Genomic DNA, 57,671 nt, shown 5'->3' on the forward strand with positions numbered 1-57,671 from the left:
GCTCGACTTGCATGTGTTAGGCCTGCCGCCAGCGTTCAATCTGAGCCATGATCAAACTCTTCAATTAAAGTTTTGTTGGTCCGAAGACCTGCTCAATGAATTCTGTTCATTCGCATGAACACTCACTCTTAAAATAAAGAGGTCATTAAGTAATTTTTTGACTGCTTCACTCTTTACTAGAAAGAAGTAAGGCAGTTTCGAATAACTTAATCTCTGTGAGTGTCCACACAGATTTGCTTGTCAACTTTTTAAAGAACGACGCCCTAGCTAAGTGCTACCTCTTATATAAAGAGTGGACGTGATACCGATTTTTCAGGTATCGCCGTAGACGTTAGGTCGCTGGCTTGAGGAGGCGTATTCTACGCGTTTCCTTGTGTGCGTCAAGTGTTTTTTTAAGAAGTTTTTCAAAGGTTAACTTTAAATCACTTTTACTCTTATTAACTTCTTGAAACACCTGTCACCGCTGCTGTTTACCAATTGCTTAGTAAGCTGCTTTGCCGTGTCAGTGGGTGCGCATTATAGGGAGATTTGAGATTAGCGCAAGGGCTTTTTTGCATTTAATTTCGATAAACCATTTAAGTGCACACAAAGCCAGCTAAACGTATAAAAAAAGGGCTAGCCAGCCCTTTTTTCATTCAACATTGTATTTTATTCACTAAAAAAACGAGAATCTTGCGTGGTCTGCACTTTATTATCAGAACTACTGACACTAAAAGTAATATCCGTGACGCTTTTATTTAGCTTTACAGGATCCACAGCTAAGCTGATTGGTACACTGAGTACTTCACCAGACATTAAAGTCACATGTTTTGGCCCTATCCACTGATAATCAGGTAAGCCTTCTACCTTCATATAGTATTCATGGGGTAATTCCGTTTTATTAAAAATCTTGAGGGTAAAGGTATTCTCAATCAAGCCGTCACTGTTTTCTCTGTAAAGTTGATTACGATCTCGTATGACATCCAATCGCATTGGAGAAATAGTCATGCATGCGTAGATAAACAGTAATGTCATGACCGTAAGCATAGCGCCATAACCAACCAATTTAGGACGTAATACTTTTTCTTTTACTCGGTTTAATTTATTTTCCGTGGTATAGCTAATTAAACCTTTGGCGTATCCCATGTGAGACATAGTATTGTCGCAAGCATCAATACAAGCACCGCAGTTAATACATTCATATTGAAGACCATTGCGAATATCAATTCCAGTTGGACACACTTGCACACATAAGTCACAATCAATGCAATCCCCTAACCCTTGCGCTTTAGGGTCGGATTTACGCGCTCTTGGTCCTCGATTTTCACCACGTTGACTATCGTATCCCACTATATAGGTATTTCTGTCGAACATTACCGCCTGAAACCGAGCATAGGGACAAATGTGAATACACATAATTTCTCGCATCCATCCCGCATTGCCGTAAGTCGCCAAAGCGAAAAAAACCACCCAAAAATACACTAAACCCGTTTCATTTAAACTGAATAGATCGATATAAAGCTTATCGGCAGGCACAAAATAAGAAATAAAAGTGGTTGCAGTAAATAGAGAGACCAATAGCCATGCTAAGTGTTTTGCGCTTTTACGCCAAACCTTATTAACACTCCAAGGAAGTTGATCTAATTTAATTCGCTTATGCCTCGTTCCTTCTAATTTTTCTTCAAACCAAATAAAGATAAAAGTCCACACAGTTTGCGGACAAGTATAGCCACACCACACACGCCCTAAATAAGTTGTGACAAAAAATAGCCCAAAAGCTGCTATCGTTAATAATGCCGCTAGCAAAGTCAGATCTTGAGGCCAAATAGTGAGTCCAAATATATGGAATTTTTGCTCTGCAAGATCGAATAAAACGGCCTGCCTGTCTCCCCATGGAAGCCAAGGAATGACTAAAAAAGTCAACATTGCAATCCACCCAAGACGACGTCGTAACGTACTCCATATCCCCGTTACAGCCCTGACATATATCCTATTTCTCGGGTTAAAACGGTCCGCTTTATCAGGATCGGGTTGATGGATCTTAATTCGCTTTTCTTTTGAGTAATCTTTTTGATTTTTTTCTGCGTTCATTTTACAGCCTTACAGCTTTAACATTTACCAGAAAACTGGTCTATTATAACTCTTATAACACAAGTTATTCACTTCGATAGGACTTAAATATGAGAAATTGGATCATCTTGGCAATATTAGTTGCCCTCGCATATTACTTGTACACAAAAAGTGACAGTGTCGAAAAGCCGGTGAACAGCACGCCGTCGGCTGTTGAGTCGACTACCGATACAGGCTCCGCCAATACTCAAATGGACTCATTAGAAGCAAAAGCACAATCACTCAAAGCCACTATTGACGCGAAATTATCCGCTACTGAACAACAGGCATTTAACTTGATCGCCCAATCTAAAGAAAAAGTAAAACAATTTGTTGACGAATATTGTGCTCCTAGCGCACCACAAAGCAGTAGCTTTAGTAAAGAGAGCCAAGAATATATTTGTAAAGAGTTACAAAACTAACTCTCATTACACAAGAAGTCCTATTTCCTTTGTTAACTTTAGCCGTTAACAAAGGATTTTGTGTTTACCTCATTTCCTATTAAGTAATAGTATAATCTAAATAAAAACAAAACCTTAAATGTAAATATAATTACAAGTACATCATCAATCTTCTTTTCTATATAACCAAAACACCAATATTACTTTAAATAATTAAGAAAAAAGTCTAAAAACACACTTCCAAACACAAATGATAACCATTATCATTTGATTTATTAAATATACGCGTACTTGAGGTTTGTATGACTAAAACAATGACATTTGCGGCACTTCATTTTAGCGTGGCTTTTACTGTTACCTATTTATTAACTGGTAGCCTATTAGTTGGCGGCGCCGTTGCTTTAGTTGAACCCGCTATTAACACTGTCGTATTTTATTTCCACGAAAAAGTATGGAAACGGTATGATGCTAAAAAGAAACACACTTTGAGCACATCCTCTTCAGTAATACACTCACATTGACAGCCCTTTAACCTGCAACATTCAATTCAAAATAGGGACAAAGACGCCAGTGAATAATTTGTCCTCAATAAATAAGAAAATCTCATAAGAATAGACGCCAATAAGGATAGGCATAATAGAATACAAGACTGACAACACATTCGCTCTTATTTAGGTTATGACATCACGCTCATGTAATGATTTTCAACAATCACATTAACAAGATAAAATCTCAAAGAGAGAGCTTATCATCCGTACACCTTTAGGAGACGATAATACAAACCAAGGTCATCACCACTTAGACCAGCATCTCCACATTCATTTCACATGTGGCACAAAATTACAGGGATTATGCCTCGCATCAAGTTGCGATTGGATTATTTTCTCCCAAGCTAATTGGCAAGCTCCAGTTGAACCAGGCATGCAAAAAATCACCGTATTATTAGCTAGCCCAGCCACCGCACGCGACTGTAATGCTGATGTACCAATATCATCAAAGGAAAGCTGCCTAAATAACTCGCCAAACCCATCAACCTTTTTATCAAATAGTGGGATAAGCGCTTCTATGGTTGAATTTGTACGATTAAAACCAGTGCCACCAGAAACTAATACCACTTGCACGTCGCTCGACGCAATCCAGACTGACACAATAGAGCGAATGTGATAAATATTGTCTTTGATGATCATTTTTTCACTTAATTGGTGACCACTTTCCTTTAATGCCTCTTCCAGTAAGTCGCCAGCAGAATTATTAGACTCATCACGGGTATTCGATACGGTTAATACAGCGATGTTTAATGGCTGAAAAGGCTTATCTTTTTTCATTCTCATTGTCCCTTATGTACTCAAACTTACCTTGATAAAAATATTAATGGATATCACTTATTGTATCTATAGCGTGCTGCCATTGAGTTTTATCATTGGTATTGATTAATTTTTCAGGGTGCCGTGAAATTATAGACTCGCTGTCAATTAACGCTAAAAAGGCTTTAATAGAACGGTTTTTTTTAGAGGTTGCAACCGCTTCACTTAAAGGAAGAAAAGAAGGGTCATTAGGTAAAAATAATGGTAGCGGCGTACTTTGGAAATACCGAGCACAATCCCTCTTACCCTCACTCGTCTTTTCTTGCAAAACATTATTCGTATCATAATCAATCAATTGATTGATTAATTTCTTATTAAGCAATGGCATATCGATAGGAATAATCATTAATCCTTCAATATCCTCCCTTTTTTGAGCGAAGAAGAGAGCAGTGTGTATTGCCCCCATGGGCCCACAATCTAAATGAATATCGGCCAAATACCCCGTTTGATTACGACAAACCACTATATTCTGAATGCCACATTCGCCTAATAAATGCCGATTCCTTTGCAACATGGAGACGCCATTAATTTGTAACTTGGCTTTATCTTTTCCCATACGCTGAGATTGACCACCAGCAAGGATCACACCTAATATGTTATCTTTGTTCATCAATCACCTTCTAGTCATTTCTGGTATCACTATGGATCACATTTCCAACTTGAACAATCCAATGTTACTAATGATGATTAACTTATGATGCGACTTTTATTTTAACGGGCGTTATCTGTGAACAATAAATGCCACACCCTATTAAAATAACGCCTAATAACTTAATACTGACTTCCTTGGAATCATGTAACTGACTATCTAATAACACTCCCATAAGCATCTGCCCACTGATCACGAGTAAAGCAGTATTTGCCACGCCTAATCTCGCTAATATAAAACTGTTTAACGCCACATAAAGTGCGCCAATAAAGCCTCCTAAATATAAATACCAAGGTACAGACAACATAAGCAAAATCGAGCTTAATTGAAAAACCCCATAAAAAATCAAAGTTAAAGTCAAGACCAAAAAGCCCACTAAGTGATTATAAACTGATGCTTTTAATGGCCCAACATGCAGGCTGAGCCGCCCATTGAGCACTCGACTCAAACTGATTACGACACCATTTAATAACGCGATAACAATATATAAGGACATCATTCATTCTCTTTTAAGTATTGTTCATTTCCAAGTCACTTTGAATCATCACGAAAAGATAATAATAAAGCTCCCTCCTAGTATAAGAATAACTTTCAATAAATCAGCGATAACAAAAGGTTTTTTCTGACTACCAAACAGCCCCAAATGATCCAATATGATGCCAAAAATAATCTGTCCAATAAGCGTACTGGTTAACGTACCACTGAGCCCAATGTCACTATTAACAGTTATCGCTGCTAACACCACAGTTAACGCACCAGGAAGACCTCCGAGATAAATCCAATAAGGCAAATCAGTCTTTTTTTTCCACTTTGATTTTCCCAAACAATATTGCTTATGCCCCTGAAAAAAAATAGCACCTATTATCACTAAACAAATCGCCACTAATGCACCTACACCATGGGCAATCCAAGACGCTTGTATCGGTGAACTAACTAATGCTAATCCACTATTAATATCTATCATTAGTGCCAATAATCCCCCCGCGAAAAGGGCCATTAACTTATCTGATACTTGTTTTAACACCGTTTTTATTCCCACACAAAAATGTAGGTACACTTTAAATTGTTTTCATTTAATTTATAATTAGTCAAAATAGAAAATTATTGATGAACAAAACTCAACAATAGAAATTTCAATCGCTATGAATACTTTCGCTGCCATACCTGTTTTTGTCACCGTTGTAGAAATGGGCAGCTTTTCAAAAGCCGCCGAAAGACTGGGAAGTTCAAAATCCGCGGTAAGTAAACGGATCACTCAGTTAGAAGCATCATTAGGTATTCGTTTATTACACCGAACCACTCGCCGTTTAAGCCTCACGCAAGCGGGACAAACTTATTATGACAGTGTCAGTGAAGCCCTCGCGCTAGCTAACGATGCAAGAGATGCCCTCACTCAACAACAAATCCAGCCTAAGGGTCACTTGCGAATTAATGCACCTATGGCCTTTGGACGACTTCATCTTGCCACGTTAATCCCGCAATTTTTAAAAGCGCACCCGCTAATTTCGATTGAAATGATCATGGATGATAAAGTACTCGATATGGTCGAATACCAATTCGATGTCGCGATACGAATAGGAAAGCTGCCCGATTCAAACCTTATTGCACGTAAAATTGCATCTTGTCACAGTGTATTGTGCGCCTCGCCAGATTACCTTAAACAGCATGGGGTACCAGATACCCCAAAGGCGCTTCTGCAGCATAACTGTTTATTTTATTCTTACTTTCAGGCTGGCAGTGAATGGAAATTTAAAGGTAAAACAGGAACGACCTCTATTCAGCCAAAAGGTAACTATCGCGTCAATAATAGTAAAGCATTATATTCAGCCTTACTTGCAGGATTAGGTATTTGCCAAATGCCATTATTTATTGTCAATGAAGCGCTTAAAACCGGGCAACTCATTCCACTGTTAACTGATTATTCATTACCTGAACATGCTATTTATGCCGTTTACTCAACCCGTCAGCACTTACCCCATAAAGTCAGCGTCTTTATTGACTTCATAGAAAAGCACCTACAAGATTTAACCTAGGCTCTATTGATCTTAAGTAATGATTTCTGCAACAGCTTGTAGTTACAATCACCACCCAAGCCAAGCTTTTGTATCAAAGCCTGATAGACACTGAGGTAGAGTGAGGTAAGTGACCACTAAATGAGAGGTGGGGCCTAATGTTGGAATATATAAAGTACCCACTTCTCTCACCTGTTCAACTCTCCCACTCAGTCAAAACAAATCTGCACCCTGTCACAGTTCACAAAAACAACGAGAAAGAACTGTTGGATTTATGGTTAACTTATGAGATTATTAATTATAACTAAATGGATTTAATGGATATTTATGTCATCCGCAAAATGTTTTCACTCGATAAAGAATTTTAAACCAACACCTCGTACTCGTAATGGAATAAAAGAGTTAGATAGATTAGCTAATATGGGATCTTACCTTCAAAAGCTCATTGTTTTAATTCCTTTTTTTGGTATTTTTGTCGGTAGAGATACTTACTCAATAGCTTCTTTTATAAATTACGGCTGGCAAGTCTCACAAACAGACTGGGTTACTTTTGATCAAGCTTTAGCTGCTGCACCTGAAATCACTAGAACTAAAATTAACGCCTTTGCTGAAAAAGAATGGTTTGTAGCAAGTGGAAATGATGCTCTATTTTGGAGGTGTGTCGCTAATGCAACTAAATAAAATAGCTTTATTTTTTATTGGTATAGTGTCTTCTTATAGCAGCTATGCAGAACAAAAAGACCCAGATAATTTAGCATTTGCCCTAGCAAAATACGAAAAAGAATCGAAAATTTGTTCTAAATACAATATCAGTGATTTTAAAACGAAAAATACATGGTTTGATAGCTTGTCAGATGATGACAAAAAAACAGCTATTTATTATATTGTTACGAGTTTAAAAGAGCAGTGCTTACAACCATTAGAAAATGAACTCATTGTCGCTTTTTTCTATGATGCAGCAATCACCAATTCAAATGAGAAACTATTAACCTACCTAGAAATGGTACGCATTGCATTACCTAGTCAAGAAGATAAACGTTTAATAGAAAAAAAAGTAAATAAACTCAACAGCAAACAACTAGACATATTAAAAGAAGAGATCAAGTCGAGTATATAAATCGATTCAAGGAACTTAATCCACCTATTCCGGGGCCAGCTTTTAAAATAAGCGCGCCCCACTCGACTTACAAACGGGGCAGTCTGCCCCACTTATTCCCCACCACCGCCACTGCTTGCATATGCATTACTGACAAAATACAACACAACAAAGGCAACTACGGGGATCAATATTCTATGAAGAGTCATTACAATTAGTTCCCTCTATTTAAGTAGCGATCCGATCTTTACATTTGATCTAGTTAGCTTATTCTTCCCTCTTTTAATTGCATATCATATAAACACAAGGCTCAAAGGTTAGCCATTACTAATCGAGCGATATACCCTCAAGATATCCACAACTTGTGCCCAAGATTCTCTCTTGCAAAATAGAGTAATCACCAGTATTTTAGAGATAAGGATAAAAAACGAACACTTGTTTTTCTATAAGCACACTTCGATTGCTATTAGATAAAAAATACATACCATTGTTATTAGATTAATAAATAACTTTATCTGTATGAGTCATTTAACAAGAGTAGCCACCTTATTTTTGTGAGCATATCTGAGCTAAAAACATGCCATAAAAAAATATGGTAGACTGCTTCACATTAAATAAAATGAACCTCTTTAATGACATATAAAGTCAAAAGGGTTGTAAACGAGTGTTCAACGCTATGATAGAATCATAAAAAGTAGGAGGAATGAAGCACTAAAAAGCATGATAAAAGAAGTTGATTAAGATAATTGCGCCAACAATTACCTTAATCTGATACCAACACGAGAGAGCGTTCGTATACTGTTTTCAGTTACAATGTATAATTTTAGCATAGAGAATACAAGGAAAATGTAATTACATTTTTTAACTGTATTCCATATGTCTTATATACCAATGATGTATGAACGCTCTCTATTAATTTACTCTAATTAAATGGAGGGCACAGAATTGCCTCTTAACAAAGAAAATATTAGCTTTTCAAAGCTAATTAAAGATTTCTCTAACCTGGCAAAAGGCTGTTTCTATTGTCTATCGATGTTTTACATCGACAGCACAGGAATAGAGTTAATCAATCTACTCTCTTTTAGCATCAGCTAATATAAAAGCCCATCTGGGGCCCGATTTTGAAATAAGCGGCCCCATTTTTCCGCATGACTTAATGGCTTCCTAATCATACTAAGACTCAAAGAAATTAAAGACTCGTGGTTAAAATTTCGACTATAACTTCAAAAATATGGCTTCAAAAATGAACCAAAAAACGTTATGCTCATTTCACTATTAACTTATTGTAATAAATGAATTATATTAGGATGTTTTAATGAAAGGGAATTTTTGCACAGTTAGGAGCTTCAAGCCATCTGCGCGTACACTTGAAACAATAAAAGAAATGAATCGGATCACTAATATGGCAACCTTATTAGGTACAATAATGACTTTCATACCGCTATTTCAAATTTTTGCGGGGCGGAAAACTTATCCTTTTGCGAGCAATTGTAATACTAAAAAATTACAAATCGCTAATAGTGATTGGAAAATGTTTGCAGATGCTTTGTCGTCAGTACCTAAAGTTGAAAGATTAAAGCTAGAACAATTAGCACTTGGTATGGAACTTCTTACAACGGGTGAAGAAAGAAGCTTTTGGGGGTGCGTGTCTAATGCATTATAGAATTAGTTTTTTATTATTTATTTTAATGCCTTTCTCTTTGTGTGCTGCAAATTGGCCTTATTCGGAAAAAGTTTTGTTGAAAGAGCTAGATGATGCTTATGCAAAGGTAGAGGAACGAGCTAATTTCTGTTCTGATTTAAGATCACGAAAAATTACTCAAATTAATAGCGACTGGCTATTAATCTTGTCTGAACATCAACAGAAAATTGCCTTATTTGCCGTTAGTAATATGGCGCTTGATCGTTGTATGAAGCAAGTAGAAAGAGATTACAACACTGCATTAATTAATTATACCTCTAAGACTGGTGATAAAACGAAATTTGATCGATGGATGGTATTGAACTCAAATTACCCAAAAGAAATGCAAGAAGAATTTAATAAATTAGATCAAAATGAGCTCATAAAGTTATCTAAACAAGCAGAGCTTTCTATTCCTTTCTATCCAAAAGTTGATAAAAGTTTCATTCTGCCAAATGGTGATGATAACGCTCCATTTATTTATAAAAATAATGATTAGAAAATGGCTGTAACACTCAATCCTAAATCATAAAACCCGGGCCCGCTTTTAAAATAAGAGCGCCCCACTCACTCCCCACCACAGTAATCTTGTTGCTGCTCAATACACTCCACTATTTTCATCAATTCTGGCGGCAAATAGCTTCGGTCTTTGGTTTCATACCAATAAACTCCCCACAAAATAAGGGCGGATCCAAATAGGATAACAACACGATACAACTCCATATACATCATTTCCTTTTATAACATTCAATGCAATTACTCATCACTCAAAACAAAACGCCTCTAATCGCGCCGCCTCTGCCCCACTGGGCTGGCAATCGTACAAATACAGCTCTTTTAAGGTCATGGCCCATTGCTGCAGGCTAATCAGTGGATCCGTTAACGCTTGTTGCCAGTACTCACGCTGCTTAGTGAGCTGCTCTTGCACGTAAGCCAGCGGCAATTTCACTTGGTTTACGACAACATCATGCCTTATATTCTAATAACTCGTTATCCCCAAAATGCCATTATTTATTGTCAATGAAGCACTTAAAACTGGGCAACTCATTCCAATACTGACTGAATATTCGCTCCCGAAACATGCTATTTATGCCGTTTGCCCTACTCGTCAGCATGTCCCTAGTAAAGTCAGTACGTTTATAACCTTTATTGAAGCCCATCTGCAACATTTAAAATAAAGCCCATTCGATGCAAAAAAAGAGCAATTTAAACCCGCTTTATTATACTCATATAAGATAAGCATCAAATAAGCTGTGCTGTTTGTACAACTCATCAAGGGAGAAGCAATTTGTCTTTTAAAAAAATCACATTAATGACATTGTTTTTAATAACAAGTTTATCCTCTTATACCATGGCGGTAGAAGCAACCTCTTCTCTTAATTCATCAGCGACAAAATCATTAACCTCCTCCAAACAATGGCTATTTGTTCTTAGTGCGCAAAAAGGACGAATTATAAAGAAAAGTGATGATACTTTTGAGCTTTCTCTGAGCCGACTTGATAGAGGTGTTATTGCCATCACCGACGAGCCATTTCGTAAAAGTAAAATACTCACCTCGACTCGCTTTTTAAACGACTTTAATCAAATTTTTTCTCAAGCAAAACCCAATGCTGTATTAACGTATTCAGGCTTATTAACAGGGAAAAAAAGTCCACCAATAACCATAGTAATACAAAACGTCACCGTCATTCCAAATTTTAAAGTGCTGTTATCTCTTCACCCTTTATCTCCCAATACGGTACTTCCAAAAGGAGATATTCACGAAGTGAAGCTATTTATTGATGCAGCAACAGAATGAAAAGAAAAAATATGGCACGCCATTAGTTTACCCCCCAAATGAATAAATAAGATAAAAATTCACATTAAGGATAAGAAATGACAAAAATAATATTCATTAAGATGATATTTTTTTCTTCCATTTTATTAAGTTACCACTGCTTATCTAATGATAAACCACCTGTATATATTGGCGCACTGTATAGTATCAATGGCCCTTTATCCACATTAGGGCTTCCAGCTTATAAAGGCGCACAACTTGCAATATCAGATATCAATGCACAAGGTGGAATATTAGGCCATCCAGTCAAACTGAAAATATTTAACACCCATTCAACCGCCAATGTAACAGGCCAACTCAGCCAAAAACTATCCAAGATGAATGATATTCAAGTTATCACTGGACTGGTTGATGATAATCTTCTAAAAGCTGCCATCCCCAGTATTGTCAAACATAATAAAATCTTTATTACTGCCGGTTCGACCTCAGGAAAGCTTGCAAAACAATACCCTCGAAATTTAATCCTCGCTTGCTATACCGATTCAATGCAAGGAAAAGCAGCCGCTAGATTTACAGTACAAACCTTACATGCAAAGAAAATACTGATAATAGAAAACACTGAAATGCAATACGCTATAAATGCTAGCGAAGCCTTTATTAAAGAGCTTCAATTATTAAAAGGTCAAGTCATCTCCAAAGTCAGCTTCTCTCCTGACACTCTCGACATAGATAAACTCATCGCTCAACTCCTTCCAGTAAGAAAGAATGTCGAGGCCATTTATTTTGCCTCTGGTGTCCCAAAATCACTGAACATTATTCATCATTTGAGACAAAAAGGGTTTGATGAACCTATCATTGGCGCAGATGGTTTTGATTCAGACACCTTGGTCAATAACGCTGAGTCATTAAGTGATGTATTTTTTACCACACACGCTTTTCTATCACCAGATAGCACATCTACTCCTACTCAAACCTTTATTAAACATTACCAAAATAAATATAATACCCGTCCTAAAAGTGCTTTTACCGCATTGGGATACGACGCAACCATGCTAGCAGCTGAATTTTTAGTACGGTCTAAAGGAGATAGGCTGCCACCACTCTTACAATTACTCCCTACTCTTCGCCCACACACAGGTGCAAGCGGCGACATAAGCTTTCACGGTAGTAATATCCCCAATAAAAATGTATATATTATTCAGATCAATAAACATCAAAGGGAGTTAGCGAGTGTGTTAACTATCTAACCTGATGTAATGGTCTCCCCCTCACATCAGGTTATCTCGGTTTATGTCGCTAAACACCACTAATGATGCATTTTTAAAATGTAAAATATAAAGTTTTCTGATAGTGACTACGTTATTTTTATTAATAATCACTTTACACCTTGCAAACAGACCGCTTAGTCTGTAACCTTATGTTCATCATCTAAACATGATAAATTTAATCTACTTTTTTCATAAGGCAACCAACATGGGTAATCCGCAGGTCACACGACAAAAAATTTTACAAGTCGCTGCTGCCGAGATCCATGGTAAAGGCTTTAAAGCCACGAGTTTGGCCAATATTTTAACTGCTGCGAATATCTCAAAAGGAGCGCTTTATCATCACTTTACTAACAAGCAAGAGTTAGGTATTGCGGTGATGGAAGAAATTTATATGCCAATGTTTAGTGAGCCCTGGGAAAAAGCAGTAAAACATGATGATCCCATTGGTGCCATGAGTCATTTTGTGCGAAATATGCCTAATTTAGTCTCACAAGAAGAAATGGAAAAAGGTTGTCCAATGACAAATATTTGCAGTGAACTTGCCACTGCTGAGCCTGAAATTAGAGATCTTGCTAATACAATGTTTCAAAGGCTAACATCATTGATTGCCAAAGCCATGCAAAAAAGTGAAGTGCATGACAAGGTGAATCCTGAATCGGCAGCATTATTCATTTTTACCTCTACCAATGGTATTTCAACGTTAATAAAAAGCAGCCAAAGCCGCGAAATGTTTATTGCTGTCACTCAAGAATTGTCAAACTATATTGAAAGTTTACGCTCCAAACAATCTGCTATTAAAGTAAAAAACAGTGATGCGCTTGTTTTTGAACCTGTAGACTGTAAAGAGCACTTACAAAAACTTAAAAACTGGCGTGAAACTTAATCTCTTTCAATTAAAAATATAGTTTAATTTACCCTAAAATATATTTTAACAACTTGCTTATTAAGTTGTTTTTTTAACGCGGAAAAACAAACCGCACAGTTGGTTTTATTGGTTATCCATAGAGTTAATCCCCCATTTTCGGCAATGTGCTGTTTAGTTGCCGAATATTTTTTACAACAATAAAGACCTAACGGTCGGTACAACATGTAAAGGATCAGATATGCAAGGAACCCCATCACACTGGAGCACTCGTTACGGTGACTTCATCATCCGCTGGCGCTGGCTCATCGTTTTTAGCAGTATTGCTCTGGCATTATTCGCTGCTTCAGGCGCTCGTTTTCTTACCGTAAATAATGATTATCGAGTGTTTTTCAGCGATGATAACCCTCAATTACAAGCATTTGAAAAAATGCAGAGAACCTACACTAAGGTCGACAACATTCTCTTTGCATTAGAACCCACAAATGGGGATATGTTTAGTCCAGATATGTTGGCATTAACTGAAGAACTGACCCAAAAAGCATGGCTCCTGCCTTTCGCTTTACGTGTCGACTCCATTAGCAACTTCCAATACACCCATTCAAATGAAGACGATTTGATTGTTCAAGATTTAATCGAGTCGGGCCTTTCAATGACTCCTGCTAAGCGGGAAGAGCGTAAAAATATCGCCCTCAACGAACTGACTTTATTAGGGCAAAACATTAATCCAGATGCAAGTGTCACTGGAGTGAATGTCACCTTTCAAATGCCACAAAAAAGCTTAGATGAGGTGCCACAAACAGTTGAAGCCGCTCGAGCATTAATGCATGAGCTAGAACAAAAATACGATGTTAAAGTCCATTTAACGGGTATGGTTATGCTCAACAACTCCTTTTTTGAAGCATCAATGAAGGACATGGGCTCACTCGTTCCCGCGATGTATTTAGCTATCATTTTGCTCACTTTCTTTTTATTGCGTTCTAAAAGTGCCACCTTTTCAACCTTATTGGTTATCGTACTATCAATGATCACGGCAATGGGAATGGCTGGGCATTTTGGTGTTGGATTAACCCCTCCCTCTTCGGCCGCCACCACGATTATTATGACTCTGGCTGTTGCAGACTCAATTCACGTATTAGTCACAATGTTTGCTGGTATGCGCTCAGGTCTATCTCGTCATGAAGCCATAAAAGAGAGTCTTCGACTCAATATAGGGCCTGTCTTTCTAACGTCTGTCACAACTGCTATTGGCTTCTTAGCCATGAACTTTGCTGATGCGCCTCCGTTCCATGATTTAGGTAATATTACTGCCGTTGGTGTTATGGCTGCGTTTATTTTCTCATTAACCTTACTTCCAGCCCTTATGGCCATTTTCCCAGCCAAAAGTAGACAAGCTGGTACTGGACTTGAAAAAAAGATGCAACATCTTGGCGACTTCGTGATTCAGAAACGTCATCCATTATTATTCATCTCTTTCATCATATCTGTAACCCTCATTAGCTTTATTCCAAATAATCAATTAGAAGATGGCTTTGTACAATATTTCGACGAAACGGTTTCTTTTAGGACCGATAGTGACTTCGTTAATCAAAACTTAACAGGCTTATACCAAATACAGTATTCTCTCGACTCAGGCAGTAACTATGGTATTGCTGATCCTAGGTTCTTAAATAAACTCGATAGTTTTGTCACTTGGCTGCGATCGCAACCTGAAGTTAAAAACGTCACCAGTATTTCAGACACGTTTAAACGTTTAAATAAAAACATGCATGGAGACGATCCCGCTTGGTATAAGCTGCCCGATAATAAAGAGCTCGCGGCACAGTATTTATTGTTGTATGAACTATCACTACCTTACGGTTTAGACCTTAATAACCAACTCAACATTAGTAAATCTTCGACTCAAATCATCGTCACCGCTCATGATATGTCATCTAAAGACATTGTTGAATTAAGCGAAAGAGGCACTAATTGGCTAAGAACTAACACAGGCATTTACGCAGAAGGTGCTGGCTCTTCGGTCATGTTTGCACATATCGCAGAACGTAATATTTACTCAATGATCTCAGGCACTATTGCAGCCTTATTGCTGATCAGTGCACTGATTATGTTTGCATTAAAAAGCGTCCGTCTTGGACTATTAAGCTTAATTCCAAATCTGTTACCAGCAGGACTCGCGTTTGGTTTTTGGGGATTAATGGTCGGTCAAGTCAATATGGCCGTCTCTATGGTCGTGGGAATGACCCTTGGTATTGTCGTTGATGATACAGTTCACTTCCTCTCAAAATATTTACGTGCGCGCCGTGAACAAGGGCTGTCAGCAGAGCAAGCCGTAAAGTATGCCTTTAAATCAGTAGGCGTCGCCCTAGTCACCACATCAATCATTCTGGTTGTCGGCTTCTCTATTTTAGCTCAATCCAGTTTCGGCCTAAATTCGGCCATGGCGTTACTCACCACTGTCGCCATTATTGCTGCTTTACTCGCAGACTTTTTCTTGCTTCCCGCATTATTAATCTTACTTGATAAAAAAGAACGTCAAACTCACATCATTAAGGAACAAGCTTATGTTTAAATTAAACCCATTGATCTCAATGTTGCTTATTTCAGTCACATATTCAGCTTCCAGTTTTGCACTCACACCTGAAGAAAAGGGACGACAAATAGCCGTTGAAGCGGATAAACGCGATCTTGGATTCGGTGATACCAAATCCAGTATGACGATGGTACTTAAAAATCAGTATGGCGAAGAAACTAAGCGAGATATGCACAGTAAAACGTTAGAACAAGCGGATGACGGCGATAAATCCCTCATTGTATTCGATAGCCCCCAAGATGTTAAAGGCACTGCATTCTTATCTTTTACCCATCAAGTAGGAACAGATGATCAATGGCTATTCTTACCAGCCTTAAAACGTGTCAAACGTATTTCTTCTAGCAATAAATCAGGCCCTTTTATGGGAAGTGAATTTGCTTATGAAGATATATCATCTCAAGAAGTTGAAAAATATACCTACAAATATCTTAAAGATGAAACTTTTGATGGAAGAGCACATTTTGTCATTGAACGCGATCCTGTTGATCCAAAATCAGGTTACTCAAAACAAGTAGTCTGGCTAGATAAAGATGAGTATAGAGCTTGGAAAATTGATTATTTCGATAGAAAGGGAGACAAACTAAAAACATTAAACATATCGGATTACAATAAATACTTAAACCAATATTGGCGTGCTAATTTATGGGTGATGCATAATCATCAAACCGGTAAAAGTACTGAACTTCAATACGCTGACTTTCAATTTAGTAATGGCCTCACCAATAGAGATTTTACTAAGAACAGCTTGAAGCGAGCCCGTTAAATGAAAGCCGTATGCTTTTTAGTTGCAAGCATTTTGCTTGCAACACCACTCAGTTGGGCCGAAGAAGGCGAGTGGTCTGGTAATATTGGTCTACAAACGCGTTTTTTTGCGAAAGCGCCACTACTCGAAGAACAAGACCGACACAATGCATCAGCATCAATGGATGTCGAATATTTCCGTTATCTTAATGATGGGCAACAAATGTTTGTTGCTAATGCTTTTGGTCGATGGGATCTCAATGATGATGATCGCTCTCATTGGGATATGCAAGAACTCTATTGGTGGGGCTCCTTTGACCAAATGGAGGTCTATGCAGGTATTCGTAAAGTTTTTTGGGGAGTTACTGAAACCGTTCATTTAGTGGATGTTATTAACCAAGATGACAGGCTCGAGAATATCGATGGCGAAGATAAACTTGGTCAACTTATGGTATCAACATTATTTGAACGGGATTGGGGAACCTTAGAAGGTTTTATTCTTCTTGGATTTAGAGAAGCAGAGTTTAATGGCAAAGAAAGTCGACTGAGACCTTCGTTGCCAATTAATGAAGATGCAGCAACTTATGATGCAACAGCAGAAGAAAAACATATCGACTTTGCTCTTAGGTATTCCCATGTCATTGGTGATATTGATTTAGGACTCTCATATTTTAGAGGAACAGATAGGGATCCAATATTCACCATTAATTCTGAAAATCCAAATGAAGAGATCACCTTAACACCTCATTATCAATTAATTGATCAACTTGGAATCGACATTCAAGCCACTAAAGAATCTTGGTTATGGAAATTTGAAGCCATTTCAGGACAAGTCCGTAATGGCTCAGGCTATAGTGCTGCTGTTGGCGGTCTCGAATATACCTGGTTTGCACTCGATGGTGCCTCTGATCTAGGATTCTTGATGGAGTACCAATTTGATGACAGAGATAATCGATATACCAATAATGATATAGCCTTGGGCTTAAGATGGGCGTTAAACAACACACAAAGTACAGAAATGTTACTTGCGATAAGCTCTGACTTAGATAATCAGACTCGGTTTTTATCTTTTGAAGCTAATCATCGATTGTCTGATTTTTGGTATATCGAAAGTGAAATTCGTGGCTTTAGTAATGTCGACGTACAAGAAGGCAGTTATGATCTACGTTTAGATGATTATCTACAAGTTGAAATAAAACGCTATTTTTAATGTAGGTTTTTCGCTTCGATTATCTTAATTTCCTAAACAGCGAATAGAAAGCCCTCTTAGTGGCTTTCTATTTCTTCCTCTCTTTCTTTACTACAAGTCGCATGCTCTGCCATATTATAAAAAGTCCACAAATAGCGACAAAAATCATCACTAAAGTTTTACCTATCGCTAAATCAATATATCCCCATGATACTTGAAGATGCATGTTTTCAAAGCCTGTAAAAGTTCCTAATTCAAGGCGTATTCTTGTAAAAGAAAGGTGCAGAAATGCTTATTGCCGTTTAAGGTGATGCAACTTCGATGCAGGTGATTTTACAGATTCCCAAAGGGCAACCTCTTATCAGTAAAGAGGAAAGCCTTTATACAGCGTTACTAGACATTAGCGAAGAATCACTAAGCACGCTATTTAGCTTACCATCAATGATGATGGGAATGTCATTTATGCGTAAGCAATTAATGACCTTGTCTAAAGGGCTTTTAAACTCATAGGGCCTAATTTGAAGCGCTTCTTGTAAACAAGCTATTGTTATTGGTTATTACGGACTAAAATAAAGCATACAGACGGCTTTATCTGCACTCTCTGATGTGTCAGATAATGTAGAGCAATAGACAAACCTAAAGGTATTTATATGTATTTTTCCAAAAAACTTATATCCTCTTTTATTCGTATCATATATATAAATATCATTAGCTTGGGAATGCTCAATATATATCCTGCATACGCCGTGGATACAGATGTCTCTAACCAACTCAAACACCAATCAAAACTAGCGACTCTTTCAGAAGAAAAACCACTGATTAAGGGAATATCCATTGAGGGACGATATCATTGTACCAATATGCAAGGAGGACATTTAAGAAAGCTAAAAATTATTGAAGACGAAAAAATATCTCCAACAGAAGAAGGTTTTTATAGTTTCACCTTATATCTCACAGCTGGAAACAAACATGTATACAGCAACTCCACTGGTTATATGATTTTTGATACTAAGCGCCAAACAGCTTCAGGTTACATGAGAAATCAAGTCGATAGCCAAATTGAAGGTGTCGGTATTTTGTACTTCAAATTATCGAATAAAAATCAAGTCACTTTTGAAGCCTATTTTATCGATAAATCAGAAAACCGAGTAGGATCAAATTTATGTACTAAACAAATAGACAAACATATTCATCAACCTATGAATAAATCCTAGTAATAAAAACCTCAATAATTGATAATATCTTTACTAACTGGCTAAAATTAAGGTATTTTTATTACAACCAATATCAACAAGGTGTCGTAATGGGTTTTCATCATAACAAGAACTTACTCATCGCTTTATCCTTTAGCTTGTTTTACTCAAGTACGCTTTTTGCTAATAGCGAAAATTCCGTTAAGGATATTGTTGCTGGACAATATGTTTGTCAAGGTGTTAAAAATAAAATAAAACGAAAATTAACACTCATTGAAAACTTAAAACATCAAGATATTGATAAGCGTTTTTATACTTACAATGTCTATTTCTCTGGAAATGTGGATCAAGAGCTCGATTACGGAAAAAAAGTCTTTAGTAATGCTATCGGCTATATGATTGTTGATACACAAAAACTCTCTGCAGTCGGTTACCTGGAAAATCAAGTTGATAATCGCATTAGGGGGGCAGGTCTTATTGAGTTTGAAATACCGCAAAATAAGCCAGTTAACTTCAATGCTTACTTTATCGATAGATTCCAAGAAAAAATGGGCGCCGCTTATTGTGAAAAAATGGTCACACAACCCTCTAAAAAAGCACCATAAACTTATTTTACACAACTAAAATTGCACACTACACTCACTATAAAACGCCCCATTATCGTTATCATATAGTGAGTCAGCTTATGAACAATTGTAAATATAAAACTAAAAAACCATTTGCATTAACGTTATTGTTTAGTCTATTAGTTCTTTTCCTCGATGTTGCCAGTGCTACCACACAAAAAGTGCCACTGACCATTATCGAAGGTGATTACCTATGCCAGAATCTACTGAGAGGTTATAGCCCTCAATTGAGTATTAATCTCACACCTACTGTCACTCCTTATGAAAACCGCTTTTATATTTTTCAACTACTCTTTTCAGGAACCCCTCAATCCATGGGAAATTTAACAAAAGGATACATGCTATACGATGTTCAAACACATACCGCCATTAGTCATCTAGACAACAGAAAAAATCCTGGATTAACATATTTCACTTTTTCAAATGAAGGAGAAATTCACTTTATCACTTACTTTCTTGAGTCTGGTCTCAACAAAGTGGGAGAATATCAATGCACAAAAGCTAAATAACTTTCACGATTTATAAACTGAATCAAAGTAATAAATAACGAAATCAATATAAAAGAATACAAATTAACGATAACATCATAATAAATTCACATAACTCACCTACATTCCTCCACACTATTACTGGAGGGACGCCATGAAAATCAACATCAAAGGTCAATTATTACTTCTAACACTAACAGGGTGTATTGTTAGCTGTGACTCGAATACCAACAACTCTGCTGCTAATCATCCTCAAAATCAGCCTGCATTAGTCGAAATAGAGCAAAATACAGGGCGCTGGATCTATGGGGATATGCATATCCACTCAACAGCATCTGATGGCCATAACTTAATTACCACAGTATTAGACAGAGGCTTTAATGATTTTGGTTCAAGCTTTTTAATCAATACCGATCACAGTGGTTTTAATGCATATAAGCTTAATGACTCTTTATTTCGCATCACACGGACAGATGAGGAGATTATTAATCTAAAAGATGACATTGAACCTCATAGCCATGACTATGCTAAACAAGTTTACCCTAATGACAAAGCCTTAACGGAACGTAGTAAAATTATCAATACTCAGTACACGCACATTGAAAAATACCGCGACACTTTACTTAAAGGCCAATACTTATTTCAAGGAATGGAATGGACGATACCTTATACCAACGAACACGCTACCTTGTTAATTTTGGATAATGGCGAACAAGAAGCCTTAATTGATTTCCATAATCGATATGCTAAAGGTAACGCATTCGACAACGAAAAGACATTAGAATACAGCTTACAGGCTGTCATAGAACTAGATAATAACTTTAATGATCAAGCATTTTATATCTTTAATCACCCATCACGTAAACATAAAGTCACCATTGAAGATATTCGTCATTTTCACAATGCAGCCCCCCATACCTTTATTGGTATGGAAGGCGCACCGGGTCATCAACGCGATGTCCAAGCCCGAGGAAAATATGCACAAAATGCCCCTATAACATTAACTGATTATAATGATTACGGGATTGCCTATCACGGCCGCACCTATGGTGGATTTGATTATATGACGGCAAGACTCGGTGGGGTTTGGGATGCACTTTTAAGTGAAGGCAGGCAATTTTCAATTCTAAGCAGTAGTGATTTCCACAGTCTATATAATGATTTTTGGCCAAACGAATATGCTAAAACCTACTACTTTCTAGAAGAAGAAAGTGCAGCAGGGATTATTTCCGCCATTAAAAGTGGTAATAGCTTTGTGGTTCATGGCGATCTCATTTCAAGTCTGGATTTTAATGCCAGCACTTCTGGTATGACAGCTACAATGGGAGAGCAACTCAATATTACAAAAAATCAAGAAATAACAGTGACAATCAATACGACAATACCCGCATTTAATCACCACAAAGATGCACCAGATTTAGCGTTCATTGATGTTATTGCAGGAACAACCAGCACATTGAAAAACATACATGATAGTGACTTTAATAAACCTTTCGCAGATAACACCTACATCATTAAGAGCTTCACCAAAGGAGATAATCATTGGATTAATAATAACGGAGAAATAGCCCTGTCTTTTACTTTTACAGCCCCTGAAACAGGTATGTATCTCAGATTGCGCGGCAGTAATCATCCCAAAGGCACTCCAGGGTTTGTTGATAAACAAGGTAACCCCATTGTCGATACCGCCAAAACAGGCTTCACCAATACAGAAGAAATGGCTTGGAGCGATCTTTGGTTCTATTCAAACCCAATATATTTAACTCAATAAAATAACAATATATACATACTCAGCTGGAATGAAAAGTGATTTAGGCTAGGTGAATTGTTAAAAGCATAGCCATTCTACGGTAAGACAAACCAACAAGGTATAAATCACTTTTAAACCAGCGTTTTTAGGCGCTTCAATTGAGCGCTCTGAAACTATCATTTTATATTGATTTAGCTATATTATGAATAAAGAGAGTTTGTTCAACTCTCTTTATTTACCCCTAACTTACATACGCTAAAAAGGTGTTGCTCTAAAGTTACAAATGCTATTTTTTCTTCACTAATAGACACAACATCTAACTCACACAACATTGGCCCATTTATATATTTAATATCGAAACCTCCACCTTCTTTCAACACAACTTGAGTTCTCGATTTTTCAACAAAATTCAGCACATATTTCTCATTACTCTTTAGTGTCATCACGACTGATATCTTACAGTTTGCATTTCCCTTATACTTAAACAGTATCATTCCAATTTCTTTATTTGCAGGAACAGTAACATAACCATTGCCATCCACAACCGTTGCATCAACTTGACCAATATTAGTCATGCACCCTTCATTATCTAACTCTCCGACACTTAGTAGCTTTCCTGAAGCTCCGCCTATTAGTTTATAGTTTGTACCAAGGCCCTCCATTTTTATTAATGCAGTATCTCCAAATTGAGGCACTTTATATGAAGTAGAGCAGCCAGATATTATTGAAATAAGAACAAGTAAAGTGATTTTTTTAAACTGATAACAACCTACAACTCAGGCATTATAGATGCCTTAATGTTAAATATAATAAATTAAAAAATAGTTTGGTTTATGCAAAAAAAGCTTCTAATTAATTTTTAAGTAAGTGTAGGTATCTCCATTTTGCAAGCTTTGATATTTTAGTTTTTTATTAGATATTTCAATGATATTGTAAGAATCATAATGATACGCGTCACTTGGATCTGAAGAATAAAACTGTTCATCTGCAATCCAGCCACGATGAATAGTAAAATAAATTCCCCCCGAAACGCCCCCAAAATCCAAATTCTTTTTGGGTTGCCTGTAATACGCCACTGGAGTTGAATATTTTAAATTCAATAATATACTGACCATCTTCAAACCTTTTAATTATAGCTTCCCTAGAACCTCCATCTTTTGTTGCCTGTTTTGATAACCATTTACCTACAAATCCAATTCTTTGTGCAACCTTATCTTTGCTAAGACCCGGCTTTACTACTGAAATTTCATCATGCTCTCCCTTTAAGGTTTGATAATAAATCAACAAGAAAACCAATATAAAAAACATTAACAACCCGATTAATTTCTTCAATGATACAACCCACTAAAAAACAAAAACACATAATAACAAACAAAACAAAACAAATTAATTTAATCACTCTATTTTTATAACATATATCATTAACAAACTTATATTGGTTACCAACCTAACACCCTAGATAGTTAACCTAATGTCAGGTTAATTAAGGAAATGATGTATAGAAGATGTTCTATCACCGAAAGGGATTAAACTCATTTTTGTAAATGAGTCAAAAAACCTTCAAAAAAGAGGAACTATTTGAACCGATAAATAATGAATCATATTTATGCTTATAACTAAGATTAAACCAGTCAGTAAATATGTATAAACCTATATTTTATGAACTAAAAAGTCATAAAAAAAGATAATACATAATAAGAAGGGAGCCATTTCAAGCTCCCTTCTTAGTTAAACGGTATACGTCTCAGTCACAGACGCTACTCCACTGTCACCGATTTCGCCAAATTCCTTGGCTGATCCACATCGGTGCCTTTGATTAAAGCCACATGATATGACAATAACTGCAGCGGAATCGTGTAAATCAGCGGCGCCATGAATTCATCACAATGAGGCACAGGAATAACTTTCATGGTGTCATCTGACTCAAATTCCGCGTCCACATCGGCAAACACATACATTAAGCCGCCTCGAGCGCGCACTTCTTCCACATTCGATTTAAGCTTTTCTAATAGCTCATTATTTGGGGCCACCACAATCACAGGCATATCGGCATCAATTAACGCCAAAGGACCATGTTTTAGCTCACCTGACGCATACGCTTCAGCATGAATATAAGAAATCTCTTTCAGCTTTAACGCCCCTTCCATTGCAATGGGATATTGATCCCCACGCCCTAAAAAGAGTGCATGGTGTTTATCGGCAAAGTCTTCAGCAAGCGCAGCAATGGCATCATCTAGGCCTAATGCTTGCTCCACTTTTGCAGGCATAGAGAGCAAACTTTGGGTGATCTGAGTTTGCATTGTCTCGCTCATGCCATTATGACGACCAATGGCTGCGGTAAGCATTAATAAGCCAGCTAATTGCACCGTAAAGGCTTTCGTTGATGCGACGCCAATTTCGGCGCCCGCTTTCATCATATAAGCCATATCAGATTCACGCACTAATGACGACCCCGGCGCATTACAAATAGTCAAACTGGCTTTATAACCCATCTCTTTTGCAAGACGCAGCGCCGCTAAAGTATCGGCAGTTTCACCGGATTGAGAAATGGTGATCAATAAGCTATTAGGGAATAAATGTGACTTACGGTACCTAAACTCAGAGGCAATTTCGACATTACAAGACACACCGGCCCAATCTTCAAGCCAATAACGCGCCGCCATCCCCGCATGATAGCTGGTGCCACAGGCAATGATTTGTACATGCTTAATGTCTTTTAAAAAGTCAGCAGCATTTTCACCAAATGCGCTATCCAACACTTGACCCGCTGCAATACGGCCTTCTAAGGTATGGGCAATCGCTCTTGGCTGCTCATAAATTTCTTTAAGCATATAATGGCGATATTCACCTTTATCGCCCGCATCATGAGTCACTTCAGACTCTTTGACTTCACGTTCAACAGGTTCACCGTTCACATCAAAAATCATCACTCCACGGCGAGTGACTTCTGCCACATCCCCTTCTTCTAAAAAAGCGAATGAACGCGTGACCGGTAATAGCGCTAATTGATCAGATGCAACAAAGTTTTCACCGAGACCGAAACCTATCACCAATGGACTGCCAGAACGTGCAACGACCATGCGAGTCTCATCACGTCTATCGATAACGACAGTGCCATAAGCGCCTTCCAGCTGCTTAACACTGGCTTGAACCGCTTGTAATAAGGTTTCATGGGTTTTCAATTCATGATTCACTAAATGACAAATCACCTCTGTGTCGGTATCAGAGGTAAACTCATAACCTTCACTTTTAAGCATGTCTCGTAGCTTATTGTGATTTTCAATAATACCATTATGCACAACAGCGATGTTGCCTTCGCTTTGATGAGGATGTGCATTACGCTCACTAGGTTCACCATGTGTTGCCCAACGAGTGTGGGCAATACCTGTCCCACCCGCTAGAGGAGTAAGATCCAGTGCTGCCGTAAGCTCTTGTACTTTCCCCACTCGACGAGTACGCTTTAGCTCACCTCCATGTAGCACCGCCACACCTGCTGAATCATAACCACGATATTCTAGGCGTTTTAATCCCTCTACTAAAATTTCAGCCACATCCCTTTGCGCAACCGCGCCAACAATTCCACACATAATTTTTCCTAGCTTAATTAAGCATCATTTAAATTTTTTAGGGAAAAATATGGGCTATCAACTCATATTCTTCCTTCGTTTAATATTCTCTTACTGTCAATTTGTGACGTTACTCTGAAGCACTATTTTGCCACTTTACTGTAATTCACTTTATGTCAGAGTATAGGGAGCCAATAACACCCTCACACCTTGTTCTGTCATCGCCTCAACGACATCTTTTTCAATACGATCATCGGTGACTAAGACATCAATTTTGTCCCAAGATAATTCAGTATTTGGGATCCTACGACCCAACTTTTCAGATTCCAACATCACGACCACTTCACGAGAAACCTCTGCCATCACTTGGCTTAATCCCGTAAGTTCATTAAAAGTAGTCGTGCCTCGCTCAAGGCTAATACCGTCAGCGCCAATAAATAACTGATCAAAGTTATAAGAACGCAATACCTGTTCGGCCACTTGTCCTTGAAAAGACTCAGAATGGGGATCCCAAGTCCCTCCAGTCATAAGTAATGTAGGCTCGTTTTCCAATTCTCGAATCGCATTCGCAAGTTGCAACGAATTGGTCATCACCAATAAGCCACGCTTATCATTCAATAACGAAATCAGCCCTGCTGTCGTACTACCACTATCAATCAAAATACGATTATGATCTCGAATAAGCTTAGCGCTGGTTCTGGCTATAGATAATTTATTGGCTGATAACTTCGCGGTAAAAGGCGACGAAATGTCATTAGGTACAGTAATCGCACCGCCATAGCGCCTAAGCAATAATCCACTTTTTTCAAGCGTCGCTAAATCTTTTCGAATAGTCACTTCTGATGTATCAAAACAAGCAGATAACGACTCAACACTGACTTCACCTTGCTCATTGAGCAGACTGATAATGCTATGCCGCCGCTGTTGAGTATTTCGCTTATTCATCGCAATTGCTCATTATACGTTTCACTTAAGTTTCGATTCGAAAGATGCATTATAGTAAAACGAAACTTATTTGCCAATGAGTTTCAACCTATCGAGTAAAATTCAAAACTGAAACGCAAACACGATAAATTGATAGAAAACTAATATCATTATAAAAAACGACTACATTGGTCATTTTTTGATAGAAAATTATTTTTATGATATTCAGTCCAGCACTGCCTTTCTATTATTAATACATCAAAATACTCACTGAATATCGATTAGCTGGAGAATAAATTATGACAGGAATAGCATTAACTTCAGGCCAATTTTCAGGACAAAATAGAACAACAGGGCTCAGTCAGGAAGAAGTCGATAGACTTTTAAAAACTGAGAGTTATGCCAGTTTTGATAAGGCTTGGAAAACAACCAAAGACTGGTTTTGCGACACCAATAAAGCCAAAGCCAAAATTGCACTGCAAACATTAGTCAAAGCGAGTACTGAGTATCATCAATTTCATTCTTCATTAATAAAAGAAAAAAATTACTCTTTTTCAATTCAAGATGTTAAAGATGCTTTTGATAGCCTTAAGCAACTATCCGGTGTTTATGAAGAGCGATTCATACTCGAGTATAATCAACATACTCAAACAAACCAGTACATGGTTGAAGGTGGAGATAGAAGATTTTGTTTAACATTCCAAGCATTTGAAATGACTTAAATAGACAGACATAAGTAAGTTAATAAAAACTCACTTATGACTTAAAAAATCACACAGACTTAGGCTGCTTTATAGGGCGCTCCCAACCACTTAAATGACGTTGTTTAACACGAGTAATCACCAGTTCATTCTCATTCACATCCTTAGTAATGGTTGAACCAGCCCCTAAAGTGGCGTTTTTACCGATAGTGACAGGCGCCACTAATTGAGTATCACTGCCAACAAACACCCCATCTTCAATCACAGTTAAGTGCTTATTGGCACCATCGTAATTACACGTAATGGTTCCTGCACCTATGTTAACTCCAGCACCGATCTTGGCATCACCAATATACGCTAAATGCCCTGCTTTAGACCCTTCACCTAATACGGCTTTTTTCATTTCTACAAAATTACCAATATGGGCATCAGTTTTCAGTTCCGCGCCAGGGCGCAAACGCGCGAAAGGGCCGGCACTGGCTTTAATGCCGACTTTCGCCTTTTCAACAATGGAATAAGGTTTTATTACTGCGTTATCACCAATTTCACAGTCAATTAAAATAGCACCAGCACCAATCGTCACATTGTTACCTATTGTCACTGTTCCTTCAAAAACCACATTAACATCAATCATCACATCCATACCCACAGTGACATTACCACGAATATCAATACGGCTAGGATCCCGTAAGTTAGCGCCAGCAAGCATGAGTTTTTCCGCTTCTCTCATTTGATAAGCTCGCTCAAGTTGTGCTAATTGTACACGGTTATTTGCGCCTTCAACCTCAACGGCAGATTGCGGCTGCGCAGTCGCAATATCCACACAGTCACGACTGGCCATGGCAATAATATCCGTTAAATAATACTCACCTTGGGCATTATCACTGGATAAGTGGCTTAACCATATTTTGAGCTGCTTACCCGGTACCGCCATAATCCCTGTATTCACTTCTTGAATAAGCAGCTGCTCGGCATTGGCATCTTTTTGCTCAATAATGCCGACGACTTTCCCACCTTCACGCACGATACGGCCATAACCAGTGGGATCGGTTAAATTCACCGTTAAAATAGCCAGCCCACTTTCTGATTTTACCCCTAAGAGTGCATTCAAGGTAGAAGTTTGAATCAGCGGCACATCACCGTACAGAATAAGCACGGTATCATTATCACCGATATTATCATTGGCTTGCGCGACCGCATGACCTGTGCCTAATTGCTCCGCTTGTAATACCCAATTTAAGGCTTGTTCACCTAATGCAGCTTTTAATTTATCTGCACCATAACCATATACTAATTGAATGGCCTCACTGCCTAGAGACTTTGCCGTATCAATAACATGCTGAACCATACTCTTATGGGCAATAGGATGTAATACCTTAGGTAAATCAGAGCGCATACGAGTGCCCTTGCCTGCGGCAAGAATGACAACATTTAATGACATGAAAGGGTTCCTTTTATTTTAAGCGAATAAGCATTCAAAATTATAATTAATGCTTATGGTAACCTAACCATGGAAAGATTGAAAAATTATCCGCAACCATTAATCAGAAAACATTCAATTTAAATACCAATAATACATTGAACTTAAAGATAAAATATTCTTGAACAATAAATATAATCGTGTACTATCCCTATGTAAATAAATTGTAAATTACAACAAGAGAAGTAAGGGCTGTGATTGGAAAAGTACTGCTAGGGAAGCACATCTATGATACTCAAGATAGGTTTTTGTACCTAGATAATTCAATCGTTTCCATTGAGCCTAAGTTTATTGAGGTACTTGATTACTTACTCAACAATCACGATCGCTATATCACAGTGCAAGAGCTTCATGATAATGTATGGGCCAATCGAATCGTTTCTGATGCAACCGTCCGTAGAGTGATTAGCCGCCTCAGAAGTATTTTAGAAGCAGACACATCTAATCCGAGTATCATTAAATCTATTTCAAAACGCGGTTACCGGATTTATTTCAGCGCAGATAAACATTCAAGCAGCGTAATTGACACATCCCCCCTGACAACGCAGATGTCACAAACCACAAACAACACTGAGGGTAATCCCCCCTTAACTCCTTCTAATACACAAGAACAAGAACAAGAACAAGAACAAGAACAAAAAATAGCTGAAATAAAAGAAGTAACGCCTAAAAAGCATGACAAAAAACGCAGTTACTTACGCCTGTTGACTATTTCAATATTCATGCTTGTGCTTATGCTCTCACTCAAGCACTCGAATGGTGTTTACAACATCATTAAAGACAATCTTTACAGCCAAGCTCAAAATCATGAAATCAGTCATACTGCTAACTCCTCAATAAATGGCAGCGATCAAGTATTAACCGAAATATCTGAAATACAGCTCCCCATGAATGCGTATTTACTGGCTTTATCTAATGATAAAAAACTCATATTTTACCAAATATTAAATCCTGATAATCAATATGATACTTACCTTAAAGACCTCGAAAGCGGCAGAGCCATCAGCATAGAAAAACACTCAGCGCGAATAGACTATGCCGCCTTTACTCCAACTAACCAAGCTATTTTATTATCAAAGAACTCACTCTCAGCTAAAGGTACACTTGAAGTATGGAATATTGATGACGATTTACACTTGCAAAACAAACAAGTATTACTCGATAATATCAAAGGAGCAACAGCAATAGTTGCCATAAGTGACAATACCGCCTTAGCTGCATTAATAGACGAGACCGAAGCAGTAAAGAGCCTGTTTTATAAGCTAGGCTGGAATGGTTCAGGGATAGTCAATCAGCAACAAATTACCTTTAATCAAAACCACTACAATATCGACTATCTTGGTAGTTTATCGCACAATAGGAATTTATTGGCTTACATAAGAATTCATGAACTCGATTACCAGCAAGAAATTCATGTGCTCGATCTCGTCAGCAAAAAAATCATACTCAGAATGCCTAATAGTCGCTCACCTAAAGCGCTCACTTGGCTAGACGATGACAACCTACTATTTCTCACGGACTCTGAGCTAATGAAAATTAATATTCATAGCCAGAAAAAGGATATTTTACTGGCTAATAATCACAATAAATATAGAAAAGTATTTAGTAATCAAGAAAATATTTATCTTTACATACAAAAACCTCTAAACAAATATTATATCGAACTTGATTTATCAAAGGCCGCAAGATCACAGACGTTAGTAGACAGAAATCTAGAGTCAGTTTCATTAAACTATCGAGCTTATCAAACACAAGATTACTACGAAGTCATAAAAGTTAACGGCAGTTACAGCTTAACACAATGGCATAAAAATAAGCATACGGATGCAAGTATACTATTACAAAGCTTAGATAAAATCAGCTTGTTGCCACAGTCATCAACAGGGCAATTATTAATAAAACTAGGAGAGAGACTCACCTTATTTGACTTAAACAGCCATGAAATGAACTTTATCAGCTCCGAACAAGAAAATACTGGCGGCGCAGTGTTCTCAAACAATGGCATAGACGTACTTTATGCTAAGAAACATAATGGCGCTTGGGCTATTTTTGAATACACGGTAAGCAGTAAAACATCACGTTTGTTACTAAAAGGCTACAGAGACATAAAAAAAGCGGGAACAGGTTACGTTGTCGCATCTGCTGATGGGCGGTTATTTACACTTGATAGCTTAGAGAGTAAACCTCTTGCACTTAATGTGAGCTTATTTATGGATTTTGAGCCTAGCTGGTATGTCGATTTACCTTATCTTTATTGGCTAGATAGAGAAAATGGCCAGTTAAAAGTACTAGATATCACCACAGACTTAATTGAATCTATCGACTTAGGTCATCGTATCTCAGGTTATCAATTTAGTTACAAGCCACAGCAAAAAAAGTTTCTCTTTAAAGGTTTTTCTAATTTTAAAAGCACACTGAAACAGTATTCAAACATCATAAGTTCAGCTGCAATCGATTGAGAAATAGACACAAAAAAATTACACCCCAAACGACGAAAATAATAAAATAATCACATAACTTTTATTTTTTAATCGATGAATATTACTCAACATCGGGCTAACTCAATGCAAATGCAAAAAGGAAAGCCTGATGCCAAAGCTAACAACAAAAGTCATTAATCTAGCATCACAATTAGTCATAACCTCTTTATTATCTTTATCTACAATATCTATAGCTGCCGATAAAATAGAAGCTATAGATTCAGAATATCCAAAATCCTGCCCCCTTACCTCTAACTGTGAAGAAGATTAATCAAACAGAGTATTCTAGGATGAAATATTTACAATCTATTTTAAAGCACTTACAGCAGCAGGCTTGTATTGAGGGTTTACATACTTATCTCTGTACCTTGGCGCAGGATTTAAATTACGCGAGTTGTTATATTCATTTTAATTATAGTAGTCGCATCAACTTATTAAAAAAAGATATAGGCAATGCGAGCGACCAGTTAAAATATAATTTACAACACAATAATGATAAATTATATGGAGTTGATATGGATAATAGTTTTGTATTTAAATTCACTGCACCATTTGAAAACTGTTACGGTGTTAAAATAAACTCCCCCTTTGTGGCATACTTACTCATTGAGCCAAATAATATTACCACTGAATACCAAAAAGATGCACAGTTATTATTTTGGCAACTCTTACTTCCTGCCATAGAAAATTGCTTAATTAGGATAACAATCAACAGCAGAGATTTTCAATTAACTAAAAGAGAACGAGAATGTGTTCTATGGGCTGCGGCAAATAAGACCTCATGGGAAATTAGCCGCATACTTAATATCAGTGAAAGAACCGTCCATTTTCATATTCAAAATTGCTTACAAAAATCAGGGGCTAACAATCGCTCACATCTGATCCAACTATGTAAGGAATATAATCTAATACATTGAAATATATGAAGCAAACAAAAAAATTACAAAAACCTAAGCCTGATTTTATCGCCATTGAAAAATCACTTAGTCAATATTAGTAAAAAACAAGGATAGCAATGACTATGAATACCAAAAAATCAACCAATAATATTGTTCATGCCGTGCGCTCTGATGATGGCTTTATTGAAATTACTAGCATAGATGCACTCAATAAAATGGTGGGCGGCATGCTAGATCCTAATTCCATGTTTTGCCAGTTTGAGCAAGCTAAAATACCAACTCAAACCATTAAAAAACAAACGGCATAATATAGCCTGTTACAACTGACAGTTAACAGCAGTCAGTTTTTAATATTAAATGAACTCATCCACAACGGATTAAATTACTTACTCACTTTAATAAATAATAAATAAAAAGGAAATAACCATGACTGATAAATTAAAAAACATTAAAGAAAATGACATAAAACTTAATGAAGATGGAGCTGTAGAAATTAGTGATGAGCTGCAAGATGTAATCGCTGGTGGTGTGAACCCTGAAGCGCAAGAGCAAGAAGATGAATGTCTTAATATAGGCTGTCACGTAAATTAATCAAGCTGGCAGAGTCATAAGCTCTGCCAAAAAACAATATAGTTATAAATAATTTTCGATATTGTTTTTTATCATTTAAAAATACTAAACAACAAGTAAATTCTAAAACATTAATCCTAATAATATTGAAATCCATAGTAATGAGACAGTAGAAATTAATGGTGAGTTATAAAAATCCAATAAAAGGGTGCTATAGATGAATTTAATAAAAGGTTTTCAAACTAGTACAATTAGATCTGCTATAAAGCCAGAAATATTTCATTTGATTTTATTTCCTACAGAACAATGTAATTTCAGATGTGTTTATTGTTATGAAGACTTCGAAATTGGTGCTATGGAGCCATGGCTTATTCAAGCCATAAAGCAATTTTTAGATAACAAAATCCCCCAACTAAAAGTGTTAAGCTTAAGCTGGTTTGGTGGAGAGCCTTTACTGGCTAAAAATACTCTATTTGAGCTAGCTGAATATGCCTTTAAACTTGCCAAAAATAACAATGTAAAATTAAAAGGTGACCTCACTACCAATGGTTTGCTGCTGGATATCAAAACGCTTAAACGTCTAGCAGAGCTAAATCAAGCATCCTTTCAAATTTCAATTGATGGCGATGCAGAGCATCATGATACCACCAGAATAACTCGGACCGGCAAAGGCAGTTTCGATAAAATTTGGAATCGTTTGTTAGATGCATCCAATACAGATTTAGACTTCTTAATTAATTTACGTGTGCATGTTACCGCATTGAATCAAGCTAGTGTACATCATTTTTGCAAACGCTATGAGCAACACCTAAAACATGACAAACGCTTCAAGCTATTTTTTAAGGCTATTGAAGATTTAGGTGGTGAAAAACAAGAAAAACTCACCACACTTCTAGATGCTGGCAAACCCAGAGAGGTAGCTGCCGAGTTACAACAACAATATTCCCCAGTGCCAGATAAAGGAAATTATATTTGTTATGCCGCCAAACCGAACTCCTTAGCAATAAGGGCCAATGGCAATTTAAACAAGTGTACCGTGGCATTGAAAGATGATCATAATCACATAGGTAAAATCTTACCCAATGGCAGATTAGAAGTGGCTAACGAGAAGTTTTCAACTTGGCTCAGTGGTTTTGAAGGTTTAGATGCTTGGAAACTAGGCTGTCCACACAGCTTTTTTAAATCCCAACAAGCCAAGCTAAAAAAACAAGTCGATGACTTAAACATTCCCATTATCGAAGTGGCATAATTCATGTCTCAACTTAAACTTTTTCGTCAAGAAGCCCTAAAAAATCAATATAAATCGGCTGAATTCAGTGAAGTGGTAATAGAACCACCTAAGAGCATGGTGAAATCATTTTACCTGTTAGTTCTGGCGATAGTTTGCGCGCTGATTATTACCTGGTTTATTCCCATATCGGCAGAGAGATGGGTAGATATTAGGCTGCAAAATAGCAACTTTCAACCCTTGATGTCGGCCAATCCCAGCTTAATCGAACAACAATTAATCACTTCGGGAACATTAGTCAACAAGGGGCAAGCACTCGCTCAGGTAAGACAATTTAACGATCAATTCCCCCAGGGGCAAATTGAAACCTTATACGCGCCAACAAAAGGGAAATACTTTGCGGAGGCGCTTATTGGTACCACACATCCCCCTTTGCAACCTATAGGCCGTATATTAAAACCATCTAAAAATCATCGCTATGCCTTTACCAGCTCCAATTCATTGCCGAGCATTCACTTGGGGCAGCTCATCAAGATACAAATAAATAATGCTATTTTCACCGCTAAGGTCATTAGCCTTAGCACAGGTAAATATCAACATATTGGTATTCAATTTGACAGTCCGCCCGATACCCAGCTCTTTAGCCCCATGATGAACTTTAAATTACTCGTAGGGGAGAAACAGCGTAATATTTTTGCTTTAGTAAGGGGTAATAATGTCGCTCACTGATTATTTACACTTCTCTCAACAAAGATTACCTCTCTTTTTACAGAGTGAGGTTGCCGAATGTGGCATGGCATGCGTCGCTATGGTGGCTTGTTATCATGGTTATCAAACCAATATGCTAGCAATGAGAAAAAAATACCCTGCAGGCCTGCAAGGCATGACAGTGAAACAGATCATTGATGTGGCGGCAGATATTAGCTTAAACGCTAGGGTATTGAAACTAGACTTAGGTCAACTAGAACGCATTAAAAAACCCGCCATTATTCACTGGAACTTTAATCACTTTGTGACTCTCGTCTCTTGCAACAGCAGAGGCGTTGTCATTCATGATCCCGCCAAAGGCAAAATAAAGCTAGATTGGGAGCAAGTGTCACAATCTTTTACGGGCATAGCCATAGAGCTGACACCCACCTCAGATTTTGAACAGCAAGATGAACGAGTCAAAGTCCCTATATTGCAACTGGTGAGCAAAATCCATGGTTTAAAATGGATGATGGCTAAAATTTTTGCCGTTGCGCTAATATTACAGGCCCTTTTTTTAATCTCCCCTTATTATATTCGGCTAATTATCGATCAAGGGATACAACAAGAGCAGTCAGAATTACTCAGGTCTATTTTCTTAGGCTTTAGTTTATTACTCCTCTTTACTATCGCCGCTCAAGCAATACGATCCACTGTGATCCTATTCTTAGATAAAACCTTAGGCTTTCAAATAAAAGCCAATATTCAGCGGCATTTACTCCACCTACCTTTAAGTTTTTTTGAATCACGGCATGTCGGCGACATCAAATCACGTTTTGAGGCTTTTAATGAAGTACAACGCCTCATTAGCCGTGGCTTTATTACCGCCATTGTCGATGGTTTGCTCAGCATCACCACCTTAGCCATAATGTTTAACTACCAGCCACAATTAGCTTGGGTTTCTCTCGCTTTTTTAGGCATTCTTTATCTAGTTCGGTTTAAGTTAACCAATAAAGAAAATGATATTTTAGAACAGAATTTATCTACCTATGCCAAGGAGAACAGTCACTTTATTGAAACCGTGCGTGCCATGATGCCAATAAAGTGTTTTGCAAAAGAAAATGCTCGCCTTTCAAACTGGATGAATCTGTTTGCCGATTCCACCAATGCCAGTATTCAACGGGAAAAGATTGTCATTTTATCGGATCTTTTTTCTCAATTTATTAATAAAGCCGAATACTTAGTTATCGTCTTGCTCGGTGCGACATTGATCCTTGATAACCATATCTCTCTCGGTATGTTTATGGCTTTCTTGGCTTACAGGCAACAATTTGCCGATAGTACCCAATCTTTAGTTAATCACCTATTCCAATTTAGATTAGCCGGTACTTACCTCAGACGCATGTCAGATATTTTGATGCAAGAAACCGAGAGTTCGACATCCGGCGCAGTATTACTACAGCAACCAAAAGGTGCACTTGAGGCACGTAATATCCATTTTAGATACAGCAAGAATACACCTTGGCTTTATCGAGGGTTAAGTTTTTCTATTTCTGCGGGCGAATTTGTGGTGATCACAGGTCGTTCAGGGCTAGGTAAAACTACCTTATTAAAACTCATGATGGGGCTGATAAAACCCGAAGAGGGTGAGTTGTTAATCGATGGCGCCTCCATCGAGCAACTCGGGGTTAAGTCCTTTCGACAATTATGCGCCACAGTGATGCAGGATGATCAACTTTTAAATGGATCACTCATTGAAAACATCAGCTTTTTTGAAGCTAACGTCGATATTGAAAGAGTCAAGGAAGCCGCCATAGGCGCCGCTATCTGGGATGATATTCAGGCCATGCCGATGGGGTTACACAGCCAAGTCGGCGATTTAGGCAGTGCTCTCTCTGGCGGGCAAAAACAACGTATTTTATTGGCCAGAGCCCTCTATGCCCAGCCTAAAATTCTATTTTTAGATGAAGCTACCAGTCACCTCGACAGCGTTACAGAATCGAAAGTGAATCAATATTTAAAACAAAAACAGATCACTCGGATCACTGTGGCACATAGACAAGAAACCATTGCCAGTGCAGACAGAATCATTGACTTACACCAACTAAATAAACAGGAAATAGCCGCATAAGGATTAAAGATGATGATAAAAAAAGCAAAATGGATTTATACCAGTCTTGGCCTTGTCTCTGTCAGCTTATGTATTGCGGGTTGGGCGATAGGCTATTCTCAACCGAGACAATTTATTAATTCAGAGGAAATACAAATTACCGAAGTACGTAGCGGTACTTTTACCCAAAAAGTCGATGGCTATGGTCGTTTAGAATCAGTAAACCAAAGATTGATCAGCGCCAATGACTCAGCCATAGTGGATGCCATCCTACTTAAGCCTGGGGCCATTGTTACAACCGACACAGTAATATTAAAGCTCAAAAATCCAGATTTAAAACAGAAATTACAAACCACTAAGACAAAGCTGCAAAACGCCATTACCGATAGAAATAAACAGGACTTAATACAGCAGCGAGAAAAATTGGCACAAGAAGTATTATTGGCCGATGTCAACGCCGAGGCTGAACTTGCTACTCTTCAAGTTGAAGCTGAGACCACCCTAGCAAAAGCAGGTATAGTCTCAGCAATGGAATTTAAACGCAGCCAAGTGAAATCACGCCAACTAAAAAACCGTGAAAATCTCCTGCAACAACAAATCACTAAACTTACCCATGTGCATGAACAACAACTCAAACTCCTTGACGATGCCATCAATCAGGCGCGCTCTGACTTTGAATCAATACAGTTACAATTTGATAACTTAGAGGTCAAAGCTGGCCTCAATGGTGTATTGCAGCGACTTCCCGTGCGCTTAGGACAATCAGTCCAAGCCGGTACTGAACTGGCATTAGTCGGTAGCCTCACCCCTTTGATAGCGCAAATCAAGGTACCACAGCTACAAGTCGGTTTGATCAACGTGGGCGCTAAAGCGGATATAGACAGTCGACACGGCATTGTTACTGGCCAAGTGAGCCGTATCGATCCCGTAGTCGAAGATGGTGCCGTAATGATTGATATAGAGTTACCCGACAATCTCAACACCAACATAAAACCCATGCAAACCGTTGATGTCGTTATTTATGGGCAAGGTCGACAGAATGTACTGTACCTAGAGCAACCCAAGGGGATCTTTGCTGATAGCCAGGCCAGTATTTTCTTGATGCGGGATAATGTGTCTGCACAAAAAACTAATGTCACGTTTGGTAAGAGTGCCGACGGTTTAATTGAGATTAAAAAAGGATTAACTGCAGGCAATAAGGTCATTATTTCCGCACTTGATCTTTATCCTGATACCAAAAGTTTACAGATCATACGATAAGGAAAGACAAATGCAGACTCAAGTATTACAAATTGAAAACTTACAAAAATCTTTCGGCTCGGGTGAACAATGTCATCAGGTACTTAATGGGGTGTCTTTTTCAGTGTATGAAGGTGAATATATTGCCATCTGTGGGCCTTCAGGTTGTGGTAAATCAACTTTATTAAATATTCTATCCTTACTCGATACTGCCGATGCGGGTGAATACCGCATCGATGGCCAAAACATTTCAGATCTAAACAGTGAACAGAGAGCACAAATGCGTAGTCGGCGTATTGGCATTGTTTTTCAATCATTTAACCTGATTGACGAATTAAGCATAGCCGAGAATGTTGCCCTACCTTTACGCTATCAGGGGATGAATAGAAATAAGCGCATCGCAAGAGCACGAGAGTGCTTAGATAAAGTCGGCCTCAATGACAAAGCCGAGTTTTATCCGAATCAACTCTCCGGTGGGCAACAGCAAAGAGTTTCTATCGCCCGTGCCTTAGCCGCTGATTCCGGCGTTTTATTGGTTGATGAACCCACGGGTAACCTAGATTCAATCAATGGCGATGCGGTAATGGCCTTGCTCAGTGAACTCAATCGCCAAGGTACCACCATATGCCTAGTGACTCATGATCCCCGTTATGCGGATCAGGCGCAGCGTAAGATCCACTTGCTCGATGGTAAGGTAGTGCAAGAAAAAGTGGTGGAGGTGGCAGCATGAGGTTAAAAGAAGTACTGCAGCCCATTGCAAAAGGTAAACATTATTACCTTACGGTTATTGGTAGTTTAAGTTTAATGCTGGCTATGGTATTTAGCGTCTTCAGCTTGATGTCACTCGTCTATTGGCAAGCTCTACCTTATGATGAGAGTGACAAGCTCTATTGGTTCGAAGGTACCTTAGAACATCAAGGTGCACAAGCCCCTGTGGCTAATCATAGAAATTTAGATTTTGTTCGCGCCAATTCAAATAGCATTTCGGGCTTAGGCGCCTACTATTCCTGGTCTAAATATAAGTTAACAGGACTCCTTTCTCGCCCTGATGTGCCCGTGATTATGGCGAGCCATGAGTTATTTGATATTTTGGGCACTCGTGCCTTTATGGGCCGCTTATTTAGTGCTACAGAAGCTTCGGGGAATCGTCAGCCTTCGGCCATATTAAGTTATGAGGTTTGGCAGACACAATTTAATGCCGATCCTGAGATCATTGGCAAGAAGACTATGCTCAATCAACGTAGCTTTACCATTATAGGTGTGACTCAACCCGACTTAGTCTTACCACAATCAACCGAAGCAGTCAAAGCTATTTGGCTTCCCTTCGATATGGATGAGCTATTCAACCCTAAGACATTCGGTGGTTATGCAGGTGGATTAAAGGCGGTTATTCGTTTAAAAGAGGGACAAGAACTTGCTATAGCTGAACAAGAGCTTGCCCGTTTAATGACGCAAGCCGCAGAAATACACACACCAAGTACGGTAAAAAACAGCCCTGTTGGTGTGCGCATCACCCCTTTCTTAAAAGCGGTACAGGGAGATAGTGGTAAGCTAGTATTTATGTTATTAGGTGGCGTTCTGCTGCTCACCTTGATTGGTATTATCAACTTGAGCAGCTTGCAATTAGCCAGAGCCGTTGGCCGAACACAGCAAAAGGCCATAGCGGCCGCCTTTGGTGCCAGTCGTCGTCAATTATTTTTAGATATAGTTAAGCATAATCTCGCCACTGTATCTGTCGCAACTGGCATTGCCTTAATACTGACCTTTTCCGCTTTTGGCTTGATCAGTGAATTGGCAGCCGATAGTATACCTCGTCTAAATGAATTGAGCCTCAACCTACCAGTGTTAATGCTTGTCATATTAACCGCCGCACTGCTAGTTTTAGTCTTTAGTTGGGCAGAATTAGGCAGTATCGATTACTATCACCTACAAAAAAGCTTACAATGCAGCGGTAAAGGCACAGGCAAACAAATTAGCACAGGTATCAGCCATAGCTTAATTGGCTTACAACTTGGGTTATCTCTCTTTACTTTGGTTGCCTGTAGCCAAGTCATGCATCAAACCCTCTCCGAGGCTTGGCGCCCCACAGGGATCAACACAGAGTCACTCGCCACACTGACATTAAATTTAGCTGAAATAGCCTCGAAAGAAGAGCGTAATAATTTATATCGCAGCGTGATTAGCGAACTCACCGCATTAGATGAAATCATCGATATCAGTTATAGTTCAGAAGCCAGATTACCCGCCGAGCTTAACTATAGTGGCATTAAAAATTCCAAAGGTGAGTTAGTAGCCTCAGCACGTATTATCCAACAAGATCTTAAACAACTCGATTTTTATGGATTAAGTGTTGAAGGTGAACCTTTTACTGAGGCTGACATCGATAGTTCAGCCCCCGTCGCCTTAATCAACGAACGTTTGGCCTCACGGCTACCCAAACCCATCACGGCACAAAAAATTAGCTTTGAGTTTGATAGCACGCTTTATCAAGTCAAAGGTGTGGTGGCAAATACCTATTTTCCTGGTGACTCACAGAAAGAAGTCGCAGAGGTTTATTTATCTAGACCCTATAAGAGCACAAGGAGTGCGGTATTATTACTGCAACTTGATCCAAATTTACGGCCTCCGTCTTTGGCACAAGTCTACGCTTTAATATCCAATGTTCACCCCAAGTTAGACATTATTACTTATAGCCAAGTGACAGATGACTTTCACGAAATAAGTAGTCAATCACGATTCGCCGCAATTATCGCTTCGATATTGGCAGCTTGCTCTTTGGTAATGATAACAGCGGGTATCTTCGGTATTGTGAGCTATTTAGTGAAAATGAAGCAATATGATCTCGGTGTTCATTTAGCCTTTGGTGCTAGCCTCAAAGGTTTGTTGAAATCACAGCTGCTACAACTTACCCAACCCATTTTAGCCAGCCTGATCTTATCGACATCAATCATCTTTTTCATCACAGGCTATGTTCGCACTCAGCCAGAACTTATCTTTAGCCTGAATTGGTCATTATCTGCCTTAGTCATTGGCATTATTTTAATACTGGCTTCCCTCGCTTGTTTTATTCCATTACGAAAAGTCATCCAAGCTAACCCCATTAAGGCACTTCACAATGACTAAACAGCTGGTGTTATTTTTTGGCCTAATACTGGCTTCTTACTATATTCAAGCAGAGGCTTGGCAGGAGGCCCTACTTGATATACCACAACAACAAACAATATTAGTCGCACCAACTAAGAACAAGCTATTGTTATTAGCGCCTGAAAAATATCCGAATTTACCCGAGGCAACACACTATTTATTAGGGGGGAGTTATCATAATGATTGGTATTTAGATTTTGATGATAGTTTTTATCGATCCGCTACCCTGATTGACTTATCAATCCCCATTCAGCAACAAGAGATTGCACTACCAGGGCTAGCACTTGAAATTAAATTTTCACCTGATGCCAGCTATTTAGCCGCCGTAATATTAACAGGCAAGCAACTAACATTATGGCGATACGATATTGCAACGGCATCTTGGCACCCTTGGTCAGATTTAACCATTAATGGGATCACTAAACAGGCCAGCCTGATATGGTCAGCCGATAGCCAAAGTGTTATCGTGAGGAGTCTCAGCAGCAGTAAAAAAAACACATTAAAACAAAAGGCGGCTCAGCTAAGAAGCGCCCAAAATGTACAACAAGGTCGGCTTTATCGCGACTTACTTAATACACCCGATAAAAAAGCCCTGTTCACGCACCATTGGCAGCAAACATTAATCAAGCTCAGCCTAAGTGGCGTGCAAACTCCACTATGGTCGGGTCTTGTGGAAAACTTTAGCCTATCTCCTCAGGGAGATTATCTATTAATCACAGCACTAGATGACAACTTATCTGCTTCTCTCACCCTCGCTAGACAAGCAAGGCGCTATTATGTCATCGACATGAAAAACCAGCAGACTTTAACCCCGATCCCAGATTTAAAATCAAGAACCAACAGCCTTGATAAGGCAGCCTTGGGGTCAAGGCTAGTGCAATGGTTACCTCAAAAAAAGGCGACCTTGGCCTGGATTAATGCGTTAAACGAAAAATCACCTACAAACGATCGTCCTGTGGATGAATACCGACAATTAGCCGCTCCTTTTGATACAGAGGCAGAAACTAAGGCACAATTCAATTGGCGAGTTTACCAATGGGAGCAAGCTCAAAATGGCCAAATGCTAGTGGCGACTTGGATAGCGAAAAGTCATCAACTCAAATGGACACTATTTGGCTCTGATTTTTCCGAAAATATCCCCCTGAGTCTTTACGATTATAAGGTACCGAGTCAAGATCCTGGTAATCCTGTGGTAGATCATTTGCCCGATGGACGCCGGTTGTTGAAAATGGATAGCAAGCATCAAGTTTGGTTTTTCAAACCCGCTAAAACCTCGTGGCAATATGCCTCTATGACAGCAAAACTGACGGAACTTGATCGCAATATTGATTGGGATGTTTTATATCGCCCTAACCTAAATGACTTAAGCTCCTTTTTAGCCATTTCAACCGATGAAGATGATCTCAATCGCTATTGGTGGGTGACACATGAAAATGAAACGCCGCTATCTCATTGGGGGGAACTCAATGAATTTAATATGAGTGCTTATAAAAATATACAGTTAAAGGGTAATAATGGGCTAACAGGGCAAGTTTACCTCCCCAATAAAGGGAAGGCACCTTGGCCTGTGTTAATCTGGCTTTATCCCGATCCAAAATATCAGCCTCAGCCAGCCAAATTTTCCGCAATGAGTCCTTATGTTGCCCTGAAAAACTGTATAGCCGTACTCGATATGACAGGGCAAGAGACTATGCCTAGTCACGTGATAGATCAAAAGTCATACCTTAAAGCCATGACTCATAAATCAGAGCAACTTTATAACTTAATTAAACAATCACCCATGCTTGATGCTGATAACATTGCATTAATGGGGCATTCATTCGGTGCAAATGCCGTGGTATCGACCTTAGCAGCATCTAATAAGTTTAAGACTGGTATTGCTCGCAGTGGGGCCTATAACCGTACATTGACACCACTCGGTTTTCAGTCAGAAAAGCGTACCTTGTGGGAAGAGAGCGATAACTACTTAGCACAATCGCCTTTTTTGCTAGCCGATAAAATAACGAAGCCCTTATTATTGATACATGGTGAAGCAGATCAAAACCCCGGTACCATGCCCTTACAATCAGAACAATTATTTAACGCCTTAGAATATCACAATAGTCCAGCTCAACTGTTAATGCTACCCAACGAAGGACATCAATATAAACAGCGAAAAAACCTAAAAACATTATTAAAGGTTCAGTCGGATTGGCTAAAAGAGAACTTACTCACAGACTGCCATAACTAAATACCAAACTGGATAAAGGCCACGTTATAGTGGCCTACTACCACACTCTCAAAGTCTAATATAAACTCACCACTTCCCCGACTTGAGCCCCTTTGGCAATATCTAAACGCACTTTCTGTTTCAAGATGATTTTACCGTCCACCACCGAATCAGCTGAGATCCGTAATAAAGGTAGCGGATTATTAGCATTATCAGCTCGCTTTTCATTACCGATAAGAATACCCCCTTTAATATTCGCACCTTGCTTTAAAATTATATCACCGTTAACCAGTGTGACTTGACCTTCCACCAGCGCTTGCACTAAGGTTATTTTGCCATTCATTGACTGGATATTCCCGCCTACCTTTGATAATGATTTAAGTTTGATATCACCATTGGTACTGTTGATATTTTTCTTCACCATTGCAGCTCTATCAAGACGGATCTCACCATTTTTGACGTCAATTTGGTTGGCACTGGCATTAGCTCCCAACGTCACACCACCGTTAAAACTGGTAATATTGTTGGCTTCTGCGCGATTGGATAGCGTCACTCGACCATTAAACGTCTTAAGGTTATCAACCTTTTCTCCTGAGCTTACATTAATATCACCATTAAATTCCGTTTGATCCGCTGCCATCACCGCTAACGGAAATAAACAGATGCTCATAAGAGTCACCATTTTTTTTGAAAAATTAAGACAGCGCTGCATGATAAATTCCTGTATTCATTTTTGTATAAGTTGTTTTATATGATTAGTTTTGTATTATTGTATTAAAAGGTTTTATAAAAACCTCACTTAGATCCCACCAGCCCACAAAAATGACACCTGATTTAGCCCATTTACATGTTGTTTGCTCAGGTTGGCGGCGACTTCACCTAGCATTGTTTGATAATCGACGTCAGATTCAACTTGCTGGATAAAATGCATTAACTCTACTTGCCGATAACTCCGCTCAGCAACGGGCATCATGGAGCGGGCAGCCTGCAAATAACCATTTAATACACCTTGAATAAGGGGAGTCACTCACGGTTCAGAAATAGTCCAATATAATATCAGCATGGTTTTCCTTAACGCCTTGGCGATAAAAGTCATCCTCATTTAAGGACGACGGGTTAATTTCCATTATTCATCTTTTATGAATGGCACTGCTTATCATTTAACGCTTTACTCATTACACTCTTTATTCATTGCACTTCTTATTCATTTCTGAGGGCTTTAATCGGATCGGTACGTAAGACTTTGGCAATGGGCATAAAACAAGCGAGTGTGGCGAAAATACTTAATAACACTAGCCCCAATAACATTTCGCTCCAATAGATGGCAAAGTGCCACTCGGGGACGGTACGGCTATAACCTAAAGCAAAATACGCAATCGAAAAAGCAAATAAGAAACTCACCGCTAACGGCTGAGCCAATAAGGCTAACTGACTGCGAAGCAAGCGTTTATTATTGGCGCCCATGGCTAAGCGCACACCTAAATCATAACGGCGCATATTGACCATATAACTCACCATACCTGCAATACCCGCGATCACCATGAGTAAGGAGATAAACGACAGTCCACCCGCTAATATGGCACCGAAGCGTTGATCGCGACTGATCTCGCTAAAGTCCTCTTCGATACTGGATAAACGCACGATATCGAGTCTAGGGTCTATTTGTGTCAGCTGGCTGTACACATCACTCAAAGTGAAACCGGCATGCTCGTCACTCACCTGCATTACCAACACATCGGTGCGACGCCCCTCAAACACACTTGGAATGAAAACTTCAGCCACCTCATATCTCGATCGCCCAGGATAATCCGTATTACTCACGATCCCCACAATGGTCATAAAATTCTCTGTCGCATATAGCTTTATTTTTTGCCCTATTGGATTATCATTAAATTGATCCGCTAGTCGCTGACTAATAATCACTGGCGGGAATTCAGATAGCAAATCATCTTGGGTAAAAGCACGGCCCTGAAGCTGCATATCAAATAACGATAATTGTTTATCATCAATAAAACTGGGACGAACGCTGGCTATTTTTATTTCCTGTTCATTCGTTATCGGTTGTTGATTCATGATAAAAGGCACACGAGTATCATTGGCGCGGCTCACAGCTTTAACATTTGTTTGAGCCATAAAGTGTTGGCTAATGGCCCGCTGCAAATTTTTACGTTCCTCTTTATCATCGATAAAGGCATAATTCACTTTTAATGACCATAAATTTGACGTATTGATGTGTGTCGGTCTCAATGTTTCGGTAAGAGTTCCCATTAGCACCTGACTCGTCGCCACTAGCGTTAATACCGAGAACAATAACTGCAATCCTATTAAACTATGACTGACACCACGGCTCAGCTGCTTACCCGTGCCCTTACCGCTGCTTTGCAAGCTCGATAATAAACTGGCCTCATTCACCAGACTCAACTCAATCCAACTAAACAGTAAGGCTATAGCTGTACACATTAAGACGGCGAATAACACGATATTGAAACTAATACTTAAACTGCCAAGCCTGGGTAATACATTACTGCCGACACTTTGGACTAATTCAAAACTTAATTGAGTAAACAATAACGCCAATAACATCGGGACACAGAGTAGAATAACGTTATGCTTTAGGCTTTCTTTAAAAAGTTGTTTACGCTTGGCCCCAAAGGCATAACTGACGGCCAATGATTTCACTCGGCTTATACCACGAGCCACTTGCACATTACCCAAATTAATCAAGGCCATTAAGGTTAATAAAGACGCACCAGCGATTAACATCCATACCAAGCGCACACTGTCACCTCGTAACACTTGAATAAAAGGTTGTACTTGCGCCCCCATTCCATAGTGTTTAGCGACCTCAGGCATATTGATTGCCGCAGCGGCCTGCATTTTATCAATTAAGACCTTTTCCACCGCGTCAAACTCTTGCCCATCAGCAAGCCGCATCACACCTCGAACATTGGAAGTTATACTGTTACTTTCAATCGGATTAAATTGTTCATCCATATCCAGCGGCAACCAAATACCTTCCGATATCTCATCGTCATCCGGTAAGCTCCAATGATCGGACGTCACACCAATCACAGTAAAACGGCGTTCATTCAACTGAATTGACTTGCCGATAATATTCTCGTCACCCGCAAAATACTTCTGCCATGCTCCAAAACTGAGTATGGCAGAAGGTTGTTTATTACCTAGCTGTTCACGATCATCAAAGAAGCGCCCTAATACTGGCTCAACCTTGAGTACTTCAAATAAGTTACTACTGCCAAAAAAAACGGGAACATCGGGACGCGACGGGAGTTCAAGTAACTTATAATCCGACCATGAAAAATACAGAGCAATATCAGCGATACCTTGGCTGGTTTCTTTGACATCTAATAAATTCTTACTGTTCGTCCCTGCACCTCTATTACCACTGTATAAAAAGTTACCTTCATATACATACAGGTTATCACTATCCCCATAAGGTAAAGCTTTAAGCAATACCGTATCCACTATACTGAACACCACAAACACCATAGCCAAGGTCAATGTCAGACTCAGCACCACAGTCGCATAATATTGTTTGGCCTTGAAAATTTGACGCAATGCCGTGTTTAACATGCAAGGCTCTCCTCTTCAATTTGCGCACCCTTTTGTATCGCCTTCTGCGCATTCTTTCTCACATCGGCCTGTACTCTGCCATCAAGCAATTGAATTTGCCTCTGGGCCATTTGTGCATAGCGAGGATCGTGAGTCACTAGAATAATAGTCGTGCCTTGCTTGTTAAGCTCATCCAGTAATGCCATTACGGCATCACCATTCTTTGAATCTAAGTTGCCTGTGGGTTCATCCACCAACATAATACCGGAGTCAGCCGCCAGCGCCCTGGCAATCGATACCCTTTGCTGCTGCCCACCGGAGAGTTGATTGGGAAATAAACCCGCTTTATCGGCCAAGCCAACTAACGCTAAACATTCTTGCGCTCGTGCTTGTCTTTGTGCCTTACTATCACCACGATATTTCAGTGGCAATGCCACATTATCTAACACTGTCTCATCATCGAGTAAGTTGAAGGCTTGAAACACAAAACCAATACGGCGGCTGCGGATCTCGGCGCGCTGATCGCCATTCATACTCGAAACTAATAACCCATCGATATGATACTTCCCAGCATCGGGGGTATCTAATAACCCAAGAATATTCAATAAGGTGGATTTACCACAACCAGATGGGCCTGAAATGGCGACATATTCCCCCTCATGTACGTTAAAATGTATTCCTCTTAAGACCTGCGCCGCTTCCGCTTGTGAGTCAAAGCTTTTTTGAATAGCTTGAATGCGTAATACTTCCTTTTTCATTTTTATACTCCTGCTAATATTGAATGCTGTGGCTTATTCTTAAACTGAATTAACGGCTCAATAATGTCTTAATACGTTAATTGAATTTGAGTGGCATTTGATGCTTTAATCCCCGCAACCACGACTTTATCACCAGGCGTTAACCCAGAGATGACTTCGATACGGTTACCCGAAATTTGCCCAAATTTAACTTCTGTTAATATGCCCGCATCTTCACTCACCAACTTAAACACTGACTTCACCATGTTTTCGCTTACACCTTGTGGCGTATCAATAAAACTCACCTGACTTCGCGACTGACCCAAGATCACGGCATCCACCATTTGCAACGGGCGAATATCAGCGCTCAAATTTTCGGGTAATTGGATGTCGACCCTCACAGCTCCCTTTTCGACCACAGGCGCAATACGAATGACTTTACCCTCAACAAGCCCATGCCGAGTATCAATTTCAGCCATGGCATTTAACTGCACTAAATTGGCTAACATCTGCGGTACACTGATCTCGGCAATGAGTGGTGATAAGCTCCCCACATGCGCCAACTTGTCACCCAAGTTGACACTTTGACCTAATGTCACCGGTAAGTTTTGTAACACCCCTTTCATTCCTGCCTTTACCACCAGTTGATCCAGTTGATATTTTGCATTATTAAAATCGGCTTGGGCTTGTAAAATGACTTCGTCTTGAATGGATAGGTATTCTTGATGGGCTTGCTTTAATTTTTCAAATTTCTGCAATTCAAAGGCGAGCTTCTCTTGTAGTTGTTTCGCATTTAAACGGCCTTTTTTAGCCTCCACAGCAGAGATAATACCGATTTTAGCTAACGGTGCTTCTGCCTCGGCTTGCAAGCTGGCCATCTCCGCATCAGCTTGGTATTGAGATAATTCTGACTGCTGTGCAAGCACTTCACTCTGTTGCTCTAAAATAAGCTTACGCTTTTGCGTTTTACTGTTTTTAAGTTCCCCTAACGCTTGTTGCAGCGCAACTTCTAATTGTGGGTTTTTAAGGGTAATAATTAAGGTATCAGCCTCAACAATCGCACCAGGCTTAAAATGAATGGTATCGACAACGGCCGTTGTCGTTGCGGTAATGGAACGTTGATATAAAGATTGCAATGTCCCATACCCTGTCACTTCTTGAGCGAAATCGCCACTTTGAACTTGGCTGATCTGAATGCTATTGGCAGCAACATAATCCTTATTACCGGAAAAGCCTAATTGCCAACCACTCATGATTAGCATTGCTGAGGTCAAAATTAAGCCACTAAAAACGGTTTTTTGTGTTATCCATCTCATCAATTATTCCTACTCTATATTCACAACCATAAACAGCACTGAAAATGAATTTAGTTCATTCTCGGCGCCACTAAACTATGAATAAATCCCCTTTTTTAGGCTATAACTAAACTATAACTAAGGACATTCTTTGCTATGGACAATGAACAACTAAAAAATAACTTCTTTTATTTCATTGTTTTGAATAGATTTTGAACGGTATATCAATTTATCATCAAGACTTGAAAGTGAGATGCGGGGAAAGAGGTGATAAAATCGATCTTGGCGAGTTTTATGCTGTTTGCTCAGTAAATCAAAGGTATGAATATAACTAAAACGGTAATCAAAATCACTCCAAATCACTTTTGAGCCTTTCACATACCATCGAGTAATAATATCAAAATTAATCTGCTCATTAAGAGGGGTTATTGAGTTATTATCTTTTGACATAGAAAATAACCATCCAGATCCATTTGCTAATATATAATCTTTATTGGTGATGCGTATGGAGCGATAATCAGCCATGAATAATTCAACTTTCATGGTACTTAAATTTAATTTTTGTATTTGCCAACGTCCTCCAATTCTCTCACCATAAAAAACATGGCGTTCCTTTTCAAACACAGAAAAGACTGCATCACTCACAACTTGATGCTGGGCTGTTAAGTAACGAATGGTACTTCTCAACACGCCATATTCAGCTCCACCTTGCTCACTACTCGCTTCATCATTTAAGGTCAAAATCGCTAATCGATTAGCCAATTTTACCAATAAGGTAGAATCATGAGGAGAAAAATGCTGGATTTCTATTTCCTCATTTCCAGTAAAAAACACGCTTTTTTTACCAGTTTGGTCATCATAGAGTGCCAATTCATTTTGCCCCTCGATTTTACTGGTGATCCACTTATGTTGCTTATCAGCATAAAACACCGAATAGACTTCACTGCCCATATCCAAAAAATGAGAAGGCTGACAAGGTTCATTGCAACTGTCAGTGAAATTGATATTTTCTTCCACGTAAAAACGGTTTTGCCGAGACAAATCCTGCTGCAGTAAAGTTAGCTTGTTGCTCCCCACACTTAACCAAGAAAATCGACTCTTATCATCGTTTAAAATAACTTTTTCTGTTTGATTATTCAGATCCAACAATACTAATTGATTAGGGTATAACAGTAATAACTCAGTATTACTTTTCCAATCTATTGGCGGCGTAATATGAGGAAGCATTTTTTGAAAAACCAATTTCTTTGAAGCAAGATCAATGACACTAAGCTCAACTTGTTTATTATTGAGTTCCTTTATCGCAGCGATTTTTTGCTTATCAGGTGACAGCTTCGCCATGGAAAACTCTTCTCCGGTGTTATTCGTCGATAACAATAAATCCAACCCTAAGGTATCAAGATTTAAACGATAATACATGGGAGTATCATTTGCTGTTTTAGATAGCAATACAATGACTTCCCGTTCATGAGATCCAATATGCACATCACCAATAAAATGAAAACCTGCCATTAATGTCGTAGAGGTCACGCCTCTTTTTTTCAGGGACACATTTCTAAGAGAGCTATTACCAGCAATGAGGTCCGAGTAAATAACCTGAGTATTATTCCCCGCAAAGGTTAAAAACGTAGCATTATTAGCATCATATGTTAGCTGATCCACATGACCGCTTTGCTTATCAAGTAAGTAAACTTGATTATCTTGCTCACTTGCTAACTTGCCAGTGAAAGCAATTAAGCTATCATCACTGCTCACTTCCAGGGTGAGTTTTTCTCCGGGAAATGAGGATACCGATATCAGCGCTATCTCATTTTCAGGCACTAAATTATTATCAATGAGCTGCTTAGCACCAATGATGGATAAACTGATCATCAGTAATACTAAGCTTAAAGCAACATAATGACCAAATTGCCATTGCCGTTTTTGAGCTTGGGTTATGATAACAGCTTGCTTTAGCGTTTCACTTCTATTAAGTGATATTTGACTTGGAGTTTGTTTCGGTGACAACTTAACGCTACAGATAAGCTTATAACCACGTTTTGGTACTGATTTTATGTATTTTGGCGCGTTCAGATCTGTGTCATTAAATAATGTCCGTAACTTTTTAATGGCGCTGCGCACAGCAGTATCTGAAACGACTCTATCTGACCACACATTCTCATGTAGTGCCTTAAGCGTCACATATCCTTGGCGACATTGATAGAGGTATAGTAAAAGCTCAAGAACTTTTGGCTCAACAGATAATTCAAACTCATCAAGATATAGCACTTGCTGCTTTAGATCTAATGTAAAGTCTCCGAGTTGTACTCTATTGCATTCCTCTTGCACAGCTCATTCCTCAAAGATGACTTCAGTGCCACAATATTACAAGATAAATCCTCTTTAAGCCAATGTATACAAACAAAAAAGGCGCCAAACGGCGCCCTTCTTTAAGCAGATCATTTACACTGCTATATCAAACATTGTCAGTGAAGAATAACCTTATTTACCTAGGTTTTTCTTGATGGTCTCAACGACACGCAACTGAGCAACCGCTTGTGCGAGCTCCTTTGCAGCAGCTGCATAATTGAAGTCAGCACCAGCATCGGCCATAGTGGCCTCTGCATGACGCTTCGCTTCTTCCGCGGCTTTTTCGTCAATCTCATCAGCACGCATGACCACATCAGCCATGATAGCAACAGATTTAGGTTGTACCTCAAGCAAACCGCCTGAAAGATAAAACACATCTTCTTTGTTATCAAGCCTAGCGATACGTACCATGCCAGGTCTAATGCTTGTCAGCAAAGGTGCATGACCTAACTTAATACCTAGTTCACCTTCGGCGCCAGTTACTTGTAAACTCAGTACCTGATCTCCGAAGATGCTGCTTTCTGCACTTACAACATCAAGTCGTATTGTCATGCCATCACCCTGTTTGCTGTTAAACTGGCCCAAGGCGAGTTACTTTTTATTGGCTTTTTCGACAGCTTCGTCGATAGAGCCAACCATGTAGAACGCTTGCTCTGGAATGTGATCAAACTCACCTTCCAATAGACCTTTAAAGCCACGAATAGTGTCTTTAAGTGAAACGTACTTACCTGGAGAACCAGTAAAGATTTCAGCAACAAAGAATGGCTGAGACAAGAAACGCTCAATCTTACGGGCACGTGCTACGGTTGTCTTATCTTCATCAGATAATTCATCCATACCCAGAATGGCGATGATGTCTTTTAGTTCTTTATAACGTTGTAGTACGGTTTGAACACCGTTTGCAATGTCATAATGCTCTTGGCCAACAACCAAAGGATCAAGCTGACGTGACGTCGAATCCAATGGGTCAACAGCTGGGTAAATACCCAAAGAAGCAATTTGACGTGACAATACTACAGTCGCATCTAAGTGAGCAAATGTGGTTGCTGGTGATGGATCGGTTAAATCATCCGCAGGAACGTAAACGGCTTGAACAGAAGTAATAGACCCTGTTTTAGTCGAAGTAATACGCTCTTGAAGAACACCCATCTCCTCAGCCAATGTTGGCTGATAACCTACTGCTGAAGGCATACGCCCTAGCAGTGCTGATACTTCTGTACCGGCAAGGGTGTAACGATAAATATTATCAACGAATAATAATACGTCACGACCTTCGTCACGGAACTTCTCAGCCATGGTTAAACCAGACAGTGCGACACGTAGACGGTTTCCTGGAGGCTCGTTCATTTGGCCATAAACCATGGCAACTTTGTCGAGTACACCTGAATCTTCCATCTCGTAGTAGAAATCGTTACCCTCACGAGTACGCTCACCTACACCAGCGAAGACTGATAAACCTGAGTGGGCTTTAGCGATGTTGTTAATCAGTTCCATCATGTTAACTGTTTTACCAACACCCGCACCACCAAACAGACCGACTTTACCACCTTTAGCAAACGGACAAACAAGGTCAATAACCTTGATACCTGTTTCTAAAAGCTCAGTAGTGCTTGACTGATCTTCGTATGAAGGCGCCTCACGGTGAATGATATAACGATCTTTTTCACCAATTGGACCCGCTTCATCGATAGGCTCACCCAATACGTTCATGATACGGCCAAGGGTTGCATCCCCAACCGGAACTGAAATTGGTGAACCTGAGTTTTCTACCTCGATACCACGACTCAAACCATCGGATGTACCCATGGCAATGGCACGGACTACGCCGCCACCAAGTTGCTGCTGAACTTCCAGCACCAAGCCTTTACATGGGCTTTCACCAATAATTCTTAGAGCGTCGTATACCTGAGGTACGGCATCTTGTGGAAACTCAACGTCCACAACCGCGCCAATCACTTGGACAACAGTACCTGTGCTCATGATTAATCCTCTAAAACTTGTATTCGTTACCTAGCCTAAACCGCTGCTGCACCTGAAACAATTTCCGACAATTCTTGCGTAATCGCAGCTTGTCGAGCCTTGTTATAAACCAGTTGCAAATCACTAATCATATCACCAGCATTATCGGTTGCTGCCTTCATCGCTACCATACGGGCAGCTTGCTCAGACGCAACATTTTCAACAACACCTTGATAGACTTGAGATTCTACATAACGGACCAATAATGTATCCAAAAGTGCTTTTGGATCTGGCTCGTAAATATAATCCCAATGATGAGCATGCTCATCTTCTTCAGACTTAGGCAAAGGCAGTAGCTGCTCGATCACAGGCGTTTGTGCCATGGTATTCACAAATTTGTTAAATACGATGTACAAACGATCCAGTTTGCCTTCGTTGTAAGCTTCTAACATGGTACGGACTGTGCCAATCAAGTCATCCAGTTTAGGTGAATCACCTAACGCAGATGCTTGGGCCAATACATTACCACCAAAGCTTTTGAAAAACTGAACACTACGAGCACCAATAGGGCAGAAATCAAATTCTACACCTTGCTCTTGCCAGCTTTTCATGTCCGCCATTACCTTTTTGAAAAGGTTAACGTTCAGACCACCACAAAGACCACGGTCAGTTGACACAACAATGTAACCAACCCGCTTAGCTTCTCTCACCTCTAAATAGGGGTGTTTATACTCGAGAGAGCCTTGCGCGACGTGACCAATCACCTTACGCATGGTTTCCGCATATGGACGACTCGCAGCCATGCGATCTTGCGCTTTGCGCATCTTGCTGGCTGCCACCATTTCCATGGCGGAAGTGATCTTCTGAGTGTTTTGAACACTCGCGATCTTACTTTTAATCTCTTTAGCGCCGGCCATCTTTACTCTCCAATCTGGACCAGAGGTGTCTTAGACACCTCATTTGTCATTACCAGGTTTGGGTTGCTACGAACTTGTCGAGGCCAGCCTTCAGTTCACCTTCGATGTCGGCATTATAGTTGCCAGTTTCGTTGATGTTCTTCATTAGGTCAGCATACTCGCTGTTCATGAACGAGAGCAAAGATGCCTCGAAATCAATGACTTTATTCAGCTCAACGCTTTTAAGGTAACCTTTCTCAGCTGCGAAAATAGACACAGCCTGACAAGCGATACTCATAGGCGCATATTGCTTTTGCTTCATTAATTCGGTAACACGCTCACCATGCTCTAATTGAGCACGTGTTGCATCATCAAGATCAGATGCAAATTGTGAGAAGGCCGCAAGCTCTCGATACTGTGCAAGTGCGGTACGAATACCACCAGACAGTTTCTTAATGATCTTACTCTGCGCCGCACCACCAACACGTGAAACAGAAATACCTGGGTTAACCGCTGGACGGAGTCCTGAGTTAAACAAATCTGTTTCAAGGAAGATTTGACCATCAGTAATTGAAATTACGTTAGTCGGTACGAATGCTGAAACGTCACCTGCTTGGGTTTCAATAATCGGCAGCGCGGTAAGTGAACCGGTTTGACCTTTTACTTCACCGTTAGTGAATTTCTCTACATACGCTTCGTTTACGCGTGATGCACGCTCAAGTAAACGAGAATGGAGATAGAAAACATCACCAGGATAAGCTTCACGTCCTGGTGGACGCTTCAATAGCAATGAGATTTGACGATAAGCAACAGCTTGCTTAGACAAATCATCATATACGATTAATGCATCTTCACCGCGGTCGCGGAAGTATTCACCCATTGAACAACCAGAATATGGCGCCAAGAACTGCAATGCAGCGGCTTCTGATGCAGTTGCGACAACAACAATTGTGTTGACTAATGCACCATGCTCTTCTAGTTTGCGTACCACGTTAGCAATGGTTGAGGCTTTTTGCCCAACAGCAACGTACACACATTTAATACCAGAATCTTTCTGATTGATAATGGCATCGATCGCCAATGCAGTTTTACCTGTTTGACGGTCACCAATGACCAATTCACGTTGCCCACGACCAATTGGGATCATGGCATCAACGGTTTTATAACCTGTTTGAACAGGTTGTGATACTGATTTACGCTCAATAACACCTGGGGCTATCACTTCAACAGGAGAGAAACCGTCGTGTTCAACCGCTCCTTTTCCATCGATAGGCTCACCTAAGGTGTTAACGACACGGCCCAGTAGACCACGACCCACTGGTACTTCAAGAATACGGCCAGTGGTTTTAACTTTATCGCCCTCTGCCAATGTGGCATAAGGGCCCATTACGACGGCACCGACACTGTCGCGTTCTAAGTTCAACGCGATAGCAAAACGGTTGCCAGGCAGTTCAATCATCTCACCCTGCATCACATCGGCTAGGCCGTTGATGCGGATGATGCCGTCACTTACTGCAACGATAGTACCTTCGTTGCGAGCTTCACTAACGACTTCAAACTGCTCGATCCGCTGTTTAATCAGATCGCTGATTTCAGTGGAATTCAGTTGCATGCTCAAACTCCCAATTACGACTGCAGCTTATCAGACAGACGCGATATTTTACCGCGGACCGAGCCATCAATGACTAAGTCTCCTGCATGAATGATCACACCCGCAATAAGCGTGGTGTCTATGCTGCAATTCAGCTTAACTTTGCGTGCGAGACGTTTCTCTAAAGAAACACTAATCTCCTGTAGTTGCGTCGAACTCAGCTCAGTGGCAGAAACAATATTCGCTTCTATTTCCTTCGCCCATTCATTACGCAGTTCAACATATAGTTGATACACAGCAGGTAGTACTTCTAAACGACCGTTTTCAGCCATTACCCTGACTAGATTCTGACCTTGCTCATTGAGTTGCTCACCACAAACTCCAATAAAGAGTTCAGCAAGCTTGCTACTGGACAAAGCGCCAGTCAGCAATGGGTGCATTGATTCGTTTTCACTCACCAAAGACATAAAGTTCAGCATTTCTGCCCAACTTTCCACTGCATTTTTATCAATAGCAAAATCAAAAGCAGCCTTTGCGTAAGGACGAGCAATGGTGGTTAATTCAGCCATAACTCAACTCCCTTATCAAATTTCGGCGACAAGTTTATTAACTATGTCGCTATGGGCGGCTTCATCAATCGAACGTTCAAGGATCTTCTCTGTACCAGTGATAACCAGAGAAGCAACCTGCTTACGCAGATCCTCTTTCACGCGATTACGTTCAGCTTCAATTTCTGCTTTACCCTGAGCGATAATATTAGCTCGCTCAGCGTCTGCCTCGGCTTTAGCTTCATCCACAATCTGAGCTTTGCGTTTGTTCGCTTGCTCAATAATGTCATTGGCCTTAACTTTGGCTTCTTTTAGTTGCGCAGTGGCTTTCGCCCGTGCCAACTCTAGGTCTTTTGCTGCATGTTCAGCGTCAGCTAAACCGCCGGCAATCCTTTTTTGGCGCTCTTCGATGGCATTCATCAAAGGTGGCCAAACAAACTTCATGCAGAACCACACGAAGATAATAAAGGCGACCGTCTGACCGATTAGGGTAGCGTTGAAATCCACAACAGCCTCCTATTTAGATTAAAGACAGAAGCGTTTATTACAGCATTGCACCCAATGGGTTAGTAAATAACATGTATAGCGCAATACCCACACCGATCATAGTTACAGCATCCAATAGACCTGCAACAATGAACATTTTAACTTGTAACATAGGCGCCATTTCTGGTTGACGCGCAGCGCCTTCTAAGAACTTGCCACCTAAAAGGCCGAAACCGATAGCAGTACCTAAAGCACCCATACCAATCAACAGAGCAACAGCAATAGCTGTCATGCCTAATACAGTTTCCATCTCTATCTCCAGTATTCTAAATCTTTGTTTAATTAATGATTTAGTTTAAAAAAATCTTCAACTACCCTTAGTGATCTTCATGCGCCATGCTTAAATAAACAATGGTCAACATCATGAAGATAAACGCTTGCAATGTAATAACCAAAATATGGAAGATTAACCACGCTAGCTGTAAACCTACACCTAGTGAAGCTATCGCCCAATTGGCGCTATACATGAGCGCAATAAGGATGAAAATCAACTCACCTGCGTACAAGTTACCAAACAAACGCAATGCCAATGAAATCGGCTTCGCGATCAAGGTGACTGACTCAAGTAACAAGTTGACGGGTATCATTGCCCAGTGGTTAAAGGGCTGTAACGTCAGCTCTTTTACAAAACCTGTCACACCTTTGACTTTAATGCTGTAATACACAACCAGCACAAACACACCTAAGCCTAAGCTGAAAGTAATGTTTACGTCAGTGCTAGGTACAATCTTCATGTATGGAATGCCCGCAGCTGCGGCCAAAGATGGTATCCAATCCACGGGTACCATATCCATGAGATTCATTAAGAAAATCCACACGAAAATTGTTAACGCTAGCGGTGCGATGACAGGATTGCGGCCATGGAAAGTCTCTTTCACGCTGCTGTCAACGAATTCAACAATCATCTCAATAAAACATTGAAGTTTACCGGGAACGCCTGTTGTCGCTTTTTTTCCAACGCTACGAAATATCCATAAAAACAAAACGCCAAGACCAACCGAAAAGAGCAACGAATCAATATGCCATGTCCAGAATCCTTCACCAACCGTTAGGTTAGTCAAATGATGCTGGATATAGCCCTGCGGTGTTACATCACCGGTTGCAGATGCAGACATGATTCATCCCACTTAACTTTGCTTGAAATATAAAGGAGCTGCCCAAT

General features: G+C 39.5%; 58 protein-coding genes and 1 rRNA gene (1 of these 59 running past the window's edge). 31 read left to right on the forward strand and 28 right to left on the reverse strand.

All coding sequences use genetic code 11. The features are described from left to right. Both Q0976_RS11205 and ccoG read right to left on the reverse strand, forming a co-directional pair. Positions 1-67: ribosomal RNA gene (locus Q0976_RS11205) — 16S ribosomal RNA — on the reverse strand; the annotation flags it as partial. A gap of 581 nt (positions 68-648) precedes the next feature. Next, positions 649-2,070, reverse strand: a complete 1,422-nt coding sequence (gene ccoG / locus Q0976_RS11210) for a cytochrome c oxidase accessory protein CcoG (RefSeq protein ID WP_299493904.1) — start codon at positions 2,068-2,070, stop codon at positions 649-651. Positions 2,071-2,159: 89 nt separating this feature from the next. Between ccoG and Q0976_RS11215 the strand changes: the two genes are divergently transcribed. Both Q0976_RS11215 and Q0976_RS11220 read left to right on the forward strand, forming a co-directional pair. After that, the gene (locus tag Q0976_RS11215) at positions 2,160-2,510 is read left to right on the forward strand and encodes a hypothetical protein (protein ID WP_299493905.1); all 351 of its coding nucleotides are present in this window, start codon (positions 2,160-2,162) and stop codon (positions 2,508-2,510) included. 281 nt (positions 2,511-2,791) lie between these two features. After that, positions 2,792-3,010, forward strand: a complete 219-nt coding sequence (locus tag Q0976_RS11220; protein WP_299493906.1) for a DUF2061 domain-containing protein — start codon at positions 2,792-2,794, stop codon at positions 3,008-3,010. Positions 3,011-3,307: 297 nt separating this feature from the next. Here Q0976_RS11220 and moaB read toward each other — a convergent pair whose 3' ends face one another. The 4 genes from moaB to Q0976_RS11240 form a co-directional block, all read right to left on the reverse strand. Continuing rightward, positions 3,308-3,814, reverse strand: coding sequence for a molybdenum cofactor biosynthesis protein B (gene moaB / locus Q0976_RS11225; protein ID WP_299493907.1), 507 nt, complete (start codon positions 3,812-3,814; stop codon positions 3,308-3,310). 43 nt (positions 3,815-3,857) lie between these two features. Beyond that, complete coding sequence (locus Q0976_RS11230) at positions 3,858-4,463, reverse strand: molybdenum cofactor guanylyltransferase (RefSeq protein WP_299493908.1); 606 nt, start codon at positions 4,461-4,463, stop codon at positions 3,858-3,860. A gap of 82 nt (positions 4,464-4,545) precedes the next feature. Beyond that, positions 4,546-5,001 carry a DMT family transporter gene (locus tag Q0976_RS11235; protein WP_299493909.1) on the reverse strand — a complete coding sequence of 152 codons (456 nt, stop codon included), beginning with the start codon at positions 4,999-5,001 and terminating at the stop codon, positions 4,546-4,548. Between the two features lie 45 nt (positions 5,002-5,046). Further along, positions 5,047-5,526: a DMT family transporter gene (locus Q0976_RS11240; protein WP_299493910.1), complete on the reverse strand. Its 480-nt coding sequence runs from the start codon at positions 5,524-5,526 to the stop codon at positions 5,047-5,049. A 118-nt stretch (positions 5,527-5,644) separates the two neighbouring features. Here Q0976_RS11240 and Q0976_RS11245 point away from each other — a divergent pair, with 118 nt between their 5' ends. From Q0976_RS11245 to Q0976_RS11265, 5 genes are all read left to right on the forward strand, one after another. After that, on the forward strand, positions 5,645-6,535 hold the full coding sequence (locus Q0976_RS11245; protein ID WP_299493911.1) for a LysR family transcriptional regulator: 891 nt from the start codon (positions 5,645-5,647) through the stop codon (positions 6,533-6,535). 306 nt (positions 6,536-6,841) lie between these two features. Then, a complete protein-coding gene (locus Q0976_RS11250) occupies positions 6,842-7,195 on the forward strand; it encodes a hypothetical protein (protein WP_299493912.1) in 354 nt (117 codons plus the stop codon). After that, a complete protein-coding gene (locus Q0976_RS11255; protein ID WP_299493913.1) occupies positions 7,182-7,631 on the forward strand; it encodes a hypothetical protein in 450 nt (149 codons plus the stop codon). Before Q0976_RS11250 ends, Q0976_RS11255 begins: the two co-directional genes overlap by 14 nt. A gap of 1,294 nt (positions 7,632-8,925) precedes the next feature. Then, positions 8,926-9,273: a hypothetical protein gene (locus Q0976_RS11260; protein WP_299493914.1), complete on the forward strand. Its 348-nt coding sequence runs from the start codon at positions 8,926-8,928 to the stop codon at positions 9,271-9,273. Beyond that, a complete protein-coding gene (locus Q0976_RS11265; RefSeq protein WP_299493915.1) occupies positions 9,263-9,790 on the forward strand; it encodes a hypothetical protein in 528 nt (175 codons plus the stop codon). Before Q0976_RS11260 ends, Q0976_RS11265 begins: the two co-directional genes overlap by 11 nt. A gap of 68 nt (positions 9,791-9,858) precedes the next feature. Here Q0976_RS11265 and Q0976_RS11270 read toward each other — a convergent pair whose 3' ends face one another. Next, on the reverse strand, positions 9,859-10,014 hold the full coding sequence (locus Q0976_RS11270) for a hypothetical protein (protein ID WP_299493916.1): 156 nt from the start codon (positions 10,012-10,014) through the stop codon (positions 9,859-9,861). A gap of 40 nt (positions 10,015-10,054) precedes the next feature. After that, on the reverse strand, positions 10,055-10,240 hold the full coding sequence (locus Q0976_RS11275; RefSeq protein ID WP_299493917.1) for a hypothetical protein: 186 nt from the start codon (positions 10,238-10,240) through the stop codon (positions 10,055-10,057). 339 nt (positions 10,241-10,579) lie between these two features. On the opposite strand from Q0976_RS11275, the gene Q0976_RS11280 reads away from it, so the two are divergent. The 11 genes from Q0976_RS11280 (at position 10,580) to Q0976_RS11330 (ending at position 21,799) form a co-directional block, all read left to right on the forward strand. Beyond that, positions 10,580-11,089 (forward strand): hypothetical protein, encoded by a 510-nt coding sequence (locus tag Q0976_RS11280; RefSeq protein ID WP_299493918.1) that lies wholly within the window; start codon positions 10,580-10,582, stop codon positions 11,087-11,089. Between the two features lie 77 nt (positions 11,090-11,166). Next, positions 11,167-12,315: an ABC transporter substrate-binding protein gene (locus tag Q0976_RS11285; RefSeq protein ID WP_299493919.1), complete on the forward strand. Its 1,149-nt coding sequence runs from the start codon at positions 11,167-11,169 to the stop codon at positions 12,313-12,315. Positions 12,316-12,541: 226 nt separating this feature from the next. Beyond that, the gene (locus tag Q0976_RS11290) at positions 12,542-13,219 is read left to right on the forward strand and encodes a TetR/AcrR family transcriptional regulator (protein WP_299493920.1); all 678 of its coding nucleotides are present in this window, start codon (positions 12,542-12,544) and stop codon (positions 13,217-13,219) included. Between the two features lie 220 nt (positions 13,220-13,439). Then, the gene (locus tag Q0976_RS11295; RefSeq protein WP_299493921.1) at positions 13,440-15,770 is read left to right on the forward strand and encodes an MMPL family transporter; all 2,331 of its coding nucleotides are present in this window, start codon (positions 13,440-13,442) and stop codon (positions 15,768-15,770) included. Beyond that, positions 15,763-16,554: an outer membrane lipoprotein-sorting protein gene (locus Q0976_RS11300; protein ID WP_299493922.1), complete on the forward strand. Its 792-nt coding sequence runs from the start codon at positions 15,763-15,765 to the stop codon at positions 16,552-16,554. Before Q0976_RS11295 ends, Q0976_RS11300 begins: the two co-directional genes overlap by 8 nt. Beyond that, on the forward strand, positions 16,555-17,742 hold the full coding sequence (locus tag Q0976_RS11305) for a hypothetical protein (protein WP_299493923.1): 1,188 nt from the start codon (positions 16,555-16,557) through the stop codon (positions 17,740-17,742). It abuts the gene before it with no gap. A 300-nt stretch (positions 17,743-18,042) separates the two neighbouring features. Beyond that, positions 18,043-18,231: a hypothetical protein gene (locus Q0976_RS11310; protein WP_299493924.1), complete on the forward strand. Its 189-nt coding sequence runs from the start codon at positions 18,043-18,045 to the stop codon at positions 18,229-18,231. Between the two features lie 140 nt (positions 18,232-18,371). Beyond that, the gene (locus Q0976_RS11315; RefSeq protein WP_299493925.1) at positions 18,372-18,935 is read left to right on the forward strand and encodes a hypothetical protein; all 564 of its coding nucleotides are present in this window, start codon (positions 18,372-18,374) and stop codon (positions 18,933-18,935) included. A gap of 89 nt (positions 18,936-19,024) precedes the next feature. After that, positions 19,025-19,519, forward strand: a complete 495-nt coding sequence (locus Q0976_RS11320; protein WP_299493926.1) for a hypothetical protein — start codon at positions 19,025-19,027, stop codon at positions 19,517-19,519. 80 nt (positions 19,520-19,599) lie between these two features. Further along, complete coding sequence (locus tag Q0976_RS11325; RefSeq protein ID WP_299493927.1) at positions 19,600-20,049, forward strand: hypothetical protein; 450 nt, start codon at positions 19,600-19,602, stop codon at positions 20,047-20,049. A gap of 133 nt (positions 20,050-20,182) precedes the next feature. Continuing rightward, positions 20,183-21,799 carry a hypothetical protein gene (locus Q0976_RS11330; RefSeq protein WP_299493928.1) on the forward strand — a complete coding sequence of 539 codons (1,617 nt, stop codon included), beginning with the start codon at positions 20,183-20,185 and terminating at the stop codon, positions 21,797-21,799. A 200-nt stretch (positions 21,800-21,999) separates the two neighbouring features. Here the strand turns inward: Q0976_RS11330 and Q0976_RS11335 are convergent, their stop codons facing one another. The 4 genes from Q0976_RS11335 to Q0976_RS11350 form a co-directional block, all read right to left on the reverse strand. Next, positions 22,000-22,353 (reverse strand): hypothetical protein, encoded by a 354-nt coding sequence (locus Q0976_RS11335; protein ID WP_299493929.1) that lies wholly within the window; start codon positions 22,351-22,353, stop codon positions 22,000-22,002. A 406-nt stretch (positions 22,354-22,759) separates the two neighbouring features. Further along, positions 22,760-23,110, reverse strand: a complete 351-nt coding sequence (locus tag Q0976_RS11340) for a hypothetical protein (protein WP_299493930.1) — start codon at positions 23,108-23,110, stop codon at positions 22,760-22,762. 425 nt (positions 23,111-23,535) lie between these two features. Then, positions 23,536-25,365: a glutamine--fructose-6-phosphate transaminase (isomerizing) gene (gene glmS / locus Q0976_RS11345; protein WP_299493931.1), complete on the reverse strand. Its 1,830-nt coding sequence runs from the start codon at positions 25,363-25,365 to the stop codon at positions 23,536-23,538. 150 nt (positions 25,366-25,515) lie between these two features. Continuing rightward, on the reverse strand, positions 25,516-26,289 hold the full coding sequence (locus Q0976_RS11350; protein WP_299493932.1) for a DeoR family transcriptional regulator: 774 nt from the start codon (positions 26,287-26,289) through the stop codon (positions 25,516-25,518). Positions 26,290-26,567: 278 nt separating this feature from the next. Here Q0976_RS11350 and Q0976_RS11355 point away from each other — a divergent pair, with 278 nt between their 5' ends. Continuing rightward, complete coding sequence (locus tag Q0976_RS11355) at positions 26,568-26,990, forward strand: hypothetical protein (protein ID WP_299493933.1); 423 nt, start codon at positions 26,568-26,570, stop codon at positions 26,988-26,990. Between the two features lie 49 nt (positions 26,991-27,039). On the opposite strand, the gene glmU is transcribed toward Q0976_RS11355, so the two are convergent. Beyond that, on the reverse strand, positions 27,040-28,410 hold the full coding sequence (glmU, locus tag Q0976_RS11360) for a bifunctional UDP-N-acetylglucosamine diphosphorylase/glucosamine-1-phosphate N-acetyltransferase GlmU (protein ID WP_299493934.1): 1,371 nt from the start codon (positions 28,408-28,410) through the stop codon (positions 27,040-27,042). Between the two features lie 233 nt (positions 28,411-28,643). Between glmU and Q0976_RS11365 the strand changes: the two genes are divergently transcribed. The 12 genes from Q0976_RS11365 (at position 28,644) to Q0976_RS11420 (ending at position 43,036) form a co-directional block, all read left to right on the forward strand. Further along, the gene (locus tag Q0976_RS11365; RefSeq protein ID WP_299493935.1) at positions 28,644-30,908 is read left to right on the forward strand and encodes a winged helix-turn-helix domain-containing protein; all 2,265 of its coding nucleotides are present in this window, start codon (positions 28,644-28,646) and stop codon (positions 30,906-30,908) included. Between the two features lie 130 nt (positions 30,909-31,038). Continuing rightward, positions 31,039-31,200, forward strand: coding sequence for a hypothetical protein (locus Q0976_RS11370; RefSeq protein ID WP_299493936.1), 162 nt, complete (start codon positions 31,039-31,041; stop codon positions 31,198-31,200). A 19-nt stretch (positions 31,201-31,219) separates the two neighbouring features. Further along, positions 31,220-31,846 (forward strand): LuxR family transcriptional regulator, encoded by a 627-nt coding sequence (locus Q0976_RS11375; protein ID WP_299493937.1) that lies wholly within the window; start codon positions 31,220-31,222, stop codon positions 31,844-31,846. 104 nt (positions 31,847-31,950) lie between these two features. Next, on the forward strand, positions 31,951-32,136 hold the full coding sequence (locus Q0976_RS11380) for a hypothetical protein (protein ID WP_299493938.1): 186 nt from the start codon (positions 31,951-31,953) through the stop codon (positions 32,134-32,136). Positions 32,137-32,254: 118 nt separating this feature from the next. After that, a complete protein-coding gene (locus Q0976_RS11385; RefSeq protein ID WP_299493939.1) occupies positions 32,255-32,419 on the forward strand; it encodes a hypothetical protein in 165 nt (54 codons plus the stop codon). Between the two features lie 196 nt (positions 32,420-32,615). Beyond that, on the forward strand, positions 32,616-33,647 hold the full coding sequence (locus Q0976_RS11390) for a radical SAM protein (RefSeq protein WP_299493941.1): 1,032 nt from the start codon (positions 32,616-32,618) through the stop codon (positions 33,645-33,647). Positions 33,648-33,650: 3 nt separating this feature from the next. Then, positions 33,651-34,355 (forward strand): hypothetical protein, encoded by a 705-nt coding sequence (locus tag Q0976_RS11395; protein ID WP_299493942.1) that lies wholly within the window; start codon positions 33,651-33,653, stop codon positions 34,353-34,355. Beyond that, positions 34,342-36,444, forward strand: coding sequence for a peptidase domain-containing ABC transporter (locus Q0976_RS11400; RefSeq protein ID WP_299493943.1), 2,103 nt, complete (start codon positions 34,342-34,344; stop codon positions 36,442-36,444). Before Q0976_RS11395 ends, Q0976_RS11400 begins: the two co-directional genes overlap by 14 nt. A gap of 9 nt (positions 36,445-36,453) precedes the next feature. Further along, entirely contained in the window at positions 36,454-37,683 is a 1,230-nt protein-coding gene (locus Q0976_RS11405; RefSeq protein WP_299493944.1) for an HlyD family efflux transporter periplasmic adaptor subunit, read from the forward strand. 10 nt (positions 37,684-37,693) lie between these two features. Beyond that, a complete protein-coding gene (locus tag Q0976_RS11410; protein WP_299493945.1) occupies positions 37,694-38,392 on the forward strand; it encodes an ABC transporter ATP-binding protein in 699 nt (232 codons plus the stop codon). Beyond that, a complete protein-coding gene (locus tag Q0976_RS11415; RefSeq protein ID WP_299493947.1) occupies positions 38,389-40,785 on the forward strand; it encodes an ABC transporter permease in 2,397 nt (798 codons plus the stop codon). Before Q0976_RS11410 ends, Q0976_RS11415 begins: the two co-directional genes overlap by 4 nt. Then, on the forward strand, positions 40,778-43,036 hold the full coding sequence (locus tag Q0976_RS11420; RefSeq protein WP_299493948.1) for a prolyl oligopeptidase family serine peptidase: 2,259 nt from the start codon (positions 40,778-40,780) through the stop codon (positions 43,034-43,036). The genes Q0976_RS11415 and Q0976_RS11420 overlap by 8 nt, the downstream gene beginning before the upstream one ends. 55 nt (positions 43,037-43,091) lie before the next feature. On the opposite strand, the gene Q0976_RS11425 is transcribed toward Q0976_RS11420, so the two are convergent. From Q0976_RS11425 to Q0976_RS11495, 15 genes are all read right to left on the reverse strand, one after another. Continuing rightward, positions 43,092-43,685, reverse strand: a complete 594-nt coding sequence (locus tag Q0976_RS11425; RefSeq protein WP_299493949.1) for a hypothetical protein — start codon at positions 43,683-43,685, stop codon at positions 43,092-43,094. Between the two features lie 129 nt (positions 43,686-43,814). After that, positions 43,815-44,042, reverse strand: a complete 228-nt coding sequence (locus tag Q0976_RS11430; protein ID WP_299493950.1) for a hypothetical protein — start codon at positions 44,040-44,042, stop codon at positions 43,815-43,817. Between the two features lie 173 nt (positions 44,043-44,215). Beyond that, complete coding sequence (locus Q0976_RS11435) at positions 44,216-46,609, reverse strand: ABC transporter permease (RefSeq protein ID WP_299493951.1); 2,394 nt, start codon at positions 46,607-46,609, stop codon at positions 44,216-44,218. Further along, complete coding sequence (locus tag Q0976_RS11440) at positions 46,603-47,346, reverse strand: ABC transporter ATP-binding protein (protein WP_299493952.1); 744 nt, start codon at positions 47,344-47,346, stop codon at positions 46,603-46,605. Before Q0976_RS11440 ends, Q0976_RS11435 begins: the two co-directional genes overlap by 7 nt. A gap of 68 nt (positions 47,347-47,414) precedes the next feature. After that, a complete protein-coding gene (locus Q0976_RS11445) occupies positions 47,415-48,641 on the reverse strand; it encodes an efflux RND transporter periplasmic adaptor subunit (RefSeq protein ID WP_299493953.1) in 1,227 nt (408 codons plus the stop codon). Positions 48,642-48,791: 150 nt separating this feature from the next. Then, entirely contained in the window at positions 48,792-50,948 is a 2,157-nt protein-coding gene (locus tag Q0976_RS11450; protein ID WP_299493954.1) for a winged helix-turn-helix domain-containing protein, read from the reverse strand. A gap of 153 nt (positions 50,949-51,101) precedes the next feature. Continuing rightward, on the reverse strand, positions 51,102-51,521 hold the full coding sequence (locus Q0976_RS11455) for a F0F1 ATP synthase subunit epsilon (protein ID WP_299493955.1): 420 nt from the start codon (positions 51,519-51,521) through the stop codon (positions 51,102-51,104). 39 nt (positions 51,522-51,560) lie between these two features. Further along, positions 51,561-52,949: a F0F1 ATP synthase subunit beta gene (atpD, locus tag Q0976_RS11460; protein ID WP_298771072.1), complete on the reverse strand. Its 1,389-nt coding sequence runs from the start codon at positions 52,947-52,949 to the stop codon at positions 51,561-51,563. 35 nt (positions 52,950-52,984) lie between these two features. Further along, a complete protein-coding gene (atpG, locus tag Q0976_RS11465; RefSeq protein WP_299493956.1) occupies positions 52,985-53,845 on the reverse strand; it encodes a F0F1 ATP synthase subunit gamma in 861 nt (286 codons plus the stop codon). 49 nt (positions 53,846-53,894) lie between these two features. Further along, the gene (atpA, locus tag Q0976_RS11470; RefSeq protein ID WP_299493957.1) at positions 53,895-55,436 is read right to left on the reverse strand and encodes a F0F1 ATP synthase subunit alpha; all 1,542 of its coding nucleotides are present in this window, start codon (positions 55,434-55,436) and stop codon (positions 53,895-53,897) included. Positions 55,437-55,450: 14 nt separating this feature from the next. Next, on the reverse strand, positions 55,451-55,984 hold the full coding sequence (gene atpH, locus Q0976_RS11475) for a F0F1 ATP synthase subunit delta (RefSeq protein WP_299493958.1): 534 nt from the start codon (positions 55,982-55,984) through the stop codon (positions 55,451-55,453). 15 nt (positions 55,985-55,999) lie between these two features. Beyond that, complete coding sequence (atpF, locus tag Q0976_RS11480; RefSeq protein ID WP_299493959.1) at positions 56,000-56,470, reverse strand: F0F1 ATP synthase subunit B; 471 nt, start codon at positions 56,468-56,470, stop codon at positions 56,000-56,002. 37 nt (positions 56,471-56,507) lie between these two features. Beyond that, positions 56,508-56,759, reverse strand: coding sequence for a F0F1 ATP synthase subunit C (gene atpE, locus Q0976_RS11485; RefSeq protein WP_028773422.1), 252 nt, complete (start codon positions 56,757-56,759; stop codon positions 56,508-56,510). A 67-nt stretch (positions 56,760-56,826) separates the two neighbouring features. Continuing rightward, a complete protein-coding gene (gene atpB, locus Q0976_RS11490) occupies positions 56,827-57,624 on the reverse strand; it encodes a F0F1 ATP synthase subunit A (RefSeq protein ID WP_299493960.1) in 798 nt (265 codons plus the stop codon). A 12-nt stretch (positions 57,625-57,636) separates the two neighbouring features. Then, positions 57,637-57,671: the 3' end of an ATP synthase subunit I gene (locus Q0976_RS11495; RefSeq protein ID WP_299493961.1), read on the reverse strand. Its footprint extends 349 nt past the window's final position; the window shows 35 of its 384 coding nt (coding positions 350-384); its start codon lies off the right edge, out of view; it ends in the stop codon at positions 57,637-57,639.

Source organism: uncultured Shewanella sp., from assembly GCF_947501665.1.
Taxonomy (GTDB): Bacteria; Pseudomonadota; Gammaproteobacteria; order Enterobacterales; family Shewanellaceae; genus Shewanella.

Excerpts from the sequence above, each read along its gene's own strand:
- Q0976_RS11325 (WP_299493927.1), top strand. The coding sequence starts at position 19,600 with ATGAACAATTGTAAATATAAAACTAAAAAACCATTTGCATTAACGTTA.
- Q0976_RS11270 (WP_299493916.1), bottom strand. The coding sequence starts at position 10,014 with ATGGAGTTGTATCGTGTTGTTATCCTATTTGGATCCGCCCTTATTTTG.
- Q0976_RS11390 (WP_299493941.1), top strand. The coding sequence starts at position 32,616 with ATGAATTTAATAAAAGGTTTTCAAACTAGTACAATTAGATCTGCTATA.
- Q0976_RS11265 (WP_299493915.1), top strand. The coding sequence starts at position 9,263 with ATGCATTATAGAATTAGTTTTTTATTATTTATTTTAATGCCTTTCTCT.
- atpH (WP_299493958.1), bottom strand. The coding sequence starts at position 55,984 with ATGGCTGAATTAACCACCATTGCTCGTCCTTACGCAAAGGCTGCTTTT.
- atpA (WP_299493957.1), bottom strand. The coding sequence starts at position 55,436 with ATGCAACTGAATTCCACTGAAATCAGCGATCTGATTAAACAGCGGATC.
- Q0976_RS11440 (WP_299493952.1), bottom strand. The coding sequence starts at position 47,346 with ATGAAAAAGGAAGTATTACGCATTCAAGCTATTCAAAAAAGCTTTGAC.
- Q0976_RS11260 (WP_299493914.1), top strand. The coding sequence starts at position 8,926 with ATGAAAGGGAATTTTTGCACAGTTAGGAGCTTCAAGCCATCTGCGCGT.
- Q0976_RS11435 (WP_299493951.1), bottom strand. The coding sequence starts at position 46,609 with ATGTTAAACACGGCATTGCGTCAAATTTTCAAGGCCAAACAATATTAT.
- Q0976_RS11315 (WP_299493925.1), top strand. The coding sequence starts at position 18,372 with ATGTATTTTTCCAAAAAACTTATATCCTCTTTTATTCGTATCATATAT.
- atpE (WP_028773422.1), bottom strand. The coding sequence starts at position 56,759 with ATGGAAACTGTATTAGGCATGACAGCTATTGCTGTTGCTCTGTTGATT.
- Q0976_RS11310 (WP_299493924.1), top strand. The coding sequence starts at position 18,043 with ATGCAGGTGATTTTACAGATTCCCAAAGGGCAACCTCTTATCAGTAAA.
- Q0976_RS11395 (WP_299493942.1), top strand. The coding sequence starts at position 33,651 with ATGTCTCAACTTAAACTTTTTCGTCAAGAAGCCCTAAAAAATCAATAT.
- Q0976_RS11385 (WP_299493939.1), top strand. The coding sequence starts at position 32,255 with ATGACTGATAAATTAAAAAACATTAAAGAAAATGACATAAAACTTAAT.
- Q0976_RS11380 (WP_299493938.1), top strand. The coding sequence starts at position 31,951 with ATGAATACCAAAAAATCAACCAATAATATTGTTCATGCCGTGCGCTCT.
- atpG (WP_299493956.1), bottom strand. The coding sequence starts at position 53,845 with ATGGCCGGCGCTAAAGAGATTAAAAGTAAGATCGCGAGTGTTCAAAAC.
- Q0976_RS11425 (WP_299493949.1), bottom strand. The coding sequence starts at position 43,685 with ATGAGCATCTGTTTATTTCCGTTAGCGGTGATGGCAGCGGATCAAACG.
- atpD (WP_298771072.1), bottom strand. The coding sequence starts at position 52,949 with ATGAGCACAGGTACTGTTGTCCAAGTGATTGGCGCGGTTGTGGACGTT.
- Q0976_RS11445 (WP_299493953.1), bottom strand. The coding sequence starts at position 48,641 with ATGAGATGGATAACACAAAAAACCGTTTTTAGTGGCTTAATTTTGACC.
- atpB (WP_299493960.1), bottom strand. The coding sequence starts at position 57,624 with ATGTCTGCATCTGCAACCGGTGATGTAACACCGCAGGGCTATATCCAG.
- Q0976_RS11320 (WP_299493926.1), top strand. The coding sequence starts at position 19,025 with ATGGGTTTTCATCATAACAAGAACTTACTCATCGCTTTATCCTTTAGC.
- Q0976_RS11375 (WP_299493937.1), top strand. The coding sequence starts at position 31,220 with ATGAAATATTTACAATCTATTTTAAAGCACTTACAGCAGCAGGCTTGT.
- Q0976_RS11410 (WP_299493945.1), top strand. The coding sequence starts at position 37,694 with ATGCAGACTCAAGTATTACAAATTGAAAACTTACAAAAATCTTTCGGC.
- Q0976_RS11330 (WP_299493928.1), top strand. The coding sequence starts at position 20,183 with ATGAAAATCAACATCAAAGGTCAATTATTACTTCTAACACTAACAGGG.
- Q0976_RS11400 (WP_299493943.1), top strand. The coding sequence starts at position 34,342 with ATGTCGCTCACTGATTATTTACACTTCTCTCAACAAAGATTACCTCTC.
- Q0976_RS11215 (WP_299493905.1), top strand. The coding sequence starts at position 2,160 with ATGAGAAATTGGATCATCTTGGCAATATTAGTTGCCCTCGCATATTAC.
- glmU (WP_299493934.1), bottom strand. The coding sequence starts at position 28,410 with ATGTCATTAAATGTTGTCATTCTTGCCGCAGGCAAGGGCACTCGTATG.
- moaB (WP_299493907.1), bottom strand. The coding sequence starts at position 3,814 with ATGAAAAAAGATAAGCCTTTTCAGCCATTAAACATCGCTGTATTAACC.
- Q0976_RS11290 (WP_299493920.1), top strand. The coding sequence starts at position 12,542 with ATGGGTAATCCGCAGGTCACACGACAAAAAATTTTACAAGTCGCTGCT.
- Q0976_RS11335 (WP_299493929.1), bottom strand. The coding sequence starts at position 22,353 with ATGACTAATATTGGTCAAGTTGATGCAACGGTTGTGGATGGCAATGGT.
- Q0976_RS11230 (WP_299493908.1), bottom strand. The coding sequence starts at position 4,463 with ATGAACAAAGATAACATATTAGGTGTGATCCTTGCTGGTGGTCAATCT.
- glmS (WP_299493931.1), bottom strand. The coding sequence starts at position 25,365 with ATGTGTGGAATTGTTGGCGCGGTTGCGCAAAGGGATGTGGCTGAAATT.
- Q0976_RS11350 (WP_299493932.1), bottom strand. The coding sequence starts at position 26,289 with ATGAATAAGCGAAATACTCAACAGCGGCGGCATAGCATTATCAGTCTG.
- ccoG (WP_299493904.1), bottom strand. The coding sequence starts at position 2,070 with ATGAACGCAGAAAAAAATCAAAAAGATTACTCAAAAGAAAAGCGAATT.
- Q0976_RS11370 (WP_299493936.1), top strand. The coding sequence starts at position 31,039 with ATGCCAAAGCTAACAACAAAAGTCATTAATCTAGCATCACAATTAGTC.
- Q0976_RS11220 (WP_299493906.1), top strand. The coding sequence starts at position 2,792 with ATGACTAAAACAATGACATTTGCGGCACTTCATTTTAGCGTGGCTTTT.
- Q0976_RS11245 (WP_299493911.1), top strand. The coding sequence starts at position 5,645 with ATGAATACTTTCGCTGCCATACCTGTTTTTGTCACCGTTGTAGAAATG.
- Q0976_RS11235 (WP_299493909.1), bottom strand. The coding sequence starts at position 5,001 with ATGATGTCCTTATATATTGTTATCGCGTTATTAAATGGTGTCGTAATC.
- Q0976_RS11305 (WP_299493923.1), top strand. The coding sequence starts at position 16,555 with ATGAAAGCCGTATGCTTTTTAGTTGCAAGCATTTTGCTTGCAACACCA.
- Q0976_RS11300 (WP_299493922.1), top strand. The coding sequence starts at position 15,763 with ATGTTTAAATTAAACCCATTGATCTCAATGTTGCTTATTTCAGTCACA.
- Q0976_RS11355 (WP_299493933.1), top strand. The coding sequence starts at position 26,568 with ATGACAGGAATAGCATTAACTTCAGGCCAATTTTCAGGACAAAATAGA.
- Q0976_RS11405 (WP_299493944.1), top strand. The coding sequence starts at position 36,454 with ATGATGATAAAAAAAGCAAAATGGATTTATACCAGTCTTGGCCTTGTC.
- Q0976_RS11285 (WP_299493919.1), top strand. The coding sequence starts at position 11,167 with ATGACAAAAATAATATTCATTAAGATGATATTTTTTTCTTCCATTTTA.
- Q0976_RS11295 (WP_299493921.1), top strand. The coding sequence starts at position 13,440 with ATGCAAGGAACCCCATCACACTGGAGCACTCGTTACGGTGACTTCATC.
- Q0976_RS11255 (WP_299493913.1), top strand. The coding sequence starts at position 7,182 with ATGCAACTAAATAAAATAGCTTTATTTTTTATTGGTATAGTGTCTTCT.
- Q0976_RS11415 (WP_299493947.1), top strand. The coding sequence starts at position 38,389 with ATGAGGTTAAAAGAAGTACTGCAGCCCATTGCAAAAGGTAAACATTAT.
- Q0976_RS11250 (WP_299493912.1), top strand. The coding sequence starts at position 6,842 with ATGTCATCCGCAAAATGTTTTCACTCGATAAAGAATTTTAAACCAACA.
- Q0976_RS11455 (WP_299493955.1), bottom strand. The coding sequence starts at position 51,521 with ATGACAATACGACTTGATGTTGTAAGTGCAGAAAGCAGCATCTTCGGA.
- Q0976_RS11420 (WP_299493948.1), top strand. The coding sequence starts at position 40,778 with ATGACTAAACAGCTGGTGTTATTTTTTGGCCTAATACTGGCTTCTTAC.